Consider the following 56,560-nt stretch of genomic DNA (forward strand, 5'->3'; position numbering starts at 1 on the left):
GACGAAACCCTCGCCAATCCCAGATTTGCAGCCCTTTTTGATGAAGGCTGCACCAATTCGGTTCGTGTGCCCAGGTAATACCATCTGACGTGTTTTGTCGGGCGGGTGACTCCGGGTAGCCTGAGCGCAGGCAATGCGCCCTCAGATGCTATGGGAGGACATATGGATACGAGGCCTGAAAACCCGCCACGCGCCATTGCGGGATTGTCCGCGTATCTGTCGCAGGGGCTTATCGGTCACGCGCATCTGGTGGACTCCCTTTTGATCGCGCTGCTGGAAGGTGGCCATCTTCTTGTAGAAGGTCCGCCCGGGCTGGCGAAGACACGGGCGGTCAAATGGCTGTCAAACGCTGTCGAGGGCGGCTTTGCCCGTATTCAATGCACACCTGACCTGATGCCCTCTGATCTGACCGGAACACCAGTTTACCAGCCTCAGGAAGGCCGCTTTGAATTTGTTCCGGGGCCGGTGTTTCACACGCTGGTGCTGGTTGACGAGATCAACCGCGCGCCGCCAAAGGTGCAGTCCGCCTTGCTGGAGGCCATGGCAGAACATCAGGTTACGGTTGGTAATGAAACATACGCCCTGCCGGATCCCTTTCTGGTCGTGGCGACCCAGAACCCCATTGAACATGATGGAACCTTTCCCTTGCCCGAGGCGCAGTTGGACAGGTTTCTGCTGCATGTCGTACTGACATTGCCGGATCTGGAAACGGAACGTGAGATCCTTGATCTGGTCATCGCCGAAACCCGGAATGGGCCTCCGGACGCGCAGCGGATGACGCTTGAGGAACTGAAGATTGCCCGTACCGAAGCCCAGTCGGTTCACGTCGCGCCAGAATTGAGGGACTATATCGTACGGCTTGTGCTTGCGACCCGTGAAGGTCCGTTTTCCGAATATATTGAACACGCAGTCTCGCCGCGTGGGTCATTGGCCTTGGCCTCGGCATCGCGCGCGCGCGCCTATCTGCGGGGCCGGGATTTCGCCCTGCCTGAAGATGTCGCCGCTGTTGCACCCGATGCGCTGGCCCATCGTATGGTGCTGACCTGGAGAGCCGTTGCAGATGGGAAAAGACCGCGCGAGTTGGTGGCCGACATTCTGAATGCGGTCGAGCCGCTGTGACGGGGGTGCTGGCACATGCGGGGGTTCGCCTGACGACCGGGGCCTTGATTGCATTGCGGCATATCGCAGTGACCGACCACGGCAACCCGACAATGACGGCCCTGCCCGGAGGATTTCTGACCCGAAAGCGCGGTCAGGGCGTCGAGGTTGCAGATGTACGCGAATATGTGGACGGGGATGACATTCGTCATTTGGATCGCGGAACAACCGCCCGCACGGGGCGTATGCATATCCGGCAGTTTCAGGAGGAACAGGACCGCGTCGCCCTGTTGGTTGCGGATTTTCGTGCACCGATGTTCTGGGGCATCCAGCGGGCGTTTCTGTCAGTCGCTGCCGCCGAAGCCTTGACCCTGATCGGGTGGTTCATGGTTGAAAGCGGCGGGCGTGTTGGTCTGTTGGCGCTTACCCCCGGCGCACCCGTCATCGTACCGTTGAGAGGGAAAACGCGCGGAATGCTGGACGTGATCGGTGGCCTGGTTCAGGCTCATGCGCGCAGTCTGACCGCGCTGCAAAAAGGTGAGGATGAAAGCTGGACGCTGGAACAGGCACTTGCCGGCGTTGAGCGCCTGACGCCGACGGGGGCCGAGATTATCATCGCGTCTGGCTTCGATCAGCAGGGAGAGGGCTTTTCGGACGTGCTGGGCCGGCTCGATCATCGCCGCACCCCCAGACTGCTGCTTGTGACCGAAAGCAAAGCGCATGAGATGCCAAGAGGCTGGTATCCGATCCGCCTTTCAGATGGGCGGCAAAAGCGGGTCTATCTGGCCCGGGCAGAGCCTGCCGGTGAACTTGCGTTTCAGAGGGTGGCAGCACATCCCGCGCTTGTCCTGAATGCTAGTGACCCGGTCGAACAAACCTCTCGTCGCATTTCGTCGGTTTTCGCGGCAAGATATGTGGCATGAGTGAGAAAGCACTCTCTGAAGCCACGATGCTGGCCAGCCTGCGGGATATCCATTTGCCCGCCGAGGCCGCAGGCGGGGCGGTTGCGGAATACGCGGCTGTTCTTGGTATCGCGGCGCTGGCCTCGGTCGGCTGTGTCGCAATCTTGCGGTTGTTGAGTGTCAGGACCGCGGCAAACAGGCGGCCGGATCCACCTGATAAATCTGCTGAACAACCGGGGTGGTCCGTGGATCGCCGCAGGGTGGCTCTTTTGCACAAACTGCGCGCTCAGAATCCGAAGCGTTATGCAGAGTTGACGGGTGATCTTTATCAACCCGGCGGCGAACCGGATCTGGCGACCCTGCAAGAGGAGGTCGCGGGTCGTGTTTGAGCTTGCTGACCCCTGGATCTTGCTGGCGCTGCCATTGCCTCTTGTCATCATGCGTCTGGTCAAGCCGCGGCCGGTTTTCGAGCGGGGGTTCCCAGTTCCGGACCGCATAGGTGGAATGCTTATGGCGGCCAGCCCACAGGCTCAGGCCAGGACCCGGACTTTGGCGGACCTCCTGATTTTGTGGATCATTTGGGGGCTCATGATTTTTGCACTGTCCGGTCCGCGCCAACTGCAACCCGTCAGCGCCTTGAAAGTGTCCGGACGGGACCTTGCGATTGTTCTGGATCTTTCGGGATCGATGGTGCGGGAGGACTTTTATCTCGATGGGCACCAGATCACCCGTTTGCAGGCGGTGACCCGCGTTGGATCCGAGTTCGCCCGACGCCGCGCCGGCGACCGGGTGGCCTTGATTGTTTTCGGATCCGAAGCCTATTTCGCCACGCCTTTCACTTTCGATACAGAGGCTGTCGCGCGACGGATCCAAGAGGCCACGATCGGTATCTCGGGCCGTGCGACAAACATATCCGATGGTCTGGGCCTTGCTTTGAAGCGCCTGGCCAACAGCCAGGCGGCGTCGCGGGTCGTCATTCTGTTGTCGGATGGGGTGAACAACGCGGGCGCTACGAATCCCGGTGGCGTGGCCGAACTGGCGGCCGAGATCGGGGTGCGGGTCCATACGATTGCTCTGGGCCCGAAAGACCTGCAAAGCGCCGAACCTGGTGAGCGCGGCGTCGTCGATGCGACAACCCTGCGCGCCATTGCCGAAATTTCCGGCGGCGAAGCGTTTCGCGTCAAAACCACCGATGATCTTGTCGACGTGACTCAAGCCTTGGATCGGCTGGAAGCGACGGACAGCGCGGGCCTTACGGCCGAGGTCTACCGATCATTTTGGACCTGGCCCGCAGCAATGGCGGCCGCGCTTGCCCTGTTGGCGGCGTGGAGGCAAGCGTGATGATTGAGCTGGATGTCACTCTGCTCAGACCGGCCTGGGGGCTTTTGTTGCCTGTCATCTGCGGGGCAGGGTGGTGGTTGCTTTCCCGTGCCGGAGGGTTCGGAGCCTGGGACAAGATCACCGACCCGCAGCTTGTCCAGGCGATGGCCGCGATCGGCCGGATCGAAGGCGGCTCCTTCCCGGTTAAACCAGCCGCCTTGCTGCTGACCACCGGCATCATCGCAACTGCCTTGACCGGCCCTGCAATCGAACGGCGCGACGCGCAGACCTATCGCAATCTGGATGGCGTATTGTTCCTTGTGGATGCATCAGACAGCGTGGTGGAAGACGACCGCTGGCCGCAACTGCTGAGCATGGGGCGTTTGGGTGTCAGTGCGCTTGGGTCCCGCCCCGGCGGCATCATCGTTTACGCGGGTGATGCCTATGTCGCCACGGATATGACCACCGATCACCGCCAATTGGGACAAACGCTGTCGCTCATCGATGGTCAGACCGTTCCGGACAAGGGATCGCGACCCGAACGCGCGCTGGCTTTGGCGTTGCAGCGGATGGAAGGGGCGGGCATCCTGGCCGGGGACGTCGTCCTGTTCACTGACGGGGACGGGCTGGGATCACCCTCATTGCAGCGGGTCGCATTGCTTGCCGCACGAGGGGTGCGCGTGTCCTTGGTGTCGGTTCACCCCACGACTGCGCAAATCCAAACCCACGCCGCGCTCGGCGGTGGCGCTGTCTTCACTTTGGACCAGTCAGATGATCTGGCCAATTGGCTGGCAGATGATGCCGCAACCCGCTTGATACGGGCGGACTATCCGGTGCTGTTCTGGCATGATCTGGGGCGGTACATGCTGTATTTCGCACTGCTCCCCCTGCTGTTTTTGTTCTGGAGGGAAGGGGCATGAGGTGGTTCGCGATTGCAGGTGCCACTTGTATTGCCGTTGCCTTTGCGCTGGGCGGCGCTGCCCCCTTTGGCCGCGTCGCATTGGCAATCGGTCTGTATCCAATGGCTGCAAAGCTGTTTTCCGACCCTGACTGGCAAGGTGTCGCCTTCTACCGTGCGGGCGTTTTTGACAAAGCGGCCAGTGCTTTCGAGCGCGCCGGGAACCATTACAACCTCGGCAATGCTTACGCCCGGACCGGCCAATTGGCCGCCGCGCTGGAAGCCTATGATCAGGCCATGGCCAGGGGAAACCTGGATGCTCAGGCGAATTTCGATGTGCTGGCCGCCTATTACGCAGGGCAGCAGATCACCCCAGAGGCGTTGAGCCTTTTCCCCGAACGCAAATCCGGCCCCAAGGCCGACAGTTTTGTCGCGCGCGGGAATGCGCGGGCGGCGGGAACCGGCAGTGAGGTCACGAACGCGAACACGATGCTGGGACTGGCGGAATTGGACAGTCGCGGGCAACTGGGCGTGCGCCGCATCTTTGATGACAAGTTCATGGTTGCCGATCTGCGCTGGCTCAATCAGCTTTCCGATGTTCCGGGTGAGTTCATGGCGGCCCGGATCGCACACGAACACAAACGCCGGGCAAAGCTTGGTCTTTCGCCTCCAGAAGCGGAGAACCCGGAATGAAGTGGCTGTTTCTGCTTCTTATTGCATTTCCGTTGCAGGTTTTGGCGCAGTCGAAAACAGTGCTGCCGTCCGAGGCGTTGATCGAAGTTGCCATCGAAGACAATGCCCCGGTTCCGTTCACCCAAGAGATGGTGCTGTTGACGATCCGGGGTGTCTATCGTCGGCACATCACGCGCGAAGAGCTGATCCAACCCCGCTTGGATGGGTTCAGCTGGGCGCAACTGGGCCCGGACAGCTGGTCGGAGCAAAGGATCAATGGCCGGAAATACAAAGTGTTCACCCGACGGATGGCGATCTATCCTGTCGAGGCAGGCAAGCTTACAATTGGTCCGTTTGTGCACAGGTTGACCCTGACAGACGAAAATGACGACTGGTTCGAACACGAGATTCAATCAGAGCCGCTGACCATTCAGGTGGCGCAAGCCCCGGCCACCAAGGAGTGGTGGTTTCCGGTTCGCAAATTGCAGATTTCCGATCAGTGGTCGAATGCGCCGGATCAACTTGCGTCGGGTGAGGGGGTCTTGCGCGTCATTCGACTGGAAGCCCTGGGCGCGACGCCCGAGATGATCCCGCCCATGCCCGAGTTGACCTCGCCTTCGGCCCTGATCTTCCCGCATCCTGAGAAACGGCTTGTCGAACTGACCCCGGAAGGGCCGGTCACCCATGCGTTCTGGCGCTGGACCATACGCCCCTCGAACGACACGTCCGGCATCGTTGAACCCTTGCAATTCAGTTACTTTGATACCGTGGCCCGTGAAACCCGAGAGGTCGTCATCTCACCACAACGCATTGCCTATGGCACGGCCATCGAAAACGCAGGCCTTGGCGGCGCAGAGGCAGATGCGCCACCAGCAACGCTGTTGGGTTGGCCAATGGCCGCAATCGCCATTGTCGTTTTTCTGGCCGGTTTGGGGTTGGGGCTGTCCGGTCACAAACTGGCCGTTTCAAGGGCACTGCGTCGCTTTGGGGTTTTTGACCCGTTGGCCCGGGAATTGCGACGCAGTGCCAGGGCTGGTCGCGCAGACAGGCTGCGGCAAGCGGCTTCTGCCATCCTGCGCCGTGACGGCCCTTCATCCAGTCGACTCAAACACATGCAAGACTTTGACAGGCAGTATTTTGATCCCAATGCTGCGGCGCCCGATTTGAACGCGTTTGCCAGGGTCTTCCTCAGGAACCAGACGGGCTGAGTCATCAAGCATTTGTTATCTATGGTATCTTTCGCATGTCTCAAAATGAAACAGTTGAACTGATCGGGAAATGCTGTACCTTTCCTGTCGGAGGAGAAGCAATGCACATTGCGGGATGCCCTAAACCGGTGGACCAGGTGTCCAGCGTGCTTATCGTGGATGATCATCCGCTGTTCAGCGATGCGTTGGCCGCGGCATTGCAGCTGAGTTTCGAGAACTGCCGAATTGAAAAAGCCAACACGCTGAAGCAGACACTTGAAATACTTGGCGCAGGCTTCAAGCCCGATCTGATCATGTTCGATCTGAAATTGCCTGACGTAACGGGTATCTCGGGTTTTCAGCAGCTACGGCAGCGCTGTCCGAATGCGCCGGTTCTGGTGATATCGTCCCTGGCATCCGGAGAGCTGGTAAGATCTTTGCTGGACCACGGTGCGATGGGATTTCTGCCGAAAGATACGCCGGCGCAAACCCTGAAACACGCCATTCAGGAGATCACCTCTGGGCGGAGATACGTGCCCACCGAATACAACCGCGTCGAAGAGCTGAAGCCCTCCGAAAGCACCGTCTACCAATCCAGCCCCGAGCTTTCATCACTGACGCCACAGCAGGTCAAAATTCTCAAGCTTATCTGCGTGGGCCAATCCAACAAACAGATTGCCTATGAGCTGTCATTGGCAGAGGCGACGGTCAAGGCGCATATCACCGCTTTGCTGCGCCGCCTTGGGGTGCGCAACCGGACCCAGGCCGCTGTTCTGGTCGACTCGGTTGTCGCCAGACAGTCGCGACACGAACCGGAGGTCAAATCCTTTCTTCAACACTAGGGGGGACACATGCGGGATCTGGAGCATGAACCGAATTTCATTGTGATTGGCCGTTCCGATGATTTGGACCCGACGACCGCCGTTGAAGAAGCCTGCGCGGAAATCGATAGTCTGTCGTCCTGCTTTGTACTGGCCTTTGTCCCCAGCACTCTTGACCCGGCAGAGGTGTCACGTTGCCTGAACAGAAGACTTGCGGGTGTTCCAGTCTTTGGCTGCACCACCGCAGGTCAAATCACGCGATCGGGTTATGAATCGCATGCGCTTTTGCTGTTGGCCTTTCCAAAGTCCAACTTTCGGTGTTCGTCCATTTTGTTCGAGTCGCTCAGGCCGCTCAATTCAATGGAGATCGCTGCCGCAGCGCAGCGACTGGCCGAAAGATTCCGCCACACGGCGGGGTGGAACAGGCTGGCGCTGGTGTTTACGGATGGATTGTCCAAGCAGGAAGACTTGCTGGTCTCAACGCTGGAAACCGTTCTGGATGGATTGCCGATATTCGGCGGCTCTGCCGGGGATGGCCTTCAATATGAAGAGACGTTCGTTTTTCACGGTGGCAGTGCGCACAACAATGCTGCCGTCCTGTTGCTGATTGAAACCAACCTTGGTTTTCAGGGTATCGGTTTTGATCATTTCCTGCCCATCGGGTCAGAGATCATCATCACCGACGCCAACCCGGAAGAACGCGTGGTGTATGAGATCAACGGGGCGCCGGCAGCGCAGGAATATGCACGATTGGTTGGGTGTGCGGCCGACGATCTTTCGCCACTGGTATTCGCGGAAAACCCGCTGCTTCTCAGGCAGAACCTCAATTACTATGTGCGTGCCATTCGTGAACCGATGGAGGGGGGATCCCTGTCTTTTCTAGCGGCGATCGATGACGGCCTTATCATGACACTGGGGCGCGGGAAGGAGATCATTGAAACGCTCGAAGCTGGACTGAATGTGCGCGACAACACCGGCGCGGCCCCGGATTTCATTCTTGGATTCGACTGTATTCTGCGGAAACTCGAAATCGAACAGAAGCAGTTGAGCAAACAGGTTTCGGATGTTTTGCAATCCCACCGGGTGGTTGGCTTCAACACCTACGGAGAGCAGCAATCCGGCGTACACATGAACCAGACCTTTGTAGGGGTCGCTTTCTTTGAACCCGAAAAGCGGGAACTGAGCTGACCATGCTTAATCCGGACGACCCGCCAGAGATCCAGATATCCAAACAGGCCAAGATCATTGATGCGCTGATGCGGCGCGCCAACCGTCAGAAAGATGTAGGCCCGTCCGCCTTTCTGGCGTTTCAGTCGGCGATAGAGTTGCAGCAGCAGGTGATGAAGCAGAGTCGCGATCTGGAACGCGCGACCACCGAACTTGAAAGCGCCAGGTACGAACGCGAACAAACCCGCAAGAGCCTCGTCAAGGCCCTGTCTTCCATGGAAGAAGGGTTTGCGCTGTTCACGGATGGTGAATTGAACCTGTGCAACGAGCTGTTTCAGGCGATCTTCCCTGATATGTCCGATATTGTCGGGCCCGGCCTCAGCCTGGGTCGGTTTTTTCTGTTGGTGCAGAACAGCCCCGAATTCGTATCGTCCGACAATGGCATATCGAAAATGCTGGATACGCTTGAGCGCAATTGCCATACCGGGATGGTGTCCAGCGACGTGATCGAACTGATTGGGGATCGTTGGTATCAACTCAGCGCACAATACACGTCGCCTCAGAATGTGGTCATTCTGTTGACCGATATCACATCCGTTGTTCGCAGAAACCGTGATGAGAAAGAAACCCTTATTGACCGTCAGGAGGACTACCTTAAGGCGGTTTTCCAAAACATGAGCTCAGGCGTTTGCACGTTTTCATCAGATACGAAGATCATGATGCACAATGCGCGGTTCCGGGAAATACTGAACCTGCCGCTTTCCGTCTTGCAGGCAAATATGCCAGTGCAAACGCTTTTGGATTTGATGCGGGCGCGTGGGTTGATCAAGGCCGATGATGAACTCAGGATCGGCAAATGGCAACACGAGCTGAAAAGCCGAGGCTGGTTGCGCAAACGTGTGCGCGACGGATCAGACCGCGTATTGGACATTCAGGTCAACCAACTGCCGGATGGTGGTTTTCTGGTCGAGCTGAAAGACGTAACGTTCGAAGCACGCGCGACCGAAACCCTGGAAAACCGGGTAATGGAACGCACGGCAGAGTTGACCCATGCCAACGCCAAGCTGGTTCAGGAATACGAAGAAAAAGCGCGGGTGGAAGAGGCGCTGCGGATCGCAAAGGAACGCGCCGAAGCTGCGGTTTCTTCCAAGACGCGATTTCTTGCGGCCGCCAGCCACGACCTGCTTCAACCGATCAATGCCGCGAAACTCATGATCTCGACCCTGCTGGAGATCACGCGTGAAACCGAGCTTCATGAGATGATGGAGCGTTTGGACGGTGCGTTTGGATCTGCTGAACAACTGTTGCACTCATTGCTGGATATATCGCGGCTTGAAACCGCTGACCCGGACACGGTCTCACCGACAGAAGTTAGCCTCGCTACGATGATTGCAGGGATACAGGGCGACCAAACGCTGGTGGCCGAGAGCAAGAATGTGACGCTTGATGTGGTTCCGTGTTCGGAAATCGTGAAATCCGACCCGGTCTATCTGTTGCGCTCGATCCAGAATTTGGTCGTGAATGCCATACAGTATACCGAACCGGGTGGTCGGGTTCTGGTGGGGTGCCGCAGGCGCGGCGACAAGGTCATTTTGCAGGTCTGGGATACGGGTATCGGGATCGCACGCAAAGACCAGGAGCGCGTGTTCGAGGAATTCACGCGGGCCGAAAACGTGCCATTGGGGTCCGGCATGGGGCTGGGTTTGTCCGTCGTGGACCGCGCCTGCCGGCTGTTGGGTCATAAGCTGTCGCTGCGGTCCAAACCTGGCATTGGTTCAGTGTTCAGCATAGAAATGGACAGGGTCGAAACCGGGCCAAGCACCATCGAACCCTTGGATCTTCTGGCCAATACGGGCGACGTGCCGTTGGATTTCATCATTCTGGTGATTGAAAACGACCGTGACGTTCTTTTTGGAACAACGCAGTGGCTGGAACAGAACGGCGCCAGTGTTCTGCCGGCCCGGTCACCGAAAGAAGCGCTGCAATTCATAAAAGACATAGGAATGCCCCCGGATATCATTCTGGCCGACTATCAATTGGATGATGGGGAAACTGGCGTGATGGCCATTCACCGGATCCGAGAGATGACGCAGACTCAAGTTCCGGCGATTCTGATCACGGCTGATCGCAGCGAAGCGTTGCGCAAAGACGGATTGCGGCATGAAATTTCGGTTATGGCGAAACCGGTCAAGCTGCCTCGGCTGCGGTCTTTGATCTTTTGGAAAATACAGAATGCCCTGCACGCGCAAACGCTCAACACCGACAAAAGTCGGCGATGACATGGGGCGATTTGCCCATACTCTCATCCTTGGGAGGGCCAGGTCATGAGAAGGCTTATTTGCGGCATCGCCGTTTTGTTTCTGAGTTTGAATGCCGTATCCGCGGCATCGGTTGATGCCGAGCAAGCCTATGATTTGCTGTTCCAAAATGGCGTTCTGGACACAATCGAACGTGACAAGGAATTGATCTATCAGCGTACCGTCACAAACCGGATAAGACCCGATGCGGCGGAACGTGATACCGGTCTTATCTCTCTCAGTTTTTCGGATGACGGGAACGAGATGGCCCATCTTGAATTTCGCCAAGATGACAAACACCGCGCCATGGGTGTTTTTCCGGCCAGCGTCGGCAATCCGATGATCATGGTTTTCTATGAAAGCGCCATCCGGGATATGGCCGAGTCCGCCGGAGGCAGCCCGTTTTACATCAGAAACCGTATCAAAGATGCGCTGGTTCAACCTGCCGAGATCGTCGAGGGCGAGGCGGCGATTGGTGGCAAAACTATCCCCGTTCGGACCATTTTCATGCGTCCTTTCGCCGAGGATCCGAACCGCGACCGGATGCAAGGGTTCGGAGACCTGGTTCTTCGCGTCACGGTGTCGGAAGAGGTCCCGGGCTGGTATCTGAGCCTTGTGGCGGAAGCTGTTTCCGAACGTGACGGCACGGCCGTTTATCGATCGGAAATGCGGTTTGAAGGAATGCAGGAGGGTCGCGAATGAAAACGTCAGGCCAAATTCGGGAACGCAGCCGCATGACCTTTACAGCCCTGGTCGCGGGCATTCTGGCAGCGCCCATTGCAGCGTCAGCACAAAGCGTTGCGGATCGGCTCAATGACTACCCGACCGCGGCGCGCGCGGATTACGTGTTTGCATGCATGGTCACCAACGGTCAAACCCGCGAGATGCTGGACAGGTGTTCCTGCTCGATCGATTTGATCGCTTCGATCCTGCCGTATGAGCAATATGAACAGGCGGAAACTGTTCTGTCGATGCGTCGGGTCGGGGGAGAGCGTATGGCGTTTTTCAAAAGCGCGGTACTGGCCGAAAACATGGTGGCTGACCTGCGCCGGGCGCAGGCAGAAGCCGAGGTTGTCTGTTTCCGATAAACGCAGGCTCGTCCGTCAGCTGGCCGCAGCTTTGGGTAGGTCTTTTTCGAACGTGTTGCCCTCGGTATCCGTTGCCTTGACCGTCAACATGGTCGAGCCGTTGTCATTGTAGGCAAAACGGAAAGCCGGGTTTTCCGAGATCGAGATGCCGCCATCCATCGTGAACAGCAACTCATCCCCCTGCCAGACTTCGATATGGTCGATGAAATGCGCGGGGATGAACAGTTGCGTGACCTGGTCGCGTTGCAGGCCGGAATAGTTCGGGTGGCGGATCATGATTTGAGCTTCTCGGCGTGATGTTGAAATCTGCGCCTCTTCCCCAAAGCTGCGCAGCTTCATCTTGCCCATGGACGCCAATGCGACCTCTGGGTCTTTGCTGGCCGGTGCCGAACAGCCGCCCGATGCTTTGATAAACCGGCCCGTCATATGAAGCCCGTCAGGCGTTTCAGCGATCACGCGGACATTCGAATATTGGTTCACGCGAACGCGCATCTCGAAATCCAACTGACCCATGGCCGGCGAAAAGCTGAAGACGCCTGCGATCGGGGCCGGGTTTTCGTCGATCACGACGGTAGCAGCGGAAATCCGGACATCGGGATCAAGCTGTTTCAAAACGATCGGCACCGTTGCGGCATCATGCGCCCGGTAAGGGGCGTCCAGCGCAAGCAGCGTGTCCGCGTTCCCGATCTGGGCGTCGCCCACGACATCGTATTGCAGATCCTTCCAGGTTTCGCCTTCGACCAGCGGGTTTTTGATCGGCTGCTGTGCCCATGCAGGCAGGGACAGCGCAAGAGAAAGGATCGCTGCGGGTGCTAGTGCTTTGGCCATGGTGTCTCCTCCGGCAACCGGTGGCCGAGAATGTGCCACAAAATGCGGGGAAAATACATGCCGACGAAAGGCGCGGTGGTTCGGGCAGAGATCTATGCCAATGTTCCGGTCGGAGGGCTGCCATGTTTGAAGCCGTGATTTTGCTATGCGCCCAGGTTGCGACAGAGCCTTGCAGAGAACAACTTTTGCCGGGTTACGAAGCCCGATCCCAGGCTGAATGCGAGCAGAAGCTGATAACAACTCCTCCGCCGCTGTCAGATTGGCGCAGCGGTGCGCCCTATTGTCAACCCATTGGCCAGGCTCTGGAATTTGAAGAAGCTGCGCCGGGTCTGTTCGTGCATCGCGGCTTGATAGCGGAACCCGACGCGGACAATCTGGGCGACGTGTCCAATATCGGGTTTGTTATTGGCCAGGACAGTGTCGCCGTGATTGATACGGGAACGGCACCATGGATAGGCGAGGCTGTCTGGCGGGCCATTCGGGCCGAGACGGACAAGCCGGTCAGTCACGTAATTTTGACTCACATGCATCCCGATCACACATTGGGCACAGAGCCTTTGGTCCTTTCAGGTGCGCAGGTTGTTGGCCATGTGGGGCTGGAGCGAGCGTTGCTGGACCGGTTGGGCAACTATGTCGAAAGCCTGAGCGCCGCGATCGGCGAAAGCGCCTATGTGGGCGTCGGGCCGATTTCCGTCGACATCGCCGTCGAAACCACGCACGAGATTGATCTGGGTGGCCGCAAACTGATCCTGCGGGCCTGGCCGCGGGCACATACCGGGAATGACTTGACCGTCATGGATGCAAACACCGGCGTCATGTTCACCGGCGATCTTGTATTTCACCGGCACACCCCGGCATTGGATGGTCAACTGATCGGCTGGCAACGCGTCTTGAAACAGATGACCGGGCTTGAGGTCACCCAAATCGTGCCGGGCCATGGTGGGCCGATCCTGGCGTGGCCTGAAGGGGCCGAGGATATGATGCGCTATTTGAACGTACTGGAAAGCGACACGCGCGAAGCAATCGACAGTGGTCAGCGGTTGGGGGATGCGGTTGAAACGATCGCTCAGGAAGAAGCGGTGCACTGGGACTTGTTTGACGCCTACAACCCGCGCAATGCAACGGTCGCATTCACCGAACTTGAATGGGAATAGCCCGGTCAGCGAATGGCCCGATCCAGGTTTTTCGCTTCGTTCAGATTGGCCTGATCTGCGCCCTGAACATCAGTCAGCCGCGTTGCCGTCAAATCGGCATTCGTAAAATCGGCACCGGACAAAGTGGCCCCTGTCAGGTCCGCCCCGCCCAATGTTGCCATCGACAAATCGGCATTGGTGAAATTGGCGTTGGGCAATTTGGCAAATTCCAGATCGGCGCGGGACATTTGCGCATCAGTGAAATCCACGTCCGATCCACGAGCCGAGGACAGAACGCCGCGCATAAGCCCCATGGATTGGTTGCGCATGTCGGCCGAAAAATCCGCCCCTTTGAATACTGCCCGGTTCAGATTGGCCTTGGTAAAGTCGGCGGCTGTTCTGGCGTTTGTGAAATCCGTATCGCTCAGATCGGCCCGGCTGAGCTGAGTCTGGAACAGCTCGGCCCCGACAAGAGATGCGCCTGAAAGGTTGGCACCGATCATCCAGGATTGGCTGAGAATCGCGCCGTCCAGAGTGGATCCCGACAAATTGGTGCCGTTCAATGATGTCGCTCGCAGGATCGCGTTGCTGAAATCCAACCCGGACAAGTCGAGATTGTTCAGCCAAACCCTGGTGAAATCGGCAGGGGCGTCGGCCGTGGCAGCCGCAAGTCGGGCCACGACATCGGCGCGGGTCATTTGCGCTTGGGTCATTTTGGGCAGGGTCATGTCAACGCCGCTGAGTGGGGACTGGCCCAGGGCCGAGAGGGGCGACAGCGTCAGAAAGATGATCAATACGTGTTTCATGTGTCCCTCCTTCCTCCGCCGGCGCCGCGTCAACCCTGGTCTGAGGTCAATTGTTGCAGCATTTGCGAAATCGCGAACAGGCGCCGTTCGATGATTTGCGGCGTTTCACACAGATAGGTGATCGAGCGTTGACGGTCAGAATAGATAAGCTGATCCCAATCCAATTGCTCTTCCAGGGCGTCAACGCGGTCATAGTCGGGCGGGTCGGAAGACAGGGCTTGGTCCATTTCCACCCTGGCCAGATCAATCTTTTCGGCCAGATCGATCTGCTTCAGCGAAAACTCTCCGATCCCCGCGATGATGTGCTTGCGCCTTTTGGACAAGGTGTCAAAGACGCGCTGGAACACCTGACCCAGAATATCCGGATCCCCGTTGTACCGCGCGGCAAACTCTGCAACCTGGGGCCGAAGGTCTTCCAGTTCGATCCGCCTCAGGGCCAACAGCCCGGCGATTTCGTCGATGTCGGTACTGTTTTCAGCGGTTTCGCCGTCAACAACCTGATACGGCCACATGAGGCCCAGCGACAGGTCCTCGACCTTGCGCTGAATGCACGGCCATGTTGGATCGGAGAAATCCGCAGCCAAGCCAGGGCCAGCCGTACCCAGACAGGCCAGCGCCAAAACAATCAGCTTGCCGTTTGACATCACAGCTTTCCTCCACGCGGACATCATGCATGAAATGTGCGCGCGAAGTCCATTCAACCCAATACACACCATTGTCTTAATTGTTTGCACGTGGTGCTCGCCCCCATACTCGACCCAAGCTGCCGGACTGCGGTTGATTCCGGTGCCATGGGAGGACAGACGGAGATGAGAACACGCGCGGCGGTTGCTGTGGCGGCAGGCCAACCTCTGGAAATCATGGAGGTTGAGCTGGATGGCCCGAAAGCAGGTGAAGTCCTGATCGAGGTCAAGGCGACCGGTCTATGTCATACGGATGAGTTTACCCGTTCCGGAGATGACCCCGAAGGGATTTTCCCTGCAATTCTGGGCCATGAAGGTGCCGGGGTTGTTCTGGAGGTCGGGGAAGGCGTTACCAGCCTTGCCGTCGGGGATCACGTGATCCCGCTGTACACACCAGAGTGCCGCGAATGCGAATATTGCCTGAACCCCAAGACGAACCTGTGTCAGAAAGTGCGGGCGACTCAGGGTGCCGGCCTGTTGCCGGATGGAACGACGCGGTTCAGCATGTTGGATGGCACACCGATCCACCACTACATGGGCTGTTCGACGTTTGCCAATCACACCGTTGTGCCCGAGATAGCGTTGGCCAAGGTGCGCAAGGACGCGCCGTTTGACAAGATTTGTTACATCGGCTGCGGCGTGACCACCGGCATAGGGGCCGTCATCAACACCGCCAAGGTCGAAATTGGGTCGCGCTGCGTGGTCTTTGGTCTGGGCGGAATTGGCCTGAACGTCATTCAGGGCTGTCGCATGGCGGGCTGTGATCAGATCGTTGGTGTCGACCTGAACGACGGCAAGGCCGAAATGGCGACTCATTTCGGTATGACCGATTTCGTGAACCCCTCGAACGTCAGTGGTGATATCGTGGCGCATCTGGTCGAACTGACCGGCGGCGGTGCGGATTATACCTTTGACGCGACCGGCAATGTCGGCGTGATGCGGACCGCTTTGGAATGCGCACACAAAGGTTGGGGTGAAAGCATCATCATCGGTGTGGCACCCGCTGGCGCCGAGATTTCAACGCGTCCGTTCCAGCTGGTCACCGGCCGGTCATGGCGCGGAACCGCGTTCGGCGGTGCCAAGGGCCGGACGGATGTTCCGAAGATCGTGGATTGGTACATGGCCGGGAAGATCGAGATCGACCCCATGATCACGCACAAGCTGACGCTTGATGAAATCAACCACGGCTTTGACCTGATGCACCAGGGTAAGTCGATCCGCGCGGTCGTGGAGTACTGACATGGGTCTGAAAACCATCTCGCAAAACCGCAGTTTCGGAGGGGAACAGACCGTGTACTCCCACTCGTCCGAGACCTGTGATTGCGAGATGACCTTTGCCGTCTACCTGCCGCCTCAGGCCAAATCCGGGCCGGTGCCGGTGTTGTGGTACTTATCCGGCCTGACCTGCACTCATGAAAACGCGATGACCAAAGGTGGATTTCAGGAGGCGGCCGCGGATTACGGTGTCGCGGTTGTATTTCCCGATACGTCCCCGCGTGGCGACAATGTTGCCGATGATGACGCCTATGACCTCGGGCAGGGGGCCGGGTTCTACGTGAACGCCACCCGGGACCCGTGGCGGGCCCATTTCAGGATGTATGACTACATCGTCGACGAACTGCGCGACATAGTACTGAAGAATTTCCCCGTTCAGGATCGCCACGGGATCACGGGCCATTCCATGGGTGGACACGGTGCGATTACGATCGCGATACGCAACGCCGATAAATTCGGGTCTCTTTCGGCATTTGCGCCGATTGCGCACCCGACGCGGTCGGATTGGGGCCGTAAACAGCTCAGCAGCTATCTGGGTGACGACGAAAACACCTGGGTCGCGCATGACGCCACGCTGCTGCTGGAAGAGCACGGCTGGAAAGGTGACCTGCTGATCGATCAGGGCGCGGATGATCAGTTCCTTGATTTGCTCAAACCCGAAGCTCTGGCCAACATGATGGCAAAGCGCCGCCAGCCCGGACAGATCAGAATCCAGGAGGGGTATGACCATTCGTATTTCTTCGTGAACAGTTTTGCGCGCGACCATGTCGAATGGCACGCGGAACGTCTCAGCCAATGAAAATAACAAGGAAAGATTGATAGTGATCAGAACGGTATTCGCAGCAACCTGCCTCACGCTTGCCCCCGCCTTCGCAAGTGCCGATGGCGACCCCGAAGCGGGTGAGAAGGTCTTTCGCAAGTGCAAGGCCTGCCATGCGGTGGGCGAGGGGGCTGAAAACAAGGTGGGGCCGATGCTGAACGGCATTGTTGGACGTCAGGCCGCAACCGTCGAAGGGTTTGGCTATTCACCGGTGTTGATTTCGCTGTCCGAAGAAGGGCTGGTTTGGACACCTGAAGAACTGGACGCGTTTCTGACGAAACCGCGCGACTATGCGAAGGGGATCAAGATGACCTTCGCCGGGCTGCGAAAAGAGGACGATCGGGCCAACATCATCGCATATCTTGCGACCTTTGAGGACAACGGGTCGTAAGAGATCGCATTGCTCTCCCACCTATGCGACCGGAAAAACGAAGGTCGGGGCGAGCATCAACAGACACCGTAATCCGACCTGGGTGAGGTGTTGCAATGCAGAGAGAGATCGCTGCACGAAAGGGAGGAGATTGAATGAAAAATCTATCGCTTTGGACCTCCGGGATTGCCATTGCACTGGCCACCACGGCCTACGCAAATGACGACCTGGTTGCCCAGATGGAGAACGCAAAACAATGGGCGATCCAGACGGGTGACTACAAAAATCAGCGCTATTCCGAACTGGATCAGATCAACGCAGACAATGTAGGTGATCTGCAAGTGGCCTGGACCTTCTCGACCGGTGTTCTGCGCGGGCACGAGGGTTCACCGCTGGTGATTGGTGACATGATGTATGTCCACACGCCGTTCCCGAACATTGTCTATGCTCTGGATCTGGCAAATGAGGGCAAAATCGTCTGGAAGTATGAGCCCAAGCAGGACCCGGACGTGATTCCGGTCATGTGCTGTGACACGGTGAACCGCGGTGTGGCCTATGCGGATGGCAAGATCTTCCTGCATCAGGCCGACACCAAGGTTGTGGCGCTTGATGCCAAGTCCGGGGATGTCGTCTGGGAAGTCCAGAATGGCGACCCGGCGATTGGTGAAACCAACACAGCCACGGTGTTGCCAATCAAGGACAAGGTTATTGTCGGCATCTCGGGTGGCGAATTCGGTGTGCGCGGGTCAGTTACGGCCTATGACATGAACTCGGGCGAGCAGGTCTGGAGGGCCTATTCCATGGGGCCGGATTCGGACATTCTTGTTGATCCGGAAAAGACCACCCATCTGGGTAAGCCGGTTGGCGCGGACTCGGGTACAAACACCTGGGAAGGCGATCAGTGGAAGATTGGCGGCGGCACCACATGGGGCTGGTATTCTGCGGATCTGGACGAGAACCTGATGTACTATGGCACGGGTAACCCATCGACCTGGAACCCGGCGCAGCGCCCGGGCGACAACCGCTGGTCCATGACCATCATGGCGCGTGACATCGACACCGGTATGGCAAGATGGTTCTACCAGATGACGCCGCATGACGAATGGGACTATGACGGCATCAATGAAATGATCCTCACCGAGCAGGAAATTGATGGCGAGCAGCGCAAGTTGCTGACCCATTTCGACCGCAACGGTCTGGCCTACACCATGGACCGCGTCACGGGTGAGCTGCTGGTGGCCGAAAAATTCGACCCGGTTGTGAACTGGACAACTGGTGTCGATATGGATCCCAACAGCGAAACCTATGGCCGCCCGGCCGTGGTTGCGCAGTATTCGACGGAACAGAACGGCGAGGACGTGAACTCGACCGGTATCTGCCCGGCGGCTTTGGGCACCAAAGACCAGCAGCCGGCGTCGTATGACCCGAACCTTGGTCTGTTCCTCGTGCCAACGAACCACGTTTGCATGGACTACGAGCCGTTCCGTGTCAGCTACACCGCCGGTCAACCCTATGTGGGCGCGACGCTGGCGATGTATCCTGCACCGGATAGCCACGGTGGTATGGGTAACTTCATCGCTTGGGACAACATCAAAGGTGAGATCAAGTGGTCTATACCCGAGCAGTTCTCGGTCTGGTCGGGTTCGCTGACCACCGCAGGAGGCGTCACCTTCTATGGTACACTAGAAGGCTACATCAAGGCGGTGAATACCGAGACAGGTGAAGAACTTTACAAGTTCAAAACACCCTCTGGTATCATCGGCAACGTGATGACGTACGAGCAAGGTGGCAAGCAGTATATCGGCATCCTGTCAGGTGTCGGTGGCTGGGCCGGTATTGGTCTGGCGGCTGGTTTGACCAACCCGAATGACGGTCTGGGCGCCGTGGGTGGCTATGCCGCACTCAGCGACTATACCGCGCTGGGCGGTCAGCTCACCGTGTTCGCATTGCCGAACTAAGCCAAAGATCTGGCCGGCGCGGTTCAATCGGACCGCGCCGGTTTTCACTTGAAAAGAAACGAGCGTTCCATGAACCATTCTGTACGTCTTCTGGCATCAATTCTTGCATTGTGCCTTCCTGTTGCCGCCATTGCTGACAATCTGGCAGTCGCGTATTCCGAAGATGGACGGTATTACACCGAAGACGATATCCCGACATTCAACGTGGCCGAGGATGGAACCGTGGACTGGATGACATTTTCAGGCTTCCGGCGCTATCACGCAGAATGCCATGTCTGTCATGGCCCGGATGGCGAGGGCTCGACCTATGCGCCGGCTCTGAAAAACTCAGCGTTGGAAATGGATTATTACGACTTCGTTGATATCGTCACCAATGGCCGCCAGGTGGTGAACGCCGCTGAAAACTCGGTGATGCCGGGATTTGGCGACAACCCGAATGTGATGTGCTTTCTTGATGATATCTATGTATATCTCAAAGCCCATGGATCGGGCGCGATCCCGCGTGGCCGCCCGCCCAAGAAAGAGGCGAAATCTGACGTGATCCGCGAGGATGAAGATGCGTGTATGGGCTAAGGCCTGCCTGCCGATTTTCGGACTTTGCGTCTGGCTTTGTCAGGCAGTGCCCGTGTCGGCGCAGACGTCTGACCTGGTTTCAAGAACGGCTTTTCGCGTCTGTGCGGATCCAGCCAACTATCCCGTGTCATCCAAGGATGGATCGGGATATGAAAACAAACTGGCCGAATTGATTGCCGAAAAGCTGGAACTGCCTGTGCAATATGTCTGGTTTCCGCAGGCGACGGGCTTCATACGGAACACGCTGGCCGCCAAACGTTGCGATGTGGTGATCGGTTATGCGCAAGGTCATGAGCTGGTGCAGAACACCAACCACTACTACACGTCCGCCTATGCGCTGATCGTGCCGATGGATAGTGATCTGGCCCAGGTGGACAGGCTGAACGATCCCATGCTCAAGGGGAAACGGATCGGGATCGTGGCGGGTACACCGCCTGCGGCTCATATGGCGCGGAACGGGCTGATCGGGCAAGCCAAGCCCTACAATCTTTTCGTTGACCGACGTGTGGAAAGCCCGGCCATCGACATGCTGGATGACCTGCAAACAGGTGAGATCGATGCGGCCATTCTTTGGGGTCCGCTGGGCGGACCACTGGTCAAGGCGGACTATCCTGATTTCAAGGTGATCCCACTGGTCAAGGAAGAGCTGCCGCCGCGCCTGTTCTATCGCATCACCATGGGCGTGCGGCAGGGTGAGAAGGTATGGCAGAGACAGCTGAATTCCCTGATCCGGCGCAACCAGGACGAGATCAATTCGTTATTGGCCGAGGCCGGTGTTCCCTTGGTGAATGATCTGGGGACAGAGGTTCTGGACCTGTCGCAATGATACGGACAACGGTGGCAATTGCGTTAATCTCGACTGCCGCAATAGCGCAGACAGTACCCGAACCAGGTGATTATCGCATGGACCACTACCGCGCGCCGGTGCCGGACCAGATAACCGGCGGGACGGTCATCGGCCCGGAAGAGGCGTACGGCCTGTGGCAGGAACAAAGCGTCGCGTTCATCGACGTTTTGCCGCAGCCGCCCAAACCGGCCAATCTGCCTGAAGGCACGATCTGGCGCGACAAGCCGCGCGACAGCATTCCGGGATCACTGTGGTTGCCCAACGTCGGCTACGGCGCAATTGCCGATGTTACAGCAGACTATTTTCGAACCGGCCTAGAAGCCAGCACCAATGGGGATATCAACCACGGTCTCGTGTTCTTTTGTCTGGAAGACTGCTGGATGAGCTGGAATGCCGCCCGACGCGCAATCGAATGGGGATACACCAAAGTCTATTGGTTCCCGGAAGGTACCGACGGCTGGGCCTTGTGGGGCTATCCGCTGGAACGGGTAAAGCCAGCCCCGGGCCAACCCGTTGCCGGAGGCGGGTGATCTAAAAACCCGCCAGTTTTTTGTGTAAATGACTGACCGTACCGTCCGTATCCGTCATGGTCACGTCAACCGCTTGCGCCCTGCTTGGAACGGAAATGCCGACCCTTGGATTTTCGGACAGTGAAATCGACCCCGTCATCTGGACATACCCCGCGCCATCAAGATCGATATCCACGGTCTCTACATATCGCATCGGAATGAACAGCAGGGAAATCTGATCCATCTGCATTCCGGAATGCGACGGGTGATCAATGTTCAGATCCATCTTGTCGGCCCGGTTCGCCCCCAAGCTGGACAATCGTGCCCGTGTGTTCAACGCAGGGACGCGGCCCACCAGTTCGGCCTCCATCGTTCCAAGGTTTGCCAACGCCAGTTCCGGATCAGTTCCGGGAGGTGCCGCGCAGGCGCCAAGGCCCGAGGTTTTGACGAAAGTTTCTGACACCCAAAGGTGGCCATCCGTGGTTTCGGCGATGACATGTATCGGCGTCGGGCCGTTCACGCGCATGGTCACGTCGAAGTAGAAACTCGGCAATGGTTCTTCCAACTCGAACACGGCAGAAACCGGCATCGGGTTTTCGTCCAGCACCAAAGTCACCTTGGCCACTTTCGTCCCCCGAGGGGCCGCAATCTGAGCCGCCAGTTGAGCCCGCGCATCGTCGGGCGTGCGATAGGGGGCATCAATCGCGATGAACGCATCTCCGTTTTGCATCGGTCGGTCGCCATACAACATCGCTCGGACATTTTCCCATGCCTCGTTGGATGCCCAAACCGGAGCCGCCAGCACACAGAACAGGACTGCAATCAGATGAGAAACTTTCATGGTCGTCCTCCTTGCAGGAACCTGCCAAAGGCACGGGGCCCATCACAGGTTTCCATTGTTTCTAACACCGACAGTGCCTGCGGGTCCACGATGCTGACGGTGTTGTCGAACCAGTTTGCGATGACCAGAAGATCTTCGCCCGCCGTCGCATCAATGCCTTCGGGGTATTCTCCAACATCAATCACGGCCTCGTGTTCGAGCGTCTCTAGAGACATGACGCTTAGCGTATTGGCATATTGGTTCGTGACGAACGCCCGGCCGTGGGCGAAGGCGATGCCGTAAGGGCGTTCCCCGACCGGGACCGTTGCGAGAACGGAGCCGGTTTCCGCATCGACCACGCTGACATCATTGCTGCCGACATTGCCGACGAACAGACGCCCATCCGGGTCAAAACGCAGCCCGAAGGGGCGTGATCCAACCGGGCTGCGGTGCAGAGGCTGAAGAGTGTCGGCATCGAAAACCGACACCTGGTCCGCGTCCTTGTCGGCCGACGCCAGAAAACGCCCGTCTTTTGATATCGCAATACCCGCCGGGGCGGCTCCGGTGGGCAACTCGGATTGAACTTTCAGAGTTTCACTGTCCAGCACCCACAGTCGGGCGTTGTACCAGTCCGAGACGAAAACCCGCCCGCGATCCTGATCCAGAGCGATTCCAATCGGCCCCCCTTCAAGCGTGACTTGCGCGACCGTTTCACCGGTCTCGGCAGACAAACGCCTGACCATCTTGCTGTCCGGGGATACGGTGAACAGCGTTTTATCCAGACCAACCGCCACACCCGCCGGCTTGCCAGGTAGGGGCCAGCGGGCCGTTTCCTGCATCCCCGCAAGATCTATCCGGCTCAGTTCCTCACCGTTCTGACAGGTGATGAATGCTGTCTGTGCCAGTGTCGGGCAGCCAGAGAACGCCAAAAACAACATCAGCGGGTGGCTAACTTGCCGCACCGAACCGCTCGATCAACGCGTCGAGACCCGCCTGATAGACGCCGGTCACGGCGGCAATGGCGGCTTCGTCATTCAACTCGGCCGGAGGATCGTTGTTTGGATACCCGCGATAGAAGGCACCGCGCCATTCGATGATCGAACCACCTCCGTCGCGCGGTTTTACCGTCAGATGCGACGAGTAGTTGGTGACAGGCAGCACCTCTACCGCGACTTCGGTGATCCGGTAGGAGTAGCTCATTTTTTCTGCGCTGTACTTGTACAGTATTTCATTGATCGTCGGACCGCCTTCCTGGCCAAGTGTCAGCAATCGGGTCGCATCAATCTTATTGCCGCCGTTTCCTTCGGTCGCAAACACAGCCGGATGCCACGACATGTCATCAAAGTTCCCGACAACAGCCCAGACTTCCTCTGGTGAGGCTGCGACCTCGGCAGTCAGCGTGACTTTCTGCCGGGTCGGCCCGTGGGCCCAAACCAGACCCGGAACCAGCAGAGCGGTGGTTGCGGCAAGAAGAAAACGTCGATTCATTCCATGTCCTCCCTGAATGCGCAGAGCGTTTGCACACGCCGCGCGCTTGCGGCGTTTCTTTTGTCAGACCTGACGTGCGAGCGCACGTTGACGGTCACCCGTCACACCCCTTGAAAAATCATCGGGTGTCGCGGGAAACCGAAGCAAGATCAACCATATACGCGCATTCTTATAAAATAAGAATCGAGCTCAATGATGAAGCTGATAGGCTTTGTTTTACAACACGGCCAAAAGTATCGGTTCCGTTTTTCGGGGCGCTATGCCCCGGATGTTTCAACCTGAACTCTGACTTTCAGGCAACGGGAGGACATCTTGAATATTCGCCTGCTGCCGCTGCTTGCGGCGCTTCTTTGGTGTGCATCCGCGATGACCGCGGCGGCGCTCGATGTAAAGGCTGCGGTGCTGCGGATCGACTATCCGTCGCTTCTGCCGATCTCGCGTTATGATCTGAAACCGGACGATCTGGGGTTTGCTGGTGCCGCGCTTGGGGATGAGGATAACGGAACCACGGGCGGATTTCTGGGACATACCTATGAGACCATCACGATGGCCGCTCCGCCGGAAGAGGCTGACGCCGCAATGGACCGGATCCTTGCCGGAGGCGTGCGCCTGATCGTCCTTTTGGCCAAGGCGCCGGACATGTTGCGCCTGACGGACAAGGCGGCAGAGTCCGGGGCGCTTGTCTTCAACGTGTCCGCGCCTGATGTCGATCTTCGCGACGCAAACTGCCGGGGCAACCTGCTTCATATCGCCCCGTCCCGCGCCATGAAGGCCGATGCGGTTGCACAGTTTGCCGTCTGGAAGAAATGGGGCGACTGGTTCCTGTTGGCGGGATCCAACCCCGAGGATGTCCAGCTTGCGGACGCGTATCGCCGTGCAGCGAACAAGTTCGGCGCGAAGATTGCCGAAGATCGGACCTTTGCGGATACCGGGGGATCTCGCAGAACGGATTCCGGTCATGTTCTTGTTCAGCGCCAATTGCCATTGGACACGCAAGATGCGCGAGACCATGACGTTGTGATTGCCGCGGACGAAACCGATTATTTTGCGCGGTATCTGTCCTATCACCTTTGGACCCCACGCCCCGTGATGGGTTCAGGCGGCTTGCGTCCGACGACGTTTCACGGCGCACATGAGGCATGGGGCGCGACCCAGTTCCAGACCCGTTTCGAGGATCTGACAGGGCGCTATGTCCGCCCCGAAGACTACAACACCTGGCTTGCACTGCGCGTGATCGGCGAGGCCGTGACCCGTGCCAGTACGGCAGAGCCCGAAGGTGTTCGGGATTATGCTCTGTCGGACGAGTTTGAGCTTGCCGCATTCAAAGGACAGAAAGTGACATTCCGCGATTGGAACGGGCAGTTGCGTCAGCCGATCCTTCTGTATGACGGGTCGATCACTGTCAGCGTCAGTCCGCAAGAGGGGTTTCTGCACCAGGTCTCACCGCTCGATACGATGGGATTGGATCGGGCGGAATCCAGCTGTCGCGCATTCGAGTAACCGGAGGTATTGATGAAACGACTGTTGTTGACCGTTGCCTGTGCTGCGCTGACCGCGGGTCCCGTGTTTGCGGGCAAGGCTTTTGTCTCGAACGAGCGGGGCAATACGATTACCGTGGTTGATACCGAAACCTGGGAGGTGATCACCGAATTTCCAGGCGGCAACCGACCGCGCGGGATCACCGTCAGCCCGGATGGCGGCACGCTGTATGTCTGCGCCTCGGATGACAATATCATCCGGGTATTTGATACCGAGACCTATGAGGAACTTCCCAGTTTGCCCTCTGGTCCGGACCCCGAGCTTTTCATTCTCGAACCCTCGGGCAAGCGGCTCTATATCGCCAATGAGGACGACAATCTGGTGACGGTCACCGACACTGAAACCCGCACCATTCTGGCCGAGGTTCCGGTCGGCGTCGAGCCCGAGGGCATGGGGATCAGCCCCGATGCCAAGTTCGTGGTCAACACGTCCGAGACCACCAACATGGCGCATTTCATTTCCACCGAGGATTATTCCATCAAGCATAATGTTCTGGTCGACCAGCGCCCGCGCTATGCCCAGTATACAGCGGATGGAAAGCGCCTGTTCGTGACGTCGGAAATCGGCGGAACCGTCACGGTCATGGACATCGCAGAAGACGGAACGCCAACGGTGGTCGGCAAGATCAGCTTCGAAGTGGCGGGCGTGCAGCCGGAATGGTTGCAGCCCGTCGGTGCCAAGGTGACATCGGATGGCAAACGCCTGTTCGTTGCTTTGGGGCCCGCAAACCGGGTTGCCGTCGTTGACGCGCAAAGTCTTGAAGTGCTGGACTATATTCTGGTGGGACAGCGGGTCTGGCAGTTGGATTTCACGCAGGACGAAAAATATCTGCTGACCACGAATGGCAATTCAAACGACATCACCATCATCGATGTCGCCTCTGAAAGGGCGATCAAATCGGTGCAGGTCGGGCAACAGCCCTGGGGTGTGGTGACCATTGACTGAAGTTCTGGGAGGGACAGGAATGAAGAAACTTATGATCGCGGCCATGGTCGCGGCGCTGGGTGGGCCGATATCGGCGGCACCTCTTTGCGATGATCTGGGATTTGCCGGGCTTCTGGCGAAATGCAACCGCGGGGAAACCATCAAGCTGACGCTTGCTTCGGGGCAACCGCTGGGTGAGGACGTGGTTCTGCAATCCGGCGCGTATTACAAGCTTGAGATCACCGCTGACGGTTCGGCGGAACTGGCCATCGAGGGGCCGTCTTTCTTTCGCGCGATCTGGATGAATGAGATCGTGATCAACAAGATCGAGATCCGTCCGATGGCGGTGGACAGCATCGAATTTGACAAGGCCGGCGTCGCCGAATTGTCGTTTATCGCAATCAAACCCGGCAGTCATGAAATTCGCATCCCCGGTTCCACCGGTGACACGCAACGCATTACGGTGAGTATTCAATAGAGGAGAGATAACATCATGAAAAGATTTGCAATGTTGATAACTGCCGGGCTTTTGGCGGCCCCGGCTTTCGCCGACGACATTGACGCGGAAACGGTGGCAAAGATCGAGGCCTATCTTGCCTCTGTCGAGTGTCAGATGGACCCGGATGACATCGAGGTTGAAGATGATGGTTATGATCTGGACGATGTCATCTGCAAAGGTGGCAACCAGTTCGATATCAAACTGGATAAAGACTTGAATGAAGTCAGCCGAAAGGCGGAATAGCGAGTAAACGGGATCGGGTCATGTCCAAACTATTTGCCGCGTGCCTTGCATTTGCTTTCAGTTCGGGGGCTTTGGCCGCCGAGACCCTGCCGACCATTCGCGCGGCCGTACTCAAGATCGGAACGGTCAATTGGGAACTTGAGACCATTAGCCGGAACGGTTTGGATCGGAAACATGGCTTTGTCCTTGATGTTCAACCTTTTGCCGACAATGGCGCAACGCGTATCGCGGTCGAGGGGGATGAGGCTGATTTGGCGGTTGCCGACTGGATTTGGGTTGCTCGTCAAAGGGCTGCCGGCAAGGACTATGTGTTCATTCCTTATTCCAAGGCCGTGGGCGGCGTGGTTGTGCCCGCTGACAGCCCGGCAACCAGTTTGAAGGACCTGGCGGGTGGCAAGATCGGCATCGCGGGGGGACCGCTGGATAAATCCTGGCTGATCCTGCGCGCCTATGCAGCACGGGAATACGGGATGGACTTGAAAGCCGACACCGAACAGGTGTTCGGTGCGCCGCCTCTGATCTTCAAATCTGCTTTGAACGACGATTATGCCGGGGCGATCAATTTCTGGCATTTCCTGGCCAAGATGAAAGCGTCCGGCATGAAAGAGCTGATCTCGGTTGAGGATGCCGGGCAGGCCTTGGGGCTCGACACCAATACGCCTTTGCTGGGCTATTACCTGAAAGAGAGTTTTCTGAACGAACACCCCGACCTTGCGCAAAGCCTGTTTGCCGCCAGCCGCGACGCCAAGGACCTGCTGGCCAATTCGCCCGAAGCATGGGAGGCGATCAGACCGCGGATGAACGTCAAGTCCGATGCACAGTTTGAACAACTCAAGCTCGATTGGATCGCCGGTATTCCCGATCGCCGCCCGGTTGATGCGGTCGCGGCCAACAGGATGCTGGAACTTATGGCCGAATTGGGCGGGGCTGAGCTGGTGGGCGCCGCGACGACTGTGCCGCAGGGTCTTTTTGCCGACGTGGAATAGGATCAGATGCAAAACGCGCGCCTCACGCCGCTTTTGTCTATCGCAGGCCTTGTGGCGCTGTGGATTGTTGCGGCGTCGCTGACCGCAGACCCTCAGATACTGCCGCAACCCTGGGACCTGATCCCCCGGTTTCATCAAGAGATTGCGTCAGGAGAGTTGCTGCGCAGCCTTGGCGCGACCCTGTCACGCGTGATCTGGGCGTTCGTGCTGGCAATGACTTTGGGAACGATCATCGGCCTGGCCATGGGGCGGTCGGATGCGCTGAACCGCTGGCTTGATCCATGGCTGGTTGTCTTCCTGAACCTGCCCGCGCTGGTTCTGATCGTGCTGTGTTACCTCTGGATCGGTTTGACCGAGGCTGCGGCGATCACGGCGGTTACGCTGAACAAAATTCCCAATGTCGCGACGATCCTCCGAGAGGGCGGCCGGGCGCTGAGCCCGGATCTGGATGCGTTGGCGCGGGTCTACCGGATGCCGTGGCAAAGGCGACAGCGCCATGTGATCCTGCCGCAGCTTGCCCCGTTTATTGCAGCTGCCGCACGGTCCGGGCTTTCCCTGATCTGGAAGATCGTGCTCGTGGTCGAGTTTCTTGGGCGCTCATCCGGGGTCGGGTTTCAAATCCACTTGTATTTTCAGCTGTTTGATGTGGCAATGGTGCTGGTCTATGCGTTTTCGTTCATTGCCGTCATGCTGGTTGTCGAATGGCTGGTTCTTCAACCTTTGGAGCGTAGCGCTCGACGGTGGAGAACTGCATGATCCGAATTGACATCCGAAAGAAGCGCTTTGAACACCACGCCGTTCTGGGCCCCATTGCATTTGACATCGCTGTCGGGGAAACGGTCGCGCTGACCGGACCATCAGGCGCTGGAAAGACGACGCTGCTGCGATTGGTGGCAGGCATTGACCCGGATTTCGAAGGCCAGATCGTGCGGCCGGATCGGCTTGCAATTGTGTTTCAGGAACCCACTTTGCTGCCATGGCGCTCGGCTTTCGATAATCTCGCCCTGATCCATGGTGACCTGTCGCAGGCTGACATTGACGCCGCGCTTTCAGACGTCGGCCTGGACGGAAAGGGGGATTTGTTTCCCGGTCAATTGTCATTGGGTCAGCAGCGCCGGCTTTCTCTGGCGCGCGCCTTTGCCGGGCAGCCTGAATTTCTGATTATGGACGAGCCTTTTGTATCACTGGATTCCGAAACGGCCGAGACGATGCTGACCCTGACCGAGGACCTCATCATGCGGCATCGCCCGGCGACCCTGTTCGTGACGCATTCCAAACCGGAAGCACGGCGGCTTTCCGACCGGATCCTGAACCTGGTACCCGGGCCTGGCGGGGCGGTTCTTGGTTAGGGTCATTCTGCGGGCTCTCTCGCGGCACCGGGTGCGGTACGATATATAAAGGGTGCATCCGATTTGGCGGCATGTTCGTTTGCCTGGTTTTGCAGCGTCTGATGATGGGGAGACTTGATGCAAACCGGATCGGTGGCGCCTGCGTCTCCGATAACGGCCATGGCCTGACAGCGGCAGCCACCAAAATCAATGGTTTTGCGTTCGCAGGTTTTGCACGGGTCCGACATCCAATCCGTGCCGCGATAGGCATTGAACGCGCTGCCATGAAACCAGATATCCGCAAGCGGTTTGTCCTGTACCCGGTCAAATGTCAGATGCGGGATGGACTGTGCCGCGTGGCAAGGCAGAACCTGACCGTCTGGCGCCACGTTCAGCCCGGTTGTCCCCCACCCGCCCATGCATCGCTTGGGGTAGTCGTCGTGATAGTCTGCCGGAACATAATCGATGACCAGTTGCCCTTTGAGGTTCTTCCTGGCCTCGGCCACCTGTCGCGTCACCTGTTGCGCCTGTTCCCGCGTCGGCATCAAGGCATCCCTGTTCCGCAAGGCCCAGCCGTGGAACTGTACCGTTGCAACCTCGATCCGTCGTGCTCCCATTTCGCGCGCCAGTTCCAGCGCCCGCGGCAGCTGGTGGGCATTGTGACGGTGCAGCACGAAGTTCAGGGTCAGCGGAAACCCGATCTTCTTGATCCATTCGACCGTTTTCATCTTGCGGTCAAACCCACCCCGATAGCCGCCTACCTTATCCGCCATCGCGGCGTCAGTGCCCTGAAGAGAAAGCTGGATATGGTCCAGGCCGACGTCGTCCAGTTCATGCAGGCGTCGCTCGGACAGGCCGATCGCCGACGTGATCAGGTTGGTATACAACCCGGCCTCACGCGCGGCATTGACCAGCGCAACCAGATCGCGGCGGGATGCGGGCTCTCCACCTGACAGATGCAATTGCAAGACACCAAGCGCCGCCGCCTCCTTGAAAATACGTGCCCATGTTTCAGTATCCATTTCACTGTCGAGTTTGGCCATTTCGACTGGGTTGGAGCAATAAGGGCAGGACAATGGGCATCGATGCGTCAGCTCGGCCAGCATGGCAATTGGGGGAGGGGGTTTTACCTGCATCAGACGACATCCAGAAAACGACGCACCCGAAGGGCATCCAGAAACCCCGAGCTGTCTTCGACAATCTGTTCTTCCGGGGCGTTGTATTTCCTGGACAGGCTTGCGGTGATCTGACCAAAGCTGCGTTGGCCGTCTACTTCGCTCAGAATTGCATGTCCGATCTGATCCAACGTCACCGCCCGTTCAGGTGCCAGCAGTACCCATTGTTCCCGCACGGAATCGTACTGGATGCGGACACCACGTGGAAGCAAGGGGACCTGCTGCGCCAACATCACGATGCCTGCCGCATCCGTAAACCGGTGTCCGGCTTCCACGCCCCCGGCGGAATTCGGGCAGGTTCGACATAGGCGCCCCACAGGGCATCCAGCTGCGACCAGAGGACATCGGTCTTGAATATCAGTGCCTTGGCTGCCGCGTCCTGTTTTTCTGCGGTGTCGGCATGATCCAATACCCATGCCAGACCAAAGGCCACATCCTTGGGGGCTTCTTTCAGGCGGTTGCGGAAATAGGCAAGTGAGCTGTCATCCGCAAAATCGTAATGCCGAAGCAGGCCTTCGATCCTGTTGGCGTGAATCTTGGGAGCAAACAGTTCAGTGAGTGAGGCCGCAACCGCTTCCAGCAACGACTTTTCGCGGACGTATCGCACGTAAGCATCCACCGCAAATCTGGTGGCAGGCAATACGCCGTCACATGAGGCGACATAATCCGGATCCAGACCGACCGCTTCGGCCAGCCGCAACCAGCGCCGGATACCACCTTCGTTGTCTTCCGTGCCGTCATGATCTTCGATCCGCGACCGCCAGGCTCGGCGCAGCGCAGGATCTTCTACACGCGACATGAAGGCGGCGTCCTTCATCGGGATGGAATGCTGATAGTAGTAGCGGTTGATCACCCAGGCCCGCACTTCGTCAGGAGTGCATTGACCACCGTGCAGGCGATGATGAAACGGATGCAGGTCGTGGTAACGCTCGGCTCCGATCTGACGAAGCCGGGCCTCGAACTCTTTGCGGCTTTGGGTCATAGCGTTATCTCCATGCCATCCTGGCCTATCGTCCAGCCTTTGGCCCGTGCCCGAGCGTTCTCGGCGCTGTCGGGGCGCAGAATCGGATTGGTGTTGTTCATGTGGATGAACACTTTCCGGCCGATTTTCATATCGGCGAAACCTGCGATCGATCCATCGGGGCCGTCCATCGACATATGGCCCATGCGCTTGCCCGTTTTCTGACCCAGCCCGGCCTGCACCATTTCCGTGTCGTGCCAAAGCGTGCCGTCGAAAAACAATAGATCGGCCTCGTCAAGGCGGGCGCGCAACTCGGGCGTCAATGCGGCACAGCCCGGTATGTAATATGCCGTCTTCCCCTGCGCGCTCAGTGCCACCCCGACGGTTTGTTCGCCAACCAATTCGGTTTCGACATGTTCCCCTTCAAGATACAGAGGCACTTTGCCGGGCACCGGGAACAAAGTTGCCTGCAAGCCGGGAACCAGATCGAACGTCTGATTCAACGAGATCGGCGCACGTGTCACGACCGAGGCGTTCAAGGCGTCGAATATCGGGTTCTGCGCAAGAACATCCTGAATGCTTTGGGTTGCAAACAGCGTAAATGGCTGCATCTCGCGCAGCGTCAGCAAGCCCGCCACATGGTCTATGTCGCCATTCGTCACCAGCACCGATTGAATCGGCACCTCTCGCAACCCGGTCGGATACAGGACGGGCGTTTTGCCAAGCTGCGTTCGAATATCCGGAGACGCGTTCAGGATGGCCCAGTTGTGGCCATCGGGTGACACCGCGAGTGATGATTGCGTCTGCGCCGGAATATGTCCGCTTCGGGCCAGATTGCAGTTTTCACATCCGCAATTCCATTGCGGAAGGCCGCCGCCAGCAGCGGCCCCAAGTATTATTGCGCGCAACGTCATCTTTTGTTGGCGCCTGCGGCTGATCAGATCAGGCCGCCACCGCGCTCATCGTCATGATCGGGGCCGTACATGTTGATTTCCATGCCGCATTCGATTTCGCGAATAACAGGTCTGTTCCAAGCCATATCAGGGTCCTCCTCCTGGGGTGTGCTGATATTCAATGTGGCAGGACTTGCCGGTTGGCGCGACTCTTAATTAATAAGTATGATTTAGACTTTGGTCGGTACTCAGGTGTCATCCGACAACGGGGCGACCCCCTGTATGCAAAACCCCTGGTTGCGTATGGTTTTGATTTCAAACCCAAAATCATCCAATCCCAATTTCTTTCTCAGATATCCGATGTAGACGTCCACCACATTTTCGTTACTGGACCCGTCCTGTGACCAGAGCGTGTCAAACAGTTCTCCTCGGGATATTGGCGATCCGGCCTTGCTGTTGAGCAGCGTGAGCAGTTCGAATTCACGTTCGGTGAGCGCAATGCGTGTCTCGCGGATCGAAAGTGTTCTGTCCCGCGACGACAGGCGCGCGGGGTCCGGGCGCTGAGAGAGCACGCGTTGTTCCTGTACTTGCAACCGGGCGACAAGCTCATCAAAGCTGAACGGCTTAACGACGTAATCATCGGCCCCGGCTTCAAGCCCGGCGGCACGATGATCGACATCGGAAAGGGCAGACAACATCAATATCGGGATTCCGACCCCGGCAAGACGCGCGGCCCGGACCAGTTCGATACCACTGTCGGTTCCCAGCATGACATCGACAATCGCGCCCGAGAATACACCGCTTTTCAACCGCTCCAACCCTTGGTCGGCGCGGTTTTCAGCCTCGGCTGAGTAGCCGTGCAGCGACAGGCCCCGGACAAGGGCCGACGTGATTCGGGGGTCGTCATCTATGATCAGCAGTCTGGAGACCATTTTTCTATGCCTCCGCCAGCGGTAGTCGAATGCAGACTTTTGTACCGGCATTTGATCCCAGGGCGTTTTCACGCGGAACCGGGCTTGCCACCGAAATGGTTCCTTCATGGGCCTCGATAACCCACCTGGCCAGTGCCAGCCCGACACCGAAGCCCTGACTGTTTGCTGCCCCCCCCTGAACAAACCGTTCGAAGATCCGGGTTTGGGCGCCGTCGGGAATTCCGGGGCCGTTATCGGTCAGCTGTATTTGAACGCCACCATCAACTGATTGGCCGGACAGCAACAGCGCCTTCCCGTCCCGCGCATGTCGGATCGCATTGCGTATCAGACTGAGCAGGACCTGACGTATCCAGTTCAGGTCACAGTGCAACGCACAATCCGGGAAGTCGCCCGTTTCAAGCTGCATGTCGGCGCCATCGATTTCAGGTTGAATGTCGCTCACAACTGTTTGCATCAGATCGCATAGTGCAACGTTGGTTGGTTCCAGAGCCAGCTCACCGGTTTCGGAACGGGCGACGCGCAGCAAATCATCGATTCTCTGGTTCAGTTTTGCCGCGCTGCTTTCGATTGTCGCCAACGCCTCTGGTGCGGTCTGAATATCCCTCTGGCCAATCTGAGCTTCCATCATGATGACCGTCAGCGGTGTGCGCAGTTCGTGACTGACATCAGCAAAAAAGCGGCGCCGGTTTTCGTCGATCTTGGACAGGGATTCATTTGCCGCGCTCAGTTCCCGGGTTCGCTGGGCAATGGTCTCGTTCAACCGGGCCCATTCTGCGTCAACCTCGGCCTGGCGTTTTCTCAATGCAGCGGCCATGCGGTTGGTCTCGCCATATAACTGGCCGATCTCATCATTGCGGGTTTGAGGCAGCGAAATTGCGAATTCGGATCGGCCGACCTGAACCGCCGCGTTGCGCAACCGATCCAGACGAGAGAACTGCGGTCGCACAAGGCCAAAATAGAACCACGCCGTGCTGAGCAAGGCGAACAGTGCCAGTGCCAGTGCCGCCCAGGTCAGAACCCAACGGGTCCGTTCGATCCCCGCCATGACGGAGTTTCGAAACAGAACCTCGGTATTCACCGCCTGGCTGAGCAGAGGATCAAACGCCGACGCAAACGAGTCGACATAGGCGCGCAGCTGGGCCTGATCGGCTTCTGCGTCGGCTAGCCCTTCCAGCGTGCTGGCCAGCAGCGCTTCCATTCTGGCCAGACCCAGGGATTGGGTTCCGTATCGCGATTGTTCGTCCAGCCCCAGGGATTGAACCGCGGCTACGGCATCTTCCACATCGGAACGAAGGTTCAGAAACGTTGCCCCAATCTGGTCTTGGATCGGCGAAAGGCGATCGAGTCGAGACTCGACTGTTTGGCCGGTCTGTATCGACTCGGTTGCGATCACAAGAAATGTGGCCGCCTGGGTCGACAGAGCAGCATAGCGTGCCATGCGGGTTTCCGATGCCAGAGCCGTTTCCAGGCGGCTGGCGACGGTCTGCATCCCGAAGTAAAGGATTGCGGCCGCCAGCAGGGTGCCTGATCCCAGCACGATGGCCCCAAGGCCCAAGCGTGTTTTCAGAAGCAGACTCCGCTTTGCGGTTTGTGGCGCGGCCGTCATGATTTCCGCCTCATCAGGCCCCGGGCCGGGTCATACCCCCAAACGGCGATCGCGCTCAGTATTGCGGTTGACGCCAGAACCCACAGCAGGGCCCCCCAGTTGATCTGCAAGTAAAGCAGAAACCGGATCAATTCGACCACATGCGTGAAAGGATTGAGCGCACAGATATCACGCAGCAATGGCGAGCTCTCAGCCATTTTCCACAGCGGATAAAGGGCCGAGGACAGGAAGAACATCGGGAAGATGACGAAATTCATTACGCCAGCAAAATTCTCCAGCTGCTTGATGAAACTGGAGAGCACCAGCCCCAGCGCGCCCAGCATCAGACCGCCCAGAACCAGCCCCGGCAGAACCGCGACATATCCGGGTAGGGGCAGGACAATGCCGAACACAGCGGCCAATCCGAGAAACGTGTAGACTTGCAGGATGGATATCGCGGTTGATCCCAGCAGACGGCAGAACAACAGCCACCAGCGCGGGAATGAGCTGGTCAGCAGTAGGCGCATCGAGCCCATCTCGCGGTCGTAGACAAGGCTGAGCGAGCTTTGCATCCCATTGAACAACAGAACCATCGCACACAGGCCGGGGACGATATAGGTCTCGTAAGTGATATAGGTCTGGTAGGGGGGAATGATCGACAGGCCGAGGGCCGCGCGAAACCCTGCTGCGAAGATCAAAAGCCAAACCATTGGCCGGACCAGAGCTGCCAGAAATCGTTCGCGTTGATGGATGAAACGCAGAAACTCGCGTCCGATGATGGCGCGGGCGACTCCCAGGAACCCGTTCATGCCGGCACCTCGGTTCGGGACAGGAACCAATCGGACAGTGTTTGATCCCCCCGCAGGCGGCCCACCTGCCCACTGGCAAGAATCTGACCGCGATGAAGAACCAGAAGCTGGTCGTCGTCGCGCATTTCATCTGTCAGATGCGTGGCCCACAAGACGCACAGCCCCTGTTCCGCCAGGTCGTGCACATGGTCGGTTATCGCGTGCCGAGCCGCGGCATCAAGCCCAACGGTCGGTTCGTCCAACAGCAACACCGAAGGTTCGTGCAGCAGGGCACGCGCCAGTTCCATCCGGCGGCGATGACCACCATTGAGATCGCGCACACGTTCCCCGGCGCGGTCGCGCATGTTCAGCCGATCCAGCGCCGCATCGATACGGCCGGGGACTTCGGATCGCGACAACCCATGCAGAGCCGCGAAATAGGCCATGTTCTGGCGCACCGTCAAACCCAGATCCAGTGTCGGTTGCTGAAAGACCACGCCAAGCTTTGCCAGCGCCTTGCGTGGGGATTGGCGCAGATCGTGGCCTGCGACCGTGATTTCACCGTCCGGCGCCACAAGCAATCGCGTGAGCAGCGACACCAGTGTCGATTTACCGGCCCCATTCGGACCGAGCAGACCGCAGAACATCCCCGCCGACACGTCAAAAGAGACAGCATCCAAAGCCGTCTTGGCGCCATAATGAAAGCTCAGGTCGCGTACGGCGAGACCAGGATCGGTTTCCGCCGAGGGGCGCGCGTCTGACATTCTTCCTCCGTCCCGAACCATGGTTCTTGACAGCAGCTTGCATCGTCGGGGCGCGTTTCTCAACCTTCCAGTCCGATGCCGGACCACGACTTAAGTATGTGAAGCTTCACGGATTTGATGGTATTTCCCGAAGGATCCGTCGCTAAAACTGGCCAGCCGAGACTGTCAGGGGAAGGCGGGCCTGATCGGCGCGAATACCCCGTTTTGCGGGCACCGCTTTTCAGTTTGCGTTCAGCAAAAACGATCTGAACTCTTTGAAGGCGGGGGATCTGCTGAAAGAGGGTGTGAATTTGGCCACCATTGCGCGAGGAAGCTTCAACGAGGCCGAAAACGGGCGAACCAGATCGCCATTGTCCAGCAAGTTCTGAACCAGAACTTCGTGCGCCATCAACACGCCACCGCCATGACGCGCCTCTTCCAGCGCGACGGAATACAACGAGTGCACGGTTCCCGTCTTCGGTACACGTGCGCCATCTGGTTGGCTGTTCAGCCAATTGTCCCAATCATTTGCCCATGCCCCGTCATGGAGAAGGGTTTCCTGCGAAAGATCTGAAACAGATTTCAATCTGTCCGCGACCGAGGGCGCGCAAACCGGGAAAATCACATCTTCGGCTATTTTGATTTCTTTGATTCCGATCGGTTCACCGGAAAAGAACAAAGTCATGTCAAATGGTTCACGCGTAAGGTTTGGCGGCGTTTCAAGGGCCACAACAGACACGGACAAATCCGGGGCAATTTGCCTGAGCGTTCCAAGTCTGGGCGCCAGCCACAATTGCGCGATCGACGGCAGCGCGGCGACCTTGACCTTGCGCGGCAGGGCCTTGGTTCGAAGTTCCTGCACGGCCATTCCCAATTGATCAAACGCCTGGGTGAACCCGGGCAAAAGCTCTTCGGCAAGCGCCGTCATCTCGACCCCGCGGGCATTTCGGACAAAAAGTTGGGTGCCGGCCCAGGCTTCAAGGGCCTTGACGTGCTGAGTTATCGCGCCCGGAGTAACGGATAGCTCGTCTGCCGCAGCGGCAAAGCTTCCAAGCCGAGCCGCCGCTTCAAATGCTCGTAAAGCATTGAGATGTGGGCCTTTCGGGCGACGAGGGGAAAGTGACATCCATTTAAGCCTTAGTTTTTCTGCGGCAAATAAATAGCAATACTGATTTGCTTCGGCCAGTGGAACTCTGGAATTTTGGAAAAAACGCAATCGCATCGGAGGAGCCCGGATGTCGCGGCACTTTGAAAACCCAGTCAGGATGACCGACCCCGTCGTCGCAGAAGCTCTTGCAAACGAGAAAAAGCGCCAGCAGGATCAAATTGAGCTGATCGCGTCCGAAAATATCGTCAGCCGCGCGGTGCTGGATGCTCTCGGGCATGAGATGACCAACAAGACGCTTGAAGGGTATCCGGGAAACCGGTTCCACGGCGGCGGTCAGTTTGTCGACGTCGTCGAGCAGGCGGCAATCGACCGCGCCAAGGAACTGTTCGGGTGCGACTATGCCAATGTTCAGCCCCATTCCGGCAGCCAGGCGAACCTTGCTGTTTTCTTTCTGCTGCTCAAGCCTGGTGACAGGGTCTTGTCGCTGGATCTGGCCGCCGGCGGTCATCTGAGTCACGGCCTGAAGGCCAACCTGTCGGGTCGCTGGTTCGAACCGCATCATTATGGTGTCGACGCCGAATCCGAGGTCATTGACTGCGATGCGCTGGAAAAACTGGCCGAGGAAATCCGGCCAAAGCTGCTGATCGCGGGTGGGTCTGCCTATCCACGGGAAATCGACTTCGGGCGCATGGGGCAAATCGCCAGGAAGGTCGGTGCGCATTTTCACGTGGACATGGCCCATATTGCCGGGCTGGTCGCCGCGGGCGTGCATCCTTCGCCTTTTCCGCATGCGGACATTGTGACGTGCACCACGACAAAAACACTGCGTGGTCCTCGTGGCGGGGTGATCCTCACCAACAACGAGGACTGGTTCAAGAGGCTGCAATCTGCGGTTTTCCCCGGCGTTCAGGGTTCGATCCACAGCCAGATTCTGGCGGCCAAAGCGGTTTGCCTTGCCGAAGCGCTTACGGATGAATTCAAGGACTACGGAGCGCAGGTCAAAGCCAACGCCGCCAAACTCGCGGAAACCTTGCAGTCCCGGGGGTTGCGTATCGTGTCCGGTGGTACTGACACGCATCTGGTGCTCGTGGATCTCAGCCCCAAGGGTATCACAGGCAAACGTGCCGAGGTCGTTCTGGAGAAGGCCAATATCACGACCAACAAAAACGCGATCCCCAATGACAGCACGCGACCGCCAGAATGGGTTGGATTGCGCCTGGGCGTGAGCGCGGCAACGACCCGCGGAATGAAAGAGGCCGAGTTCGACCAGTTGGCAAACGTGATTGCGGATTTGATCGAAGCTGAGGCCGCGGGTGATACCGACGCGACAATTCTGCGCTGCAAAGCCTCGGTCGCAGCGTTGTGCAAATCGTTCCCAATCTACCCGGCGTAGTCACTGCGTGCCCGGTGGCAGGGTCCATTGACCGCTCTGGACCATTGGTGTGAGGGCGTCACCGCTGCGCCATGGCAACGCATGCCTGATTGGGTGTTTGGGCTGTACCATGTTTGCAAATTTTGGCATATTCGTGCAGTCCAAAACCAAAGGGCCGGCCAATGCTCGCACCCGAACGCCACGCCATCATACTGGAAGAAGTCTCGCGCCAGCCAGCGGTCTCGATCCGTTCGCTGACGGAACGGCTTGGTGTGTCACGGGAAACCGTGCGCAAGGATATTGAACAGTTGGCACTGGAGAACAAGCTTCATCAGGTGCGGGGCGGCGCGACCAGTATCCGCAGGCGGGAACCTCCGATGGCCGACCGGGCTCAAACCAACCCGAAAGGCAAGGAACGGATTGGAGCCTATGTGGCAAGCGTGATCCCGGACGGGGCCAGCGTGATAATCGACAGCGGGTCAACGACAGTGGCGGCGGCGCAGGCTCTGGCTACTGTGCGACAAAATCTTACCATATATACCAATGATTTGACGATTGCATCCGTGTTGGCTTCGGCGGTCGCCGAAGTCACGCTGCTGGGCGGGCGGCTGGATTTTTCAGAGAATGCCACATTGGGTTTGGACACGCTCGACCACCTGTCGCGATACAATGCGGAATATGCATCGATCGGGGTCGGCGGTGTGAGCTCTCGGGCACTGTTTACCGATTTCTCGCTGGAAGGCGCCAACTTGCGTCATATGATGATGCAGCGGGCGCAGCGGCCGCTGATCCTGGCTGATAGCAGCAAGTTCAACATGGTTGGTCCGATCGTGATGAAACCTCTGCCGGTGAAAGCGACTCTGGTGGTGGATGAGGAGTTGCCCAACAGCATAGCTGGCGCGCTGCAAAGCCAGCCCGTGGATATTGTGATCGCATGACGCAACAACAGGAAAAAAATTGCCAAAATTTGCAAAGTACAAATAGGTTGAAGGGAAATCCGAATCCCTGAGTACGGAGCGACCCAATGGCTGACACCAAACTTCCGCACAGCGCAGCATGTCATTGTCGGAGGCATCATCATTGGCTGCACGGTTGCGTATCATCTGACCGGAAAGTTGCATCGTGATGTGGTGCTTATTAAGCAGGGGCAACCAAGCCGTGGCACCATATGGCATGCGGCTGGTCTGAATTGTCAGTTGTGCAACCAACCCGCGATGACCAACCTGATCCGCCCCTCGCCTGGGTTGCATTGCCCAGCGGGATTGAGCCCCCTAAACCGTTGCCGCCGCGATGCAGGTTTAGCTTTGGTCGAGCCGCTGTGTGTGCGCGCAAACAAGCGCTCTGAAAGCCGAATTGTGACGCAAGTCAAATATTCAGCTCATATCGTCGGGCCACAATGACGTTACAGGCAGTTCTCATCGTATTGACCGCAGCCGTGTTGCACGCGCTCTGGAATGCGGTTGTCAAAGGCGCGCCCGACAAAGCGGTTGTTTTGGGGTTGGTGGCGCTTGGCCACGCCGTACCTGCGCTGATTGCGTTGCCTTTTATCGGCTTGCCGGTTTGGGCGGCGTTCCCCTTCATCATCGGCTCGACCCTGATCCACTGGGGGTACTATTGGTTTCTCAACACCGCGTACAAACATGGAGATCTGTCGGTGGTGTACCCGATCTCACGCGGGATGACACCAATCCTGGTCACGGTGGGTGCCATTCTTTTCGCGGGTGAGTTTCTGCCGCCGATCGCGTCGGTCGGCATTGTCTGCATCTCGGCTGGGATTGGGTGCCTGTCCCTGGTCGGGCTGGGCCGAAACACAAGCTGGGTCGCCGTGGCGGCGGCGTTTGGCACGGGTCTGATGATAGCGTCCTATTCGATTGTGGACGGCATTGGTATCCGGCTGTCCGGGAACATACTGGGATACATTGCGGCACTGTTCGTTGCCGAAATTTTTGTTGCCGGGTTTATCTTCGCGACCAGATGGCAGCGTGTCGTCGCGCTGCCCAGGCGTTATGTCTGGGCAGGTCTGACAGGCGGCGTCATCTCTGGCCTGGCGTATGGGTTGGTGCTGTATGCCAAGACGGTCGCGCCCTTGGGCGTTGTATCCGCCCTTAGGGAAAGTTCGGTTATCTTTGCGTCGCTTATTGGTGTGATGTGGTTCGGCGAAGGACCGAAATCCAACAGGCTTCTTGCAGCGACCATTGTCGCGATCGGGATCGGACTCCTTGCGATGACACGTTGAGCGTTTTTGTGCCGCCGCAGGGAAAGTCTGAAGAATTCAGAACCTTTGACATGCCCTGTTGATCTGTTGATCGTCATGGTCCCGTTCCGCACCGATCTGCTGGGGCGGGCGGATTTCATCTATAGGAAATGCTTATGACATCGAAGATATAATCGATTTTTATTGGCATTTTTATCTGTCAAACTGCTGTCAAACAATCGGTGCACAATAATCGAGTTCGAACGCCGCGCAAGAATGGCGAAAATAACATTACTACCAACAGAGGATCACAATGAAACACAAAGCATCACTTCTCGCAGCTCTGACTATCGGTGCGCTGACGGCGACGGCGGCGGCATCGGAAACGGAATTGACAGTTTATACCGCAGTCGAGGCGGAAGACTTGGCCCGGTATGCCGAGACGTTCAATCAAAGCCATCCTGATATCAAGATCAATTGGGTTCGCGACTCGACCGGGATCATTACGGCGAAATTGCTGGCAGAACGTGATAATCCGCAGGCCGACGTTGTTTGGGGCCTGGCCGCCACGTCGCTGCTGCTGCTGAAATCAGAAGGTATGCTGGAGCCTTATGCGCCGGCCGGTGTGGAAAAGCTGGACAAAAAATTTGTTGATGGCGACAACCCCCCTGCCTGGGTCGGCATGGACGCCTGGGTTGCATCCGTCTGCTACAATACCGTCGAGGCCGAAAAGGCCGGGTTGACCCCGCCGACATCCTGGAAGGATCTCACCGATCCGATGTACAAAGATCAGGTGATCATGCCCAATCCGAACTCATCGGGCACCGGTTTCCTTGATGTGTCCAGCTGGTTGCAGATGTTCGGTGAAGAAGGTGGTTGGGAATACATGGATGCGCTGCACGAGAACATCGCGCGTTACACCCATTCAGGTTCAAAACCCTGCAAACTGGCCGCAGCAGGCGAAATCCCGATCGGCATTTCTTTTGCGTTCCGCGGGGCAAAGTCCAAAGCTGACGGCGCGCCGCTTGAGATCATCGTGCCTTCTGAGGGCGTCGGCTGGGACATGGAAGCCACCGCAATTGTTGCTGGCACCGCCAATTTGGAGGCCGCGCAAAAGCTGGTGGATTTCACCGTCACCAAGGAAGCCAACGAGATGTACAACACCGGCTATGCAGTTGTCGCCTATCCGGGCGTTGCAAAACCGGTTGAGCACTTCCCAGAGGGTCTTCTGGATGCAATGATCGAAAATGATTTTGAGTTTGCCGCCAACAATCGCGCGGCAATCCTGAAGGAATGGCAGTCTCGCTATGACGGAAAGTCGGAAGCGAAGTAACCCCATTGGCAGGAGAGGCTTTCGTGCCTCTCCTGCGCACCAGTCTCTTGTTCCCCGAAAAACAACTTACTCACCCGGTTTCAACCGGCCAGGACCGGCCGCGCCCGAGGTGCAGATGTGAGGACTTCTCCCGTGCTTCAGAAAACACCACCCGGTGAACTGTATCTCAGCATCCAAAATTTGTGGAAAGCGTTCGGAAACTTTCTGGCGCTCAAGGACATCTCTTTGGAAATCAACGAGGGCGAGTTTGTCTGTTTCCTCGGCCCGTCCGGGTGCGGCAAGACCACTCTTTTGCGGGCAATCGCCGGATTGGATTTGCAGACCAAGGGTACGGTCATGCAGGATGCCAAGGACGTGTCCAATCTGCCCCCGTCCGAGCGTGATTTCGGGATCGTGTTTCAGTCCTACGCGTTGTTCCCAAACCTGACCATTGAAAAGAACATCGCTTTTGGCCTTGAAAACACCGGCCGCAGCAAATCGGATATCGCTGTTCGCGTAAACGAACTCTTGACCCTGGTTGGTCTGCCGGATCAGGGCAAGAAATATCCGGCGCAATTGTCAGGTGGTCAGCAGCAGCGGATTGCGCTGGCGCGTGCCATCGCGACCAACCCCGGACTTTTGCTGCTGGACGAACCCCTGTCGGCGCTGGACGCCAAAGTGCGTGTTCATCTGCGGCACGAGATCAAGGAGTTGCAGCGCAAGCTGGGTGTGACCACCGTGATGGTGACCCACGATCAGGAAGAAGCGCTGGCCATGGCAGACCGGATCGTGGTCATGAACCATGGTGTGATCGAACAGGTGGGGCCCCCTACCGAAATCTACCGGGAACCGGCCAATCTGTTCGTTGCCGACTTTATCGGTGAAATGAACCAGATCCGGTCACAGGTCACCAAAGGCGGACGTTTGAGCGTCGGGGAAAAGACCTTTGCCTGCCTCAGCCACAAGTTCAACGATGGAACCCCGATCATCGCGGCCATTCGACCCGAAGACATCATCCCTCATGAAGCTGGTTATCTCGACACGGGCGGCAATCGGAACTGCATAGAGGTGACGCTGGATGAGATGGAGTTCCTGGGTTCGTTCTGGCGCTGCCGCTTGAACAACGAGAAGTTCGGATCATCGGAACTGATCGCGGATTTCTCGATCAATGCTGTGCGTCGTCTGGAACTGGAAGAGGGGCGCAGCGTGGTGATTGAGCTTCCTGAGAACCGCCTTATGGCGTTTGAAGTGCCGGAGGCCAAGGCATGAGCTCGGTTTCTACCAATCAGGACAGCCTGCCTGTCGGGCCGGACATCAAGCCCAAGCTCAGCCGAGATGATATCCTGATGCGCGGCAGCATGATGGTGATCGCGCTGTATCTGGTCGTGACATTGGCGTTGCCGCTTTACACGATGCTGTCCAAGTCGTTTTCGACCTATCGGGTCGAGCTGTCCCAGTACGAGTTTCAGGTAAGTGACGACGCAGGCGTCTTCGACGGAACGATCCTGTCGGCAGACGAGTTGAACAGGCAATTGGGGGTCTATTCCGACTCTGATCTGGTGACGGGTTCGGACGGGCGCTTGCCGGTGACCGGACTCTTTCCTGATTTCAGCTTTCGCAGCCCGGTGATGTACAAGATCCGCAATACGACGGATACCGGGCGCTTTCTGGTCGGATCGACATTGAATGAAGGCACCGATTGGGTCGAGCTTGATTCCAACACGTTCCGCAGGGTGCAAATGCGGCCGGTCCAGTCGCGAGGGCTGGACAATTTCATCAACTACTTCTCGACACCGGCATTGTTCAATTCGATCAAGAACTCGCTTTGGATCTCGGTTGTAAGCACCATTGTGACGGTGACACTGGCGTTTTGGTTCGCCTATGCGCTGAACCGAAGCTGCATGCGGTTCAAGGGTGTTTTTCGCCTCATTGCGATGGCACCGATCCTGGTTCCGTCGCTTTTGCCGGGCATCGCGTTGGTCTACCTGTTCGGCAATCAGGGCATGATCAAGGAGTTGCTGTTCGGTGCCAGCATTTACGGTCCCATAGGCATCGTGATCGGATCGGTTTTCTTTACCTTTCCGCACGCGTTTCTGATCATATCGACCGCGCTCGCGATATCTGACGCGCGCCTGTATGAAGCTGCGGCCAGCTTGCGGTCGACGCCATGGCGGACCTTCTGGACCGTGACCATCCCCGGGGCCCGCTATGGCCTGATCTCGGCGGCCTTTGTCGTGTTCAACCTGGTGATCACCGATTTCGGATTGCCGAAGGTTATCGGTGGTCAATTCAACGTGCTTGCGGTGGATATCTACAAACAGGTGATCGGCCAGCAGAATTTTGAAATGGGCGCCGTGGTCTCTGTGGTTCTGGTCATCCCGGCCATTCTGGCTTTTGCCATCGACCGGATGGTTCAGTCCAAGCAGGTTGCGCTGCTTTCGGCGCGTTCCGTGCCATATCAGGCGACGCCAAACCCGAAAGCTGACCGCATATTCCTGATCTATTGCAGCCTGATCGGCCTGTTCATCGTTGGTCTTCTGGCTGTGTGTCAGTTTGCGGCGCTGATCAAGTTCTGGCCCTACGACCTGAGTCTGAGCCTCAAGAACTATCAGTTCAACAGAATGGACGGCGGCGGCTGGGGGTCGTATTTCAACTCGATCAAACTGGCGTTGCTGACGGCAGTCATCGGCACGACGGTTGTGTTCTTCGGGGCCTATCTGGTGGAAAAATCAAACGGGTTCAGAACCGGCCGGTCGATTTTCCAGATGTTCGCGATGCTGCCCATGGCGATCCCAGGCATGGTATTGGGGCTGTCTTACATCTTCTTCTTCAACAACCCGTCCAATCCGCTGAACGGGATTTACGGCACGATGGCGATTTTGGTGATTTGCACTGTGACGCATTTCTACACCGTATCGCACCTGACGGCCGTCACCGCGCTCAAGCAAATGGACAGAGAATTTGAGTCAGTGTCTGCCTCGCTCAAACAGCCGACAATGAAGCTGTTCGCACGGGTAACGGTTCCGGTTTGTCTGCCGGCGGTGTTGGACATCTCAATCTATCTGTTCGTCAATGCGATGACGACCGTGTCGGCAGTGGTGTTTCTTTACTCTCCCAAAACGACGCTTGCGTCCATCGCGGTGCTGAACATGGATGATGCCGGGGATATCGCGCCTGCGGCGGCGATGGGCATGATGATCTTTTACACCAACGCGGTTGCCCGGATCGTTCACCTGATTGCTTCAAAAGGCATTCTCAAGCGCACTCAGGCTTGGCGAAGCCGGTAGTCAAAGGAACGCTGCCCCCGCCGATCAGGTATCGGCGGGGGGGCTTTTTTCTTCCAGCGCGCGCTGGGCGAAGTCCATGAAGGCTCGGATGATCTTTACGTTGCGCCGTTGCGACAGCGAAATCATGCTTTCACCCATTTGCAACTTCACGTCCTTGAGCTTGATTTGTCGCAACCGATCATCATGCCCATACTCTGCCTGAGAGACAAATCCGATGCCTGCGCCCGAGGCCACAAGCTCGCGAACGGCCTCGCGCCCTTCCGCAACGATTGCAGGATTCAACGTGATACCGCGCCTTTCGGCTTCTTCTTCCAGTTTCTGACGTGTTTTTGACCCGTGCTCTCTGAAAACCAGCGGCAGATCGGCCAGTTCTTCCAAAGAAAGCGAAGGTTTGGATGCCAAAAGCACGCCTTGGGCGGCAAAGGCCACGATTTCAGTGGACCCCAGGTTCAACACATCCATGTCCTTGCCGGGGGACAGGCTGCCGACAACACCGATCTCGGCATTGTACGACCGAAGTTCCTCCAGAATTTCTTCGGTGTTTCCGGACCGCACGGTGATGGTGATTTTGGGGTACTTCTTTTGAAACGACCCCAGGAAAGACGTCATGTGATGCGCTGAATCAGCGATGATCCGCAATTCCCCGTCGATTGCGGCCTTGGTTTCCGAAAGGTAGTCCTCGATCTGATCTTCGATCTCAAAATACTGCTTTGTGAACCGGTAAAGCTGTTCGCCTTCGGGGGTGAGGTTCACGCGTTTTCGTTCGCGCTGAAACAACAACAGGTCGTGATCCTGTTCCAGCTTTCGAACCTGTTCGGAAATCGCCGGCTGCGTCAGAAAAAGCGCCTCGGCCGCGCGGGAAAACCCGCCATGTTTGGCCACGTAATGAAAGGCTTTGAGCTGGCTGTGCCGCATCACCGGTCCCCAATGATTTGTGCATAGGCTGCACTTATAATTAGATTGATATTTGCAATTTCACATATAGCAACCGTTGCTGCAATGGTGTTTGTGAAAACGCTGTTCTGGAGCCCGGTAATGACGCCATCCCATCCAAAAATCGAGCAACCGCGCCTCGGCGAACCATACCTTTTGACACCCGGTCCTTTGACAACGTCCTATGCCGTGAAAGAGGCCATGCTGAAGGACTGGGGCAGCTGGGACGACGACTTTCGCGCCATGACAAGAGAGCTGCGGTCAAGCCTGCTGGGCCTGCTTGGTGACGGCGCCGACGCCTTCGATTGCGTGCCAATGCAGGGCAGCGGCACCTTCTCGGTCGAAGCAATGCTGGCGTCGTTTATTCCGCCGGAAGGAAAGGCGCTGGTACTGGCCAATGGCGCCTATGGGCAACGTTCTGCGCAAACGCTACAGTATCTGGGCCGAGACCATATCGTGCTGGACAAGGGCGATTACCTGCCGCCACGGGGCGACGAGGTTGCGCGCATTCTCGCGGATGATCCGGCCATCACGCATGTTGTTGCCATTCACTGCGAAACCAGCTCGGGTATCTTGAACCCCGTCGAGGAAATATCCGAGGCCACCTATGCAGCCGGCCGCAAGCTGTTGATCGACTCGATGTCGGCCTTCGGCGCGATCGAGCTCAGGCCCTCGGATATTCGATATGAAGCCATGGTGTCTTCGGCCAACAAGTGCATCGAGGGCGTTCCCGGATTTGGCTTCATTGTGGCGCGCAAGAACGAGCTGGAAGCCGCAAAGGGCAACAGTCATTCCCTGTCTCTGGATGTGCACGCCCAATGGGCGCACATGAACAAGACCGGTCAGTGGCGTTTTACCCCGCCGACGCACGTGGTCGCCGCCTTTATCGAAGCGCTTCGGGCGCATGCCGCTGAAGGCGGTGTTGCCGGCCGCGGTGCACGTTACACCCGCAACCGGGACGTCATGGTTGCAGGTATGCGTGAACTGGGTTTCGAAACGCTGCTGGACAATCGTTGGCTCAGCCCGATCATCGTCACGTTCTTCTGCCCCGCCGATGAGAAATTCGTATTCGATCGGTTCTACAACCTGATGAAGGACAAAGGGTTCATTATCTACCCGGGCAAGCTGACCGTCGTCGACAGTTTCCGCGTCGGATGCATCGGTCAGATGGACGAAGACGTCATGCGCAATGTCGTGCGCGCAGCAAAGGAATCCCTGGAAGAAATGGGCGTGACAAACGCCGCTCCTCCTCTTCGGGCACTGGAAGAACGCGCCAAGCTGGCCGCTTAAACATCAAGGAAAATACAGATGACCATTCAAACCCCCGTCGAAGCAAATGAGCGCGTCTATCCGACGCCGAAGGTGCCTGCTATTGCCATCTGCCTTGATGGATGCGAGCCCGAATACCTTGATGTCGCGATTGCGAAAGGGCTGATGCCCAATCTCAAGCGGATACGCGAAGAGGGTACGGACCGACTGGCCCATTCCGTTATCCCGTCCTTCACCAACCCCAACAATCTTTCGATTGCCACCGGGCGCCCTCCGATCGTGCATGGCATCTGCGGCAACTACCTCATCGACCCTGACAGCGGCGAGGAAGTGATGATGAATGATGTCCGCTTCCTGCGTGCGCCGACCATTTTTTCCCAATTCTACGACGCGGGTTTCCGCGTGGCGATGGTAACCGCCAAGGACAAGCTGCGCGCGCTGTTGGGGGCCGGGCTAAAATTTGACGAGGGCAGGGCGGTTGCGTTTTCTTCCGAACGGTCGGGTGAAACGACGCTGGCGGAACATGGCATCGACAACGCCAGCAAATGGCTGGGCATGGACGTCCCCGAGGTCTACTCGGCAGAACTTTCCGAATTTGTCTTTGCCGCTGGCGTCAAGCTGCTGAAAGAGTTCAAGCCCGACGTGATGTATTTGTCGACCACCGACTATATCCAGCACAAGTTTGCACCCGATCAAAAAGGCGCTCTCGATTTCTATGCCATGTTCGACCGGTATCTGGGCGAACTGGATGAACTGGGTGCGGCCATCGTGGTGACCGCGGATCACGGCATGAAGCCCAAGCATTTGGCGGATGGATCCCCCTCGGTGGTGTACGTGCAGGACCTGATGGACGAATGGTTGGGCAAGGATGCGGCGCGGGTCATTCTTCCGATTACCGACCCATACGTTGTGCATCATGGCGCGTTGGGGTCTTTTGCAACCGCCTATTTGCCTGACGGAGCAGACCGGGACGACATAATCAGCAAGCTCAAGGCGACCAGCGGCATCACCCATGTGCTGACCAAGGCCGAGGCGATCGAGCAATTCGAATTGCCGGGCGACCGCATTGGCGACATCGTGATGGTTTCCGGTGAAAACATCTGCATCGGCACGTCCGAGCATCGCCACGATCTGGCAGCACTCAAAGAACCATTGCGCAGCCATGGTGGTTTGACCGAGCAGGAAGTTCCCTTCATCGTGAACCGTGTCATCGACCTGCCAAACCAACCCGTGCTGCGCAATTTCGATGCCTTCTTCTACGCAACAACAGCGGCGGCACAGTAAGCTATGAAAGATCAGACCATGTCGAAAATCGAAGTACGCAACGAGGGAATGCGGATCGGTGGCGAGATTGTCTTTACCGACGACACCGTTCCCGTTCTCTACCCGTACACAAACGAGGTTGTGGGTCACGTACCAGCCGGTACAGCCGAACATGCGCGCCGGGCGTTCGAGATTGCGGCGAATTTCAAACCCAAGCTGACCCGATACGAGCGCAGCCAGATCCTGCAACGGGCGGGCGAGTTGATCGGCGAAAAACGCGATTATCTTGCGAAATGGCTGACGCTGGAGTTGGGGATCTGTCACCAGCATGCGATCTACGAAACCAAGCGCGCGCAGGACGTGTATCAATTCGCGGCGGCCGAGGCATTGAAGGATGATGGTGAGATCTTCTCCTGCGACCTGACCCACAACGGCAAGGCCCGCAAGATTTTCACCACCCGAGAGCCGGTTAAAGCAATCAGCGCAATCACGCCGTTCAATCACCCGCTGAACATGGTCAGCCACAAGATCGCGCCGTCGATTGCCACCAACAATTGCATGGTTTGCAAACCGACCGAGCTGACGCCGCTGACCGCATTGACACTGGCTGACATACTCTATGAGGCCGGCTTGCCGCCCGAGATGTTCCAGGTCGTGACAGGTTGGCCCGCCGACATTGGCGACGAGATGATCACCAATGAACACATCGATATCATCACCTTCACCGGCGGTGTGCCCGTGGGCAAGATGATCGCCGAAAAGGGCGTCTACAAGCGTCAGGCGCTGGAACTTGGCGGCAACGACCCTCTGATCGTACTGAATGACCTGAGTGAGGCCGATCTGGACAAGGCGGCAGCCATTGCGGTGGCGGGGGCTACCGGAAATTCCGGCCAGCGTTGCACGGCGGTCAAGCGCATTCTCGTGCAGGAAAGCGTGGCCGATACATTCGTGCCTCTGGTTCTTGAGAAGGCCAGGAAGATCAAGTTCGGCGATCCTCAAGACCCGGAAACCGAACTTGGATGCGTGATCCATGACAAGGCCGCCGAGGTTTTTGAAAACCGCGTTTTTCAGGCGGAAAAAGAAGGTGCTGAAATTCTGTACCACCCCGGTCGCCAGGGTGCGCTGCTGCCGCCTATCGTGGTCGACAAGGTGCCCCATGACAGCGAGCTGGTGATGGAGGAAACCTTTGGACCCATCGTGCCGATCGTTCGCGTGCCGGACAACGACGAAGAAGTGATGGCAATTTCCAACGGAACCGAGTTCGGCCTGTCTTCGGGTGTCTGCACAAACGATCTGAACCGGGCGATTGCCTTCATCAACGGGTTGAACGTCGGCACCTGCAACATCTGGGAACAGCCGGGTTACCGCATTGAAATGTCGCCCTTTGGCGGCATCAAGGACAGTGGAAACGGGGTGAAGGAAGGCGTCATCGAAGCGATGAAGTTTTTCACCAACGTCAAAACCTATTCGCTGCCGTGGCCTAACTGAGTCTGTTGCCCTTACCCCTTTTGCGGAAAGGGCAACACAGTTCCTCCCTGGTACTGGCGGGCCTTGCGGGGTCCGCATCTTTTGATGACGGCAAAGAGGAGCGGCGATGCCACAAATTGTCCACACTGAAGGGGAATCAAACACGTCCGAGGCGCGCAAGGCGTGGCTGCAAAAATCGATGGGGCCGAAATCATCGCCATTGCTCAAACGCGATGCGAACGTGTTCCTGCATCAATCTTTGTCTTCACCCTGCGTCAGCACCATTGCAAAGGCCGAAGGGCTCTGGATCGAAGACATCGAGGGCCGGCGGTACATGGATTTCCACGGCAACTCGGTGCACCACATCGGGTATGGCCATCCCCGCTTGGTAGCCGCCATAAAGGCACAGCTTGACGATCTGCCCTTTGCGCCCCGCCGCTTCACCAATGATCCGGCGGTGGAGCTGGCTGAAAAACTGGCAGAGATCGTGCCTGGTGATCTGGGCAAAATGCTCTTTACCACCGGCGGCTCTGACGCCAACGAGGTTGCCCTCAGGATCGCGCGCGCCGCTACGGGTCGGTTCAAAACGATCAGCTTCTGGGATGCTTTCCATGGCGCGGGGTTCGGCGCTGCAAGTGTCGGCGGAGAGGCGACCTTTCGCAGTCACATTGCGGGGCCCCTTTTGTCCGGCACCGAACATGTAGCCCCCTTTGCCTGCTATCGATGTCCGTACAATCATGCGGGCCCCGAAACCTGCGGGCTGGCCTGTGCGAATATGGTGGAATATGTCCTCGAGCGCGAAGGAGATGTGGCGGCGGTCATTGCGGAACCGATGCGCGCCGTGCCCTATGTCCCTCCGCCGGGGTTCTGGAAGACGGTGCGCGAGGCATGCAACCGTCACGGGGCGCTGTTGATCATGGATGAAATCCCGACGGGTCTTGGCAAGACGGGCAGGATGTTCGCCTTTGAACATGACGAGATCATCCCGGACATCGTGACACTTGGGAAGGCGCTTGGCGGCGGCATCCTGCCTATTGCCGCCTGTGTCGCCCGCAAACAGCTGGATGTCTGCGGAGATTTTGCCATCGGGCATTACACGCACGAAAAGAACCCGGTCACCGCCCGGGCCGCTTTGACGACGATCCAGATCATCGAAGACGAAGGCCTGGTTCACCGGTCAGCCGAACTGGGTGAACATGCCATTGGTCGCTTGATGGATGAACTTCAGAACGTTCCGATTGTCGGAGACATCCGGGGAAGGGGCCTGATGTTCGGGATCGAAATCGTCGATGATCGCGCCGACAAAACGCCGGGGAACGCGTGCGCCGAACGGATCTACTATGCCTGCCTCGAGGCCGGTCTGAGCTATAAGATCAGTCAGGGGTGCGTTCTGACGTTGTCTCCGCCGCTAACGATCCCGCGTTTGGAGTTGGACCGCGCAATCGACATCGTAATTGCTGCAATCAAGGCCGAGAGTTGACGCCCCTTACCGATCTCGTGTCACAATAGAGGATCAGGGGCCGCGCCCTTCCGGGCGCCCTTGGCCAAGTTCGTAGGTGACGGATGTTCCGTCAGAGCGCGGTCAAGTGCTTGCGGTGAAGCACACAGGAGTTTACGCCTTGTAGGCCAAAATGGGATGTATCCCTTCCCAATCGCGGCCGGTAACATGAATAATACAATGCGCCGCGACAAGCTGGGCCAAAAAGAATAACGGGGTAGAGTATGGCAATTGTCAGCTTCCTTATCAGCCTTGCCGGGGCGACGATGCTGCTGCTTTACGCGGTTCGTATGGTGCGAACCGGGATCGAGCGCAGCTATGGGGCGTCGTTCCAGCGGGTAATGACCCAACAACGCAGCTACCTTCAGGCCTCGGTGGTCGGGTTGACGATGGCGGTCGTGCTGCAAAGCTCGGCGGCCGTTGCTCTGTTGACCTCGGGGTTTGCGGCCAGTGGAATGCTCAGTTTTCCTGCCGGCCTTGCGATTGTACTTGGCGGCGATCTGGGGTCGGCGCTGATCATCCAGATTCTTTCGTTCCGGCTGGACTGGCTTGTTCCGATGCTGTTGGCGGTTGGGGGGTATCTGTTCGTAAAGACCGACTCCAAAAAAACCCGGCAAATGGGGCGCATCCTGATGGGCGTGGCCTTTATCCTGATCTCGCTTCGGTTCCTTCGCGAGGCGATGGATCCCATTCGGGACAGCGCGTTTCTGCCCGCGGTGGCGGATTATCTGGCGCGCGATTACATCACCGCGTTTTTGGTCGGGGGCGCCTTGGCTTTCATCATGCATTCCTCGGTGGCGGCCATCCTCATGTGTGTGACCCTTGTTCAGATCGGAGCGATCCCGTTTGCCGCCGGGATGTCTTTGGTATTTGGCGCGAATTTCGGCTCTGCCTTCATTCCGGTCTGGCTCACCCGTGCCATGCCAGTCCAGGCCCGGCGCATTCCCTATGCCAACCTGGCATTGCGTGGCAGTTGGGCCTTGCTGAGTTTGTTTGCGGCCAACATGGCTCTGCGGACCGGGTTGTTAGGAGACCCGCAAGGCGGGCAGATGCTGGTCAATGTGCATGTTTTGTTCAACCTGTCACTGCTGCTTCTGGCCTTGCCATTTTGCGGGAAGTTGAAAGATCTGTTCGAAAGGTTCTTGCCGGATCAGAAGAAAGAACTGGTTCCGCAACCGGCACGACCGGCCAGCGCATTGGACATAGGCAATGTGGCCAATCCCAGCCAGGCCCTGCCAAGTCTCAAGCGTGAACTGCTGCGGATGAGCGACCTTGTCGAAACCATGTTCCGGCCTTGTCTGGAATTGTATCGCAGTGGCGACAAACAACAGATTCGAGCGGTGCAAGCCATCGACGAGGACGTGAACAATTGCCTGTCCGGGATCAGGGCATTCGTTTCGGCGATTCCACCGGATGTATACGAAAAAAAGGATGAAAAATCCGCGCGCGACCTTATGGAATTCGCTATCCGGCTGGAGACGGCCGGTGATGTCGTGGCCAAACGCTTGACCGTGTTGGCGGGTGAAATGCGGGCCAAAGGCTCGAGCTTTTCGCAGGAAGGCTGGTCGGAACTTGTTCAGATGCACGAGGGCATTCTGGCCAACATGAAGCTGGCATCAAACGTGCTTATCTCGGACGATCTGGAAAGCGCGCGCCTGCTGAGCCTTGAGAAGACCGAAATCAAACGGGTGGAACGTGAAAGCCGTAAACGACATCTGCGCCGATTGCAGCACGGGTCACGGGAAAGCTTCGAAACCAGTGATATTCATCTTGAGACGTTGCGGGCGTTCCGGGAGTTCAACAGCCATATCGCATCTATTGCTTACCCGGTGCTGTACCAGAATGGCCAGCTTCTCGAGACGCGGCTGATCGACGAAATTGCGAAATAGCCGGAAGGTTCTCTGAATAAAATCTGAAAAAGCAAAGGAATGATGCTACACTTTTGATGACGGCAGCGAACAGGAGCCGGACTCGATGCAAGCACGGGTAAAGAAAACAGGAAGATCGAAACGCGAAGCAACAAAATGGCTTCAGTTTCGAAATTCGGTTTTGCGGCTTTTCGGCGTCGATGGAAGCTTCCGCCCAGAGCGCGGCGCAGAAGGCGGAATCCAAAAGGTCGCGGTCGAAAAGGCAACCACGTTTTACCTGCCTTGAAGCTGAATTGCGCAACGGTTTTTGTGGGCGTTCCCAGACCTGATCCGTGAAAAATTCTATGAACATCAATTCCGTGGAGTTTGGCGGGCCAAATCGTAGCTTCGGAACATGTTCGAGTGAATCTTTCGCTTGGTGCGTTCAAAGCTTTGCAACAAAGCCCACACCAGACGGCAAGTCCCACCCGGGGAACCGATCTCAACAGGAAGGAATGGGCAGGGCGTTGCTGCGTTTGATTTCGCGCAGAACGACATTTGTTTGCGCGCTTTCCACCGCCGGCAGGCGAAACAGGAATTCTTCAAGAAAAACGTTGTAAGCCCCGATATCCTTGCAGATCACCCGCATGTGGTAATCTGCCTGCCCGGTCGTTGCGTAGCATTCCATGACTTCCGGGCGCTTTTCGATCGCTGCAATGAAGCGTTCAAGATGTTCCGGATTGTGCCGGGTCAGATGAACATGCACCAGGGCCTGAAACGAAAGCCCGGCGCGTTCAGGCGACAATTCGGCACGGTACTGCGAAATCAGGCCGGCCTCTTCAAACACGCGGATTCGACGCCAGCAAGCAGAGGATGACATGCCCACCCGTTCTGCAAGGTCAGCATTTGAGATGCGGCAATCCTTTTGAAGCAGCGCGAGAAGTTGGCAGTCACGTGAGTCGAGAAGCATCCGAGAAAAATACCCCATAACGTGACAAAATAAGAGAGGATTTTTCAAAAATACCCGGAAATGGCGGGAAGCTAGAACAGATTCCTCAAAGGAGTCCGGTAAAATACCCAGAAAAGGCGAGGCATCCATGACTGACCAGTCCCTGAAATTCGATACTTACGCCCTGTCGGACCGATACAAAGCCTCAGAGGGTCGTGTTTTCCTGACGGGAACGCAAGCTCTGGTGCGCATCATGTTGGACCAGGCCCGCAGGGACGCAGCAGCGGGAAACAACACGGCCGGGTTCATCTCCGGATATCGGGGGTCTCCTCTTGGTGGTTTGGATCTGGAGCTGTGGCGAGCGAAAGAGGAAACCGAGGCGGCCAGGATCACATTCATGCCGGCCGTAAACGAAGACCTCGGCGCCACAGCGGTTCTTGGTGCCCAGCAGGCCTCGCTTGATCCCGATTGTGAAGTCGAGGGCGTGTTTTCGATGTGGTACGGGAAGGGCCCCGGAGTTGACCGTTCAGGGGACGCGTTGCGCCATGGCAATGCCTATGGCTCGTCGCCGAAGGGCGGGGTTCTGGTTGTCGCGGGTGACGATCATGGCTGCGTGTCTTCTTCAATGCCGCATCAGTCCGACGTCGCCTTCATGACCTGGTTCATGCCAACGCTGAACCCTGCCAACGTGGCTGAATACCTGGAGTTCGGTGAATACGGGATCGCGCTGAGCCGATACTCGGGCACCTGGGTCGGGTTCAAGGCGATTTCGGAAACCGTGGAAAGCGGGCAATCCGTGCGGTTGAAGCCGGACCGTAAATTTACCTTGCCGGAAATAGATCTGCCGCCGGGCGGCTTGCACGTGCGCAGCGCCGATTTGCCAAGCCCGGCCATCGAGACGCGGATCGAACACAAGTTGCGGGCAGTCGAGGCTTTTGTCGAGGCGAACCCGATCGACCGGCGCATCTATGACATCAAGGATGCCCCATTCGGGATTGTCACAACGGGCAAAAGCCATCTGGACCTGATGGAAGTGCTGCGTCTTCTGGGGCTCGACGAAAGCGGATGCCGCCGTTTGGGCATCGACATCTACAAGGTGGGGATGGTTTGGCCTTTGGCGCGGCGCGATGCGTTGTCTTTCGTCCGTGGCAAAAAAGAGGTGCTGGTCGTCGAGGAAAAACGCGGGATCATCGAAAGCCAGTTCAAGGAATATTTCTATGACTGGCCGGGGGACAAACCCGAAAAGATGGTCGGAAAACACCGCGCAGCGGGCGATCCGTTGATTCCCTGGACCGGAGAGTTGAGTCCGTTGAACCTGATTCCGGTCGTTGCAGAGCGACTCGACCGTTTTTTCCCGGAAGAGGGATTTCTGGAAAAGGCGAAGGCGCTGACGGACGAACCGCCATCCGTTCTGAATGTTCCGGGTGCGGTCAGGGCTCCGTATTTTTGCTCGGGTTGTCCCCACAACACATCCACCAAAATCCCGGATGGAAGCACGGCTGCGTCAGGCATCGGCTGTCACGTGATGGCAAGTTGGATGAACCGCAACACGGTCGGTTATGCGCAGATGGGTGGCGAAGGTGTGCCGCATGTTGTTGCCTCGAAATTCAATGGCAACAAACATATCTTTCAAAACCTTGGCGAGGGCACCTGGTATCATTCCGGGTCGCTTGCCATTCGCCAGGCCGTGGCAGCGGGTACGAACATCACCTACAAGATCCTGTACAATGACGCGGTGGCAATGACGGGGGGGCAGCCTGTTGATGGCCCTATCAGCGTTTCCGGGATCGCCCAGACCTGCCGCGCGGAAGGTGTCGACCGGATCGCGTTGGTTTCAGACGATATAACGAAGTTCGATTCCAGCGATTTTCCGGCACGAACGAGCTTTCACCCCCGGGAAGAGAT

At 57.6% G+C, this 56,560-nt stretch carries 59 protein-coding genes (2 of these 59 only partly in view); 41 read left to right on the top strand and 18 right to left on the bottom strand.

Annotated elements, in window-relative coordinates; genetic code table 11:
• The 13 genes from GS620_RS07195 to GS620_RS07255 form a co-directional block, all read left to right on the top strand.
• A protein-coding gene (locus GS620_RS07195; protein ID WP_171614905.1) for a hypothetical protein crosses the window boundary here: on the top strand, positions 1-78 show its final stretch. 849 nt of this gene lie to the left of the window's left edge; only the last 78 of its 927 coding nucleotides appear in the window; the start codon falls outside the window, past its left edge; the stop codon is at positions 76-78.
• An 84-nt stretch (positions 79-162) separates the two neighbouring features.
• The gene (locus tag GS620_RS07200) at positions 163-1,119 is read left to right on the top strand and encodes a MoxR family ATPase (RefSeq protein WP_171614907.1); all 957 of its coding nucleotides are present in this window, start codon (positions 163-165) and stop codon (positions 1,117-1,119) included.
• Positions 1,120-1,124: 5 nt separating this feature from the next.
• Positions 1,125-2,021: a DUF58 domain-containing protein gene (locus tag GS620_RS07205; protein WP_371809778.1), complete on the top strand. Its 897-nt coding sequence runs from the start codon at positions 1,125-1,127 to the stop codon at positions 2,019-2,021.
• Complete coding sequence (locus GS620_RS07210) at positions 2,018-2,389, top strand: hypothetical protein (protein WP_171118282.1); 372 nt, start codon at positions 2,018-2,020, stop codon at positions 2,387-2,389. The genes GS620_RS07205 and GS620_RS07210 overlap by 4 nt, the downstream gene beginning before the upstream one ends.
• Complete coding sequence (locus GS620_RS07215; protein WP_171614909.1) at positions 2,382-3,341, top strand: VWA domain-containing protein; 960 nt, start codon at positions 2,382-2,384, stop codon at positions 3,339-3,341. Before GS620_RS07210 ends, GS620_RS07215 begins: the two co-directional genes overlap by 8 nt.
• Positions 3,341-4,240, top strand: coding sequence for a vWA domain-containing protein (locus GS620_RS07220; RefSeq protein ID WP_171615312.1), 900 nt, complete (start codon positions 3,341-3,343; stop codon positions 4,238-4,240). The genes GS620_RS07215 and GS620_RS07220 overlap by 1 nt, the downstream gene beginning before the upstream one ends.
• Positions 4,237-4,911 carry a tetratricopeptide repeat protein gene (locus GS620_RS07225; protein ID WP_171331222.1) on the top strand — a complete coding sequence of 225 codons (675 nt, stop codon included), beginning with the start codon at positions 4,237-4,239 and terminating at the stop codon, positions 4,909-4,911. Before GS620_RS07220 ends, GS620_RS07225 begins: the two co-directional genes overlap by 4 nt.
• Positions 4,908-6,098: a BatD family protein gene (locus tag GS620_RS07230; RefSeq protein WP_171614911.1), complete on the top strand. Its 1,191-nt coding sequence runs from the start codon at positions 4,908-4,910 to the stop codon at positions 6,096-6,098. The genes GS620_RS07225 and GS620_RS07230 overlap by 4 nt, the downstream gene beginning before the upstream one ends.
• A gap of 101 nt (positions 6,099-6,199) precedes the next feature.
• Positions 6,200-6,919: a response regulator transcription factor gene (locus GS620_RS07235; RefSeq protein ID WP_171118293.1), complete on the top strand. Its 720-nt coding sequence runs from the start codon at positions 6,200-6,202 to the stop codon at positions 6,917-6,919.
• Between the two features lie 9 nt (positions 6,920-6,928).
• On the top strand, positions 6,929-8,086 hold the full coding sequence (locus GS620_RS07240) for an FIST N-terminal domain-containing protein (RefSeq protein WP_171614913.1): 1,158 nt from the start codon (positions 6,929-6,931) through the stop codon (positions 8,084-8,086).
• Positions 8,087-8,088: 2 nt separating this feature from the next.
• On the top strand, positions 8,089-10,344 hold the full coding sequence (locus GS620_RS07245) for a PAS-domain containing protein (protein WP_171170140.1): 2,256 nt from the start codon (positions 8,089-8,091) through the stop codon (positions 10,342-10,344).
• 45 nt (positions 10,345-10,389) lie between these two features.
• Complete coding sequence (locus tag GS620_RS07250; RefSeq protein ID WP_171170142.1) at positions 10,390-11,064, top strand: hypothetical protein; 675 nt, start codon at positions 10,390-10,392, stop codon at positions 11,062-11,064.
• Positions 11,065-11,096: 32 nt separating this feature from the next.
• Complete coding sequence (locus GS620_RS07255) at positions 11,097-11,450, top strand: hypothetical protein (protein WP_171170302.1); 354 nt, start codon at positions 11,097-11,099, stop codon at positions 11,448-11,450.
• Between the two features lie 15 nt (positions 11,451-11,465).
• On the opposite strand, the gene GS620_RS07260 is transcribed toward GS620_RS07255, so the two are convergent.
• The gene (locus tag GS620_RS07260) at positions 11,466-12,278 is read right to left on the bottom strand and encodes a quinoprotein dehydrogenase-associated SoxYZ-like carrier (RefSeq protein WP_171614915.1); all 813 of its coding nucleotides are present in this window, start codon (positions 12,276-12,278) and stop codon (positions 11,466-11,468) included.
• Between the two features lie 122 nt (positions 12,279-12,400).
• On the opposite strand from GS620_RS07260, the gene GS620_RS07265 reads away from it, so the two are divergent.
• Positions 12,401-13,432 carry a quinoprotein relay system zinc metallohydrolase 2 gene (locus GS620_RS07265; protein WP_171614917.1) on the top strand — a complete coding sequence of 344 codons (1,032 nt, stop codon included), beginning with the start codon at positions 12,401-12,403 and terminating at the stop codon, positions 13,430-13,432.
• Positions 13,433-13,437: 5 nt separating this feature from the next.
• On the opposite strand, the gene GS620_RS07270 is transcribed toward GS620_RS07265, so the two are convergent.
• Together GS620_RS07270 and GS620_RS07275 are read right to left on the bottom strand one after the other, a co-directional pair.
• On the bottom strand, positions 13,438-14,217 hold the full coding sequence (locus tag GS620_RS07270; protein WP_171170149.1) for a pentapeptide repeat-containing protein: 780 nt from the start codon (positions 14,215-14,217) through the stop codon (positions 13,438-13,440).
• Positions 14,218-14,246: 29 nt separating this feature from the next.
• Positions 14,247-14,861: a hypothetical protein gene (locus GS620_RS07275; protein ID WP_171614919.1), complete on the bottom strand. Its 615-nt coding sequence runs from the start codon at positions 14,859-14,861 to the stop codon at positions 14,247-14,249.
• A 165-nt stretch (positions 14,862-15,026) separates the two neighbouring features.
• On the opposite strand from GS620_RS07275, the gene GS620_RS07280 reads away from it, so the two are divergent.
• The 7 genes from GS620_RS07280 to GS620_RS07310 all read left to right on the top strand — a co-directional run bounded on the left by GS620_RS07280 (position 15,027) and on the right by GS620_RS07310 (position 21,273).
• Positions 15,027-16,139, top strand: coding sequence for an S-(hydroxymethyl)glutathione dehydrogenase/class III alcohol dehydrogenase (locus GS620_RS07280; RefSeq protein WP_171118312.1), 1,113 nt, complete (start codon positions 15,027-15,029; stop codon positions 16,137-16,139).
• 1 nt (position 16,140) lies between these two features.
• Positions 16,141-16,974: an S-formylglutathione hydrolase gene (gene fghA, locus GS620_RS07285; protein WP_216597840.1), complete on the top strand. Its 834-nt coding sequence runs from the start codon at positions 16,141-16,143 to the stop codon at positions 16,972-16,974.
• Between the two features lie 22 nt (positions 16,975-16,996).
• Entirely contained in the window at positions 16,997-17,386 is a 390-nt protein-coding gene (locus GS620_RS07290; RefSeq protein ID WP_371809779.1) for a c-type cytochrome, read from the top strand.
• Between the two features lie 134 nt (positions 17,387-17,520).
• Complete coding sequence (locus GS620_RS07295) at positions 17,521-19,323, top strand: methanol/ethanol family PQQ-dependent dehydrogenase (RefSeq protein ID WP_171118316.1); 1,803 nt, start codon at positions 17,521-17,523, stop codon at positions 19,321-19,323.
• 69 nt (positions 19,324-19,392) lie between these two features.
• A complete protein-coding gene (locus tag GS620_RS07300) occupies positions 19,393-19,896 on the top strand; it encodes a c-type cytochrome, methanol metabolism-related (RefSeq protein ID WP_171118318.1) in 504 nt (167 codons plus the stop codon).
• Positions 19,880-20,722 carry a substrate-binding domain-containing protein gene (locus tag GS620_RS07305; protein ID WP_371809338.1) on the top strand — a complete coding sequence of 281 codons (843 nt, stop codon included), beginning with the start codon at positions 19,880-19,882 and terminating at the stop codon, positions 20,720-20,722. The genes GS620_RS07300 and GS620_RS07305 overlap by 17 nt, the downstream gene beginning before the upstream one ends.
• The gene (locus GS620_RS07310; RefSeq protein ID WP_171614923.1) at positions 20,719-21,273 is read left to right on the top strand and encodes a PQQ-dependent catabolism-associated CXXCW motif protein; all 555 of its coding nucleotides are present in this window, start codon (positions 20,719-20,721) and stop codon (positions 21,271-21,273) included. The genes GS620_RS07305 and GS620_RS07310 overlap by 4 nt, the downstream gene beginning before the upstream one ends.
• A 1-nt stretch (position 21,274) precedes the next feature.
• Here the strand turns inward: GS620_RS07310 and GS620_RS07315 are convergent, their stop codons facing one another.
• From GS620_RS07315 to GS620_RS07325, 3 genes are read right to left on the bottom strand one after another with little or no spacing between them, the layout of a single operon-like run.
• Positions 21,275-22,093, bottom strand: coding sequence for a quinoprotein dehydrogenase-associated SoxYZ-like carrier (locus GS620_RS07315; protein WP_171614925.1), 819 nt, complete (start codon positions 22,091-22,093; stop codon positions 21,275-21,277).
• A complete protein-coding gene (locus GS620_RS07320; RefSeq protein WP_371809780.1) occupies positions 22,090-23,034 on the bottom strand; it encodes a beta-propeller fold lactonase family protein in 945 nt (314 codons plus the stop codon). Before GS620_RS07320 ends, GS620_RS07315 begins: the two co-directional genes overlap by 4 nt.
• Complete coding sequence (locus GS620_RS07325) at positions 23,021-23,560, bottom strand: SRPBCC family protein (RefSeq protein WP_171614927.1); 540 nt, start codon at positions 23,558-23,560, stop codon at positions 23,021-23,023. Before GS620_RS07325 ends, GS620_RS07320 begins: the two co-directional genes overlap by 14 nt.
• A gap of 366 nt (positions 23,561-23,926) precedes the next feature.
• On the opposite strand from GS620_RS07325, the gene GS620_RS07330 reads away from it, so the two are divergent.
• The 7 genes from GS620_RS07330 to GS620_RS07360 are packed head-to-tail and all read left to right on the top strand — an operon-like array spanning position 23,927 to position 29,100.
• Entirely contained in the window at positions 23,927-25,060 is a 1,134-nt protein-coding gene (locus GS620_RS07330; RefSeq protein ID WP_171615317.1) for an ABC transporter substrate-binding protein, read from the top strand.
• A gap of 12 nt (positions 25,061-25,072) precedes the next feature.
• The gene (locus tag GS620_RS07335; protein WP_171614929.1) at positions 25,073-26,044 is read left to right on the top strand and encodes a YVTN family beta-propeller repeat protein; all 972 of its coding nucleotides are present in this window, start codon (positions 25,073-25,075) and stop codon (positions 26,042-26,044) included.
• Between the two features lie 19 nt (positions 26,045-26,063).
• Positions 26,064-26,501 (top strand): hypothetical protein, encoded by a 438-nt coding sequence (locus GS620_RS07340; protein WP_171170174.1) that lies wholly within the window; start codon positions 26,064-26,066, stop codon positions 26,499-26,501.
• Positions 26,502-26,516: 15 nt separating this feature from the next.
• Positions 26,517-26,765, top strand: coding sequence for a PepSY domain-containing protein (locus tag GS620_RS07345; RefSeq protein WP_171232378.1), 249 nt, complete (start codon positions 26,517-26,519; stop codon positions 26,763-26,765).
• A gap of 20 nt (positions 26,766-26,785) precedes the next feature.
• The gene (locus GS620_RS07350) at positions 26,786-27,751 is read left to right on the top strand and encodes an ABC transporter substrate-binding protein (RefSeq protein WP_171614931.1); all 966 of its coding nucleotides are present in this window, start codon (positions 26,786-26,788) and stop codon (positions 27,749-27,751) included.
• Between the two features lie 6 nt (positions 27,752-27,757).
• A complete protein-coding gene (locus tag GS620_RS07355) occupies positions 27,758-28,507 on the top strand; it encodes an ABC transporter permease (protein WP_171614933.1) in 750 nt (249 codons plus the stop codon).
• Positions 28,504-29,100, top strand: coding sequence for an ABC transporter ATP-binding protein (locus GS620_RS07360; RefSeq protein ID WP_171614935.1), 597 nt, complete (start codon positions 28,504-28,506; stop codon positions 29,098-29,100). Before GS620_RS07355 ends, GS620_RS07360 begins: the two co-directional genes overlap by 4 nt.
• A gap of 2 nt (positions 29,101-29,102) precedes the next feature.
• Here the strand turns inward: GS620_RS07360 and pqqE are convergent, their stop codons facing one another.
• The 10 genes from pqqE to GS620_RS07410 all read right to left on the bottom strand — a co-directional run bounded on the left by pqqE (position 29,103) and on the right by GS620_RS07410 (position 37,282).
• A complete protein-coding gene (gene pqqE / locus GS620_RS07365; protein WP_171614937.1) occupies positions 29,103-30,215 on the bottom strand; it encodes a pyrroloquinoline quinone biosynthesis protein PqqE in 1,113 nt (370 codons plus the stop codon).
• A complete protein-coding gene (gene pqqD / locus GS620_RS07370) occupies positions 30,215-30,487 on the bottom strand; it encodes a pyrroloquinoline quinone biosynthesis peptide chaperone PqqD (protein WP_170346830.1) in 273 nt (90 codons plus the stop codon). The genes pqqE and pqqD overlap by 1 nt, the downstream gene beginning before the upstream one ends.
• Positions 30,487-31,236, bottom strand: a complete 750-nt coding sequence (gene pqqC, locus GS620_RS07375; RefSeq protein WP_171118343.1) for a pyrroloquinoline-quinone synthase PqqC — start codon at positions 31,234-31,236, stop codon at positions 30,487-30,489. Before pqqC ends, pqqD begins: the two co-directional genes overlap by 1 nt.
• Positions 31,233-32,129: a pyrroloquinoline quinone biosynthesis protein PqqB gene (gene pqqB, locus GS620_RS07380; RefSeq protein WP_171614939.1), complete on the bottom strand. Its 897-nt coding sequence runs from the start codon at positions 32,127-32,129 to the stop codon at positions 31,233-31,235. Before pqqB ends, pqqC begins: the two co-directional genes overlap by 4 nt.
• Before the next feature lie 23 nt (positions 32,130-32,152).
• Complete coding sequence (pqqA, locus tag GS620_RS07385) at positions 32,153-32,254, bottom strand: pyrroloquinoline quinone precursor peptide PqqA (RefSeq protein WP_117873022.1); 102 nt, start codon at positions 32,252-32,254, stop codon at positions 32,153-32,155.
• A gap of 102 nt (positions 32,255-32,356) precedes the next feature.
• On the bottom strand, positions 32,357-33,040 hold the full coding sequence (locus tag GS620_RS07390; protein WP_171614941.1) for a response regulator transcription factor: 684 nt from the start codon (positions 33,038-33,040) through the stop codon (positions 32,357-32,359).
• 4 nt (positions 33,041-33,044) lie between these two features.
• Positions 33,045-34,646 carry a HAMP domain-containing sensor histidine kinase gene (locus GS620_RS07395; protein WP_171614943.1) on the bottom strand — a complete coding sequence of 534 codons (1,602 nt, stop codon included), beginning with the start codon at positions 34,644-34,646 and terminating at the stop codon, positions 33,045-33,047.
• A complete protein-coding gene (locus GS620_RS07400) occupies positions 34,643-35,434 on the bottom strand; it encodes an ABC transporter permease (RefSeq protein ID WP_171205922.1) in 792 nt (263 codons plus the stop codon). The genes GS620_RS07395 and GS620_RS07400 overlap by 4 nt, the downstream gene beginning before the upstream one ends.
• On the bottom strand, positions 35,431-36,177 hold the full coding sequence (locus GS620_RS07405; RefSeq protein WP_171363232.1) for an ABC transporter ATP-binding protein: 747 nt from the start codon (positions 36,175-36,177) through the stop codon (positions 35,431-35,433). Before GS620_RS07405 ends, GS620_RS07400 begins: the two co-directional genes overlap by 4 nt.
• Positions 36,178-36,397: 220 nt before the next feature.
• Entirely contained in the window at positions 36,398-37,282 is an 885-nt protein-coding gene (locus GS620_RS07410) for a LysR family transcriptional regulator (protein WP_171614945.1), read from the bottom strand.
• 109 nt (positions 37,283-37,391) lie between these two features.
• On the opposite strand from GS620_RS07410, the gene glyA reads away from it, so the two are divergent.
• The 7 genes from glyA to GS620_RS07445 all read left to right on the top strand — a co-directional run bounded on the left by glyA (position 37,392) and on the right by GS620_RS07445 (position 45,429).
• Entirely contained in the window at positions 37,392-38,657 is a 1,266-nt protein-coding gene (gene glyA / locus GS620_RS07415) for a serine hydroxymethyltransferase (RefSeq protein ID WP_171614947.1), read from the top strand.
• A gap of 161 nt (positions 38,658-38,818) precedes the next feature.
• Complete coding sequence (locus GS620_RS07420; RefSeq protein ID WP_171614949.1) at positions 38,819-39,574, top strand: DeoR/GlpR family DNA-binding transcription regulator; 756 nt, start codon at positions 38,819-38,821, stop codon at positions 39,572-39,574.
• A gap of 123 nt (positions 39,575-39,697) precedes the next feature.
• Positions 39,698-40,036 (top strand): FAD-dependent oxidoreductase, encoded by a 339-nt coding sequence (locus GS620_RS07425; RefSeq protein WP_371809787.1) that lies wholly within the window; start codon positions 39,698-39,700, stop codon positions 40,034-40,036.
• Positions 40,033-40,872, top strand: coding sequence for an EamA family transporter (locus GS620_RS07430; RefSeq protein WP_171118360.1), 840 nt, complete (start codon positions 40,033-40,035; stop codon positions 40,870-40,872). Before GS620_RS07425 ends, GS620_RS07430 begins: the two co-directional genes overlap by 4 nt.
• Positions 40,873-41,143: 271 nt before the next feature.
• Positions 41,144-42,163 (top strand): putative 2-aminoethylphosphonate ABC transporter substrate-binding protein, encoded by a 1,020-nt coding sequence (locus GS620_RS07435; RefSeq protein ID WP_171118362.1) that lies wholly within the window; start codon positions 41,144-41,146, stop codon positions 42,161-42,163.
• Positions 42,164-42,295: 132 nt separating this feature from the next.
• Positions 42,296-43,411, top strand: coding sequence for a putative 2-aminoethylphosphonate ABC transporter ATP-binding protein (locus GS620_RS07440; protein WP_371809781.1), 1,116 nt, complete (start codon positions 42,296-42,298; stop codon positions 43,409-43,411).
• On the top strand, positions 43,408-45,429 hold the full coding sequence (locus tag GS620_RS07445; protein WP_171614953.1) for a putative 2-aminoethylphosphonate ABC transporter permease subunit: 2,022 nt from the start codon (positions 43,408-43,410) through the stop codon (positions 45,427-45,429). Before GS620_RS07440 ends, GS620_RS07445 begins: the two co-directional genes overlap by 4 nt.
• A gap of 24 nt (positions 45,430-45,453) precedes the next feature.
• Here the strand turns inward: GS620_RS07445 and GS620_RS07450 are convergent, their stop codons facing one another.
• Positions 45,454-46,344, bottom strand: a complete 891-nt coding sequence (locus GS620_RS07450) for a LysR substrate-binding domain-containing protein (RefSeq protein ID WP_171118368.1) — start codon at positions 46,342-46,344, stop codon at positions 45,454-45,456.
• Between the two features lie 120 nt (positions 46,345-46,464).
• Between GS620_RS07450 and GS620_RS07455 the strand changes: the two genes are divergently transcribed.
• From GS620_RS07455 to GS620_RS07475, 5 genes are all read left to right on the top strand, one after another.
• On the top strand, positions 46,465-47,652 hold the full coding sequence (locus GS620_RS07455; RefSeq protein ID WP_171614955.1) for a 2-aminoethylphosphonate--pyruvate transaminase: 1,188 nt from the start codon (positions 46,465-46,467) through the stop codon (positions 47,650-47,652).
• Positions 47,653-47,670: 18 nt separating this feature from the next.
• Positions 47,671-48,915 carry a phosphonoacetate hydrolase gene (gene phnA, locus GS620_RS07460; protein WP_171363226.1) on the top strand — a complete coding sequence of 415 codons (1,245 nt, stop codon included), beginning with the start codon at positions 47,671-47,673 and terminating at the stop codon, positions 48,913-48,915.
• Positions 48,916-48,933: 18 nt separating this feature from the next.
• Entirely contained in the window at positions 48,934-50,382 is a 1,449-nt protein-coding gene (phnY, locus tag GS620_RS07465; RefSeq protein ID WP_171118373.1) for a phosphonoacetaldehyde dehydrogenase, read from the top strand.
• Positions 50,383-50,488: 106 nt separating this feature from the next.
• Positions 50,489-51,841, top strand: coding sequence for an aspartate aminotransferase family protein (locus GS620_RS07470; RefSeq protein ID WP_171614957.1), 1,353 nt, complete (start codon positions 50,489-50,491; stop codon positions 51,839-51,841).
• Between the two features lie 242 nt (positions 51,842-52,083).
• The gene (locus tag GS620_RS07475) at positions 52,084-53,748 is read left to right on the top strand and encodes a Na/Pi cotransporter family protein (RefSeq protein ID WP_171614959.1); all 1,665 of its coding nucleotides are present in this window, start codon (positions 52,084-52,086) and stop codon (positions 53,746-53,748) included.
• A 460-nt stretch (positions 53,749-54,208) separates the two neighbouring features.
• Here GS620_RS07475 and GS620_RS07480 read toward each other — a convergent pair whose 3' ends face one another.
• On the bottom strand, positions 54,209-54,676 hold the full coding sequence (locus GS620_RS07480) for an Lrp/AsnC family transcriptional regulator (RefSeq protein WP_171205982.1): 468 nt from the start codon (positions 54,674-54,676) through the stop codon (positions 54,209-54,211).
• 127 nt (positions 54,677-54,803) lie between these two features.
• On the opposite strand from GS620_RS07480, the gene GS620_RS07485 reads away from it, so the two are divergent.
• Positions 54,804-56,560 carry the 5' portion of an indolepyruvate ferredoxin oxidoreductase family protein gene (locus tag GS620_RS07485; protein WP_171614961.1) on the top strand. Its footprint extends 1,705 nt past the window's final position, so 1,757 of the gene's 3,462 nt are visible here — the first part of the coding sequence; its start codon is at positions 54,804-54,806; its stop codon lies beyond the right edge, outside the window.

It is taken from the genome of Ruegeria sp. HKCCD6428 (genome assembly GCF_013110595.1).
Lineage (GTDB): Bacteria > Pseudomonadota > Alphaproteobacteria > Rhodobacterales > Rhodobacteraceae > Ruegeria.

Bases quoted from the DNA above. Each gene is read 5' to 3' on its own strand.
- GS620_RS07200 (WP_171614907.1), top strand. From the start codon at position 163: ATGGATACGAGGCCTGAAAACCCGCCACGCGCCATTGCGGGATTGTCC.
- GS620_RS07210 (WP_171118282.1), top strand. From the start codon at position 2,018: ATGAGTGAGAAAGCACTCTCTGAAGCCACGATGCTGGCCAGCCTGCGG.
- GS620_RS07220 (WP_171615312.1), top strand. From the start codon at position 3,341: ATGATTGAGCTGGATGTCACTCTGCTCAGACCGGCCTGGGGGCTTTTG.
- GS620_RS07225 (WP_171331222.1), top strand. From the start codon at position 4,237: ATGAGGTGGTTCGCGATTGCAGGTGCCACTTGTATTGCCGTTGCCTTT.
- GS620_RS07230 (WP_171614911.1), top strand. From the start codon at position 4,908: ATGAAGTGGCTGTTTCTGCTTCTTATTGCATTTCCGTTGCAGGTTTTG.
- GS620_RS07235 (WP_171118293.1), top strand. From the start codon at position 6,200: ATGCACATTGCGGGATGCCCTAAACCGGTGGACCAGGTGTCCAGCGTG.
- GS620_RS07240 (WP_171614913.1), top strand. From the start codon at position 6,929: ATGCGGGATCTGGAGCATGAACCGAATTTCATTGTGATTGGCCGTTCC.
- GS620_RS07245 (WP_171170140.1), top strand. From the start codon at position 8,089: ATGCTTAATCCGGACGACCCGCCAGAGATCCAGATATCCAAACAGGCC.
- GS620_RS07250 (WP_171170142.1), top strand. From the start codon at position 10,390: ATGAGAAGGCTTATTTGCGGCATCGCCGTTTTGTTTCTGAGTTTGAAT.
- GS620_RS07255 (WP_171170302.1), top strand. From the start codon at position 11,097: ATGACCTTTACAGCCCTGGTCGCGGGCATTCTGGCAGCGCCCATTGCA.
- GS620_RS07260 (WP_171614915.1), bottom strand. From the start codon at position 12,278: ATGGCCAAAGCACTAGCACCCGCAGCGATCCTTTCTCTTGCGCTGTCC.
- GS620_RS07265 (WP_171614917.1), top strand. From the start codon at position 12,401: ATGTTTGAAGCCGTGATTTTGCTATGCGCCCAGGTTGCGACAGAGCCT.
- GS620_RS07270 (WP_171170149.1), bottom strand. From the start codon at position 14,217: ATGAAACACGTATTGATCATCTTTCTGACGCTGTCGCCCCTCTCGGCC.
- GS620_RS07275 (WP_171614919.1), bottom strand. From the start codon at position 14,861: ATGTCAAACGGCAAGCTGATTGTTTTGGCGCTGGCCTGTCTGGGTACG.
- GS620_RS07280 (WP_171118312.1), top strand. From the start codon at position 15,027: ATGAGAACACGCGCGGCGGTTGCTGTGGCGGCAGGCCAACCTCTGGAA.
- fghA (WP_216597840.1), top strand. From the start codon at position 16,141: ATGGGTCTGAAAACCATCTCGCAAAACCGCAGTTTCGGAGGGGAACAG.
- GS620_RS07295 (WP_171118316.1), top strand. From the start codon at position 17,521: ATGAAAAATCTATCGCTTTGGACCTCCGGGATTGCCATTGCACTGGCC.
- GS620_RS07300 (WP_171118318.1), top strand. From the start codon at position 19,393: ATGAACCATTCTGTACGTCTTCTGGCATCAATTCTTGCATTGTGCCTT.
- GS620_RS07305 (WP_371809338.1), top strand. From the start codon at position 19,880: ATGCGTGTATGGGCTAAGGCCTGCCTGCCGATTTTCGGACTTTGCGTC.
- GS620_RS07310 (WP_171614923.1), top strand. From the start codon at position 20,719: ATGATACGGACAACGGTGGCAATTGCGTTAATCTCGACTGCCGCAATA.
- GS620_RS07315 (WP_171614925.1), bottom strand. From the start codon at position 22,093: ATGAAAGTTTCTCATCTGATTGCAGTCCTGTTCTGTGTGCTGGCGGCT.
- GS620_RS07325 (WP_171614927.1), bottom strand. From the start codon at position 23,560: ATGAATCGACGTTTTCTTCTTGCCGCAACCACCGCTCTGCTGGTTCCG.
- GS620_RS07330 (WP_171615317.1), top strand. From the start codon at position 23,927: ATGACCGCGGCGGCGCTCGATGTAAAGGCTGCGGTGCTGCGGATCGAC.
- GS620_RS07335 (WP_171614929.1), top strand. From the start codon at position 25,073: ATGAAACGACTGTTGTTGACCGTTGCCTGTGCTGCGCTGACCGCGGGT.
- GS620_RS07340 (WP_171170174.1), top strand. From the start codon at position 26,064: ATGAAGAAACTTATGATCGCGGCCATGGTCGCGGCGCTGGGTGGGCCG.
- GS620_RS07345 (WP_171232378.1), top strand. From the start codon at position 26,517: ATGAAAAGATTTGCAATGTTGATAACTGCCGGGCTTTTGGCGGCCCCG.
- GS620_RS07350 (WP_171614931.1), top strand. From the start codon at position 26,786: ATGTCCAAACTATTTGCCGCGTGCCTTGCATTTGCTTTCAGTTCGGGG.
- GS620_RS07355 (WP_171614933.1), top strand. From the start codon at position 27,758: ATGCAAAACGCGCGCCTCACGCCGCTTTTGTCTATCGCAGGCCTTGTG.
- GS620_RS07360 (WP_171614935.1), top strand. From the start codon at position 28,504: ATGATCCGAATTGACATCCGAAAGAAGCGCTTTGAACACCACGCCGTT.
- pqqE (WP_171614937.1), bottom strand. From the start codon at position 30,215: ATGCAGGTAAAACCCCCTCCCCCAATTGCCATGCTGGCCGAGCTGACG.
- pqqD (WP_170346830.1), bottom strand. From the start codon at position 30,487: ATGTTGGCGCAGCAGGTCCCCTTGCTTCCACGTGGTGTCCGCATCCAG.
- pqqC (WP_171118343.1), bottom strand. From the start codon at position 31,236: ATGACCCAAAGCCGCAAAGAGTTCGAGGCCCGGCTTCGTCAGATCGGA.
- pqqB (WP_171614939.1), bottom strand. From the start codon at position 32,129: ATGACGTTGCGCGCAATAATACTTGGGGCCGCTGCTGGCGGCGGCCTT.
- pqqA (WP_117873022.1), bottom strand. From the start codon at position 32,254: ATGGCTTGGAACAGACCTGTTATTCGCGAAATCGAATGCGGCATGGAA.
- GS620_RS07390 (WP_171614941.1), bottom strand. From the start codon at position 33,040: ATGGTCTCCAGACTGCTGATCATAGATGACGACCCCCGAATCACGTCG.
- GS620_RS07395 (WP_171614943.1), bottom strand. From the start codon at position 34,646: ATGACGGCCGCGCCACAAACCGCAAAGCGGAGTCTGCTTCTGAAAACA.
- GS620_RS07400 (WP_171205922.1), bottom strand. From the start codon at position 35,434: ATGAACGGGTTCCTGGGAGTCGCCCGCGCCATCATCGGACGCGAGTTT.
- GS620_RS07405 (WP_171363232.1), bottom strand. From the start codon at position 36,177: ATGTCAGACGCGCGCCCCTCGGCGGAAACCGATCCTGGTCTCGCCGTA.
- GS620_RS07410 (WP_171614945.1), bottom strand. From the start codon at position 37,282: ATGTCACTTTCCCCTCGTCGCCCGAAAGGCCCACATCTCAATGCTTTA.
- glyA (WP_171614947.1), top strand. From the start codon at position 37,392: ATGTCGCGGCACTTTGAAAACCCAGTCAGGATGACCGACCCCGTCGTC.
- GS620_RS07420 (WP_171614949.1), top strand. From the start codon at position 38,819: ATGCTCGCACCCGAACGCCACGCCATCATACTGGAAGAAGTCTCGCGC.
- GS620_RS07430 (WP_171118360.1), top strand. From the start codon at position 40,033: ATGACGTTACAGGCAGTTCTCATCGTATTGACCGCAGCCGTGTTGCAC.
- GS620_RS07435 (WP_171118362.1), top strand. From the start codon at position 41,144: ATGAAACACAAAGCATCACTTCTCGCAGCTCTGACTATCGGTGCGCTG.
- GS620_RS07445 (WP_171614953.1), top strand. From the start codon at position 43,408: ATGAGCTCGGTTTCTACCAATCAGGACAGCCTGCCTGTCGGGCCGGAC.
- GS620_RS07450 (WP_171118368.1), bottom strand. From the start codon at position 46,344: ATGCGGCACAGCCAGCTCAAAGCCTTTCATTACGTGGCCAAACATGGC.
- GS620_RS07455 (WP_171614955.1), top strand. From the start codon at position 46,465: ATGACGCCATCCCATCCAAAAATCGAGCAACCGCGCCTCGGCGAACCA.
- phnA (WP_171363226.1), top strand. From the start codon at position 47,671: ATGACCATTCAAACCCCCGTCGAAGCAAATGAGCGCGTCTATCCGACG.
- phnY (WP_171118373.1), top strand. From the start codon at position 48,934: ATGTCGAAAATCGAAGTACGCAACGAGGGAATGCGGATCGGTGGCGAG.
- GS620_RS07470 (WP_171614957.1), top strand. From the start codon at position 50,489: ATGCCACAAATTGTCCACACTGAAGGGGAATCAAACACGTCCGAGGCG.
- GS620_RS07475 (WP_171614959.1), top strand. From the start codon at position 52,084: ATGGCAATTGTCAGCTTCCTTATCAGCCTTGCCGGGGCGACGATGCTG.
- GS620_RS07480 (WP_171205982.1), bottom strand. From the start codon at position 54,676: ATGCTTCTCGACTCACGTGACTGCCAACTTCTCGCGCTGCTTCAAAAG.